General features: G+C 45.6%; 55 protein-coding genes, 1 tRNA gene and 1 pseudogene. 34 read left to right on the plus strand and 23 right to left on the minus strand.

Annotated elements, in window-relative coordinates; genetic code table 11:
• Positions 1 to 66: 66 nt before the first annotated feature.
• On the plus strand, positions 67 to 966 hold the full coding sequence (locus E4T80_RS01960; protein WP_135054462.1) for a LysR family transcriptional regulator: 900 nt from the start codon (positions 67 to 69) through the stop codon (positions 964 to 966).
• Positions 967 to 996: 30 nt separating this feature from the next.
• On the opposite strand, the gene metQ is transcribed toward E4T80_RS01960, so the two are convergent.
• From metQ to trpCF, 7 genes and pseudogenes are all read right to left on the minus strand, one after another.
• Positions 997 to 1,794, minus strand: coding sequence for a methionine ABC transporter substrate-binding lipoprotein MetQ (gene metQ / locus E4T80_RS01965; RefSeq protein ID WP_135054464.1), 798 nt, complete (start codon positions 1,792 to 1,794; stop codon positions 997 to 999).
• A gap of 219 nt (positions 1,795 to 2,013) precedes the next feature.
• Positions 2,014 to 2,832, minus strand: coding sequence for a MetQ/NlpA family lipoprotein (locus E4T80_RS01970; protein ID WP_135054466.1), 819 nt, complete (start codon positions 2,830 to 2,832; stop codon positions 2,014 to 2,016).
• Positions 2,833 to 2,941: 109 nt separating this feature from the next.
• Complete coding sequence (locus E4T80_RS01975) at positions 2,942 to 3,760, minus strand: MetQ/NlpA family lipoprotein (RefSeq protein ID WP_135054468.1); 819 nt, start codon at positions 3,758 to 3,760, stop codon at positions 2,942 to 2,944.
• 35 nt (positions 3,761 to 3,795) lie between these two features.
• Positions 3,796 to 4,473 carry a methionine ABC transporter permease gene (locus E4T80_RS01980; protein ID WP_047976650.1) on the minus strand — a complete coding sequence of 226 codons (678 nt, stop codon included), beginning with the start codon at positions 4,471 to 4,473 and terminating at the stop codon, positions 3,796 to 3,798.
• Positions 4,463 to 5,500 carry a methionine ABC transporter ATP-binding protein MetN gene (gene metN, locus E4T80_RS01985; RefSeq protein ID WP_135054470.1) on the minus strand — a complete coding sequence of 346 codons (1,038 nt, stop codon included), beginning with the start codon at positions 5,498 to 5,500 and terminating at the stop codon, positions 4,463 to 4,465. The genes E4T80_RS01980 and metN overlap by 11 nt, the downstream gene beginning before the upstream one ends.
• A 117-nt stretch (positions 5,501 to 5,617) precedes the next feature.
• Positions 5,618 to 6,488: pseudogene (locus E4T80_RS01990) on the minus strand (DMT family transporter).
• Positions 6,489 to 6,496: 8 nt separating this feature from the next.
• Positions 6,497 to 7,906 carry a bifunctional indole-3-glycerol-phosphate synthase TrpC/phosphoribosylanthranilate isomerase TrpF gene (gene trpCF, locus E4T80_RS01995; RefSeq protein ID WP_135054472.1) on the minus strand — a complete coding sequence of 470 codons (1,410 nt, stop codon included), beginning with the start codon at positions 7,904 to 7,906 and terminating at the stop codon, positions 6,497 to 6,499.
• A 50-nt stretch (positions 7,907 to 7,956) separates the two neighbouring features.
• On the opposite strand from trpCF, the gene E4T80_RS02000 reads away from it, so the two are divergent.
• Genes E4T80_RS02000 through E4T80_RS02015 form a run of 4 tightly spaced genes read left to right on the plus strand, consistent with a single transcriptional unit; the run spans position 7,957 to position 9,643 of the window.
• Entirely contained in the window at positions 7,957 to 8,271 is a 315-nt protein-coding gene (locus E4T80_RS02000; RefSeq protein ID WP_135054474.1) for a YqcC family protein, read from the plus strand.
• The gene (truC, locus tag E4T80_RS02005; RefSeq protein WP_135054476.1) at positions 8,268 to 8,996 is read left to right on the plus strand and encodes a tRNA pseudouridine(65) synthase TruC; all 729 of its coding nucleotides are present in this window, start codon (positions 8,268 to 8,270) and stop codon (positions 8,994 to 8,996) included. Before E4T80_RS02000 ends, truC begins: the two co-directional genes overlap by 4 nt.
• A 16-nt stretch (positions 8,997 to 9,012) precedes the next feature.
• Positions 9,013 to 9,174 (plus strand): YoaH family protein, encoded by a 162-nt coding sequence (locus E4T80_RS02010; RefSeq protein WP_135054478.1) that lies wholly within the window; start codon positions 9,013 to 9,015, stop codon positions 9,172 to 9,174.
• Between the two features lies 1 nt (position 9,175).
• Positions 9,176 to 9,643, plus strand: a complete 468-nt coding sequence (locus tag E4T80_RS02015; protein ID WP_135054480.1) for a hypothetical protein — start codon at positions 9,176 to 9,178, stop codon at positions 9,641 to 9,643.
• A 31-nt stretch (positions 9,644 to 9,674) separates the two neighbouring features.
• Here the strand turns inward: E4T80_RS02015 and E4T80_RS02020 are convergent, their stop codons facing one another.
• Positions 9,675 to 10,508 carry a CYTH domain-containing protein gene (locus E4T80_RS02020; protein WP_135054482.1) on the minus strand — a complete coding sequence of 278 codons (834 nt, stop codon included), beginning with the start codon at positions 10,506 to 10,508 and terminating at the stop codon, positions 9,675 to 9,677.
• Positions 10,509 to 10,583: 75 nt separating this feature from the next.
• Between E4T80_RS02020 and E4T80_RS02025 the strand changes: the two genes are divergently transcribed.
• The 9 genes from E4T80_RS02025 (at position 10,584) to E4T80_RS02060 (ending at position 17,607) form a co-directional block, all read left to right on the plus strand.
• On the plus strand, positions 10,584 to 11,990 hold the full coding sequence (locus E4T80_RS02025) for a YcjX family GTP-binding protein (protein WP_135054484.1): 1,407 nt from the start codon (positions 10,584 to 10,586) through the stop codon (positions 11,988 to 11,990).
• A 61-nt stretch (positions 11,991 to 12,051) separates the two neighbouring features.
• Positions 12,052 to 12,195 (plus strand): hypothetical protein, encoded by a 144-nt coding sequence (locus E4T80_RS12945; protein WP_194186334.1) that lies wholly within the window; start codon positions 12,052 to 12,054, stop codon positions 12,193 to 12,195.
• Positions 12,192 to 12,668: an SsrA-binding protein SmpB gene (gene smpB, locus E4T80_RS02030; RefSeq protein ID WP_135054486.1), complete on the plus strand. Its 477-nt coding sequence runs from the start codon at positions 12,192 to 12,194 to the stop codon at positions 12,666 to 12,668. Before E4T80_RS12945 ends, smpB begins: the two co-directional genes overlap by 4 nt.
• Before the next feature lie 13 nt (positions 12,669 to 12,681).
• Positions 12,682 to 13,986 (plus strand): serine--tRNA ligase, encoded by a 1,305-nt coding sequence (gene serS / locus E4T80_RS02035; RefSeq protein ID WP_135054488.1) that lies wholly within the window; start codon positions 12,682 to 12,684, stop codon positions 13,984 to 13,986.
• Positions 13,987 to 14,130: 144 nt separating this feature from the next.
• The gene (gene infC / locus E4T80_RS02040) at positions 14,131 to 14,670 is read left to right on the plus strand and encodes a translation initiation factor IF-3 (protein WP_084724248.1); all 540 of its coding nucleotides are present in this window, start codon (positions 14,131 to 14,133) and stop codon (positions 14,668 to 14,670) included.
• A 112-nt stretch (positions 14,671 to 14,782) separates the two neighbouring features.
• Positions 14,783 to 14,980 carry a 50S ribosomal protein L35 gene (gene rpmI, locus E4T80_RS02045; protein ID WP_005596065.1) on the plus strand — a complete coding sequence of 66 codons (198 nt, stop codon included), beginning with the start codon at positions 14,783 to 14,785 and terminating at the stop codon, positions 14,978 to 14,980.
• A gap of 90 nt (positions 14,981 to 15,070) precedes the next feature.
• Positions 15,071 to 15,424, plus strand: coding sequence for a 50S ribosomal protein L20 (rplT, locus tag E4T80_RS02050; RefSeq protein ID WP_006249240.1), 354 nt, complete (start codon positions 15,071 to 15,073; stop codon positions 15,422 to 15,424).
• Between the two features lie 120 nt (positions 15,425 to 15,544).
• Complete coding sequence (gene gorA, locus E4T80_RS02055; protein ID WP_135054490.1) at positions 15,545 to 16,900, plus strand: glutathione-disulfide reductase; 1,356 nt, start codon at positions 15,545 to 15,547, stop codon at positions 16,898 to 16,900.
• A 47-nt stretch (positions 16,901 to 16,947) separates the two neighbouring features.
• Positions 16,948 to 17,607: a hypothetical protein gene (locus E4T80_RS02060; protein ID WP_135054492.1), complete on the plus strand. Its 660-nt coding sequence runs from the start codon at positions 16,948 to 16,950 to the stop codon at positions 17,605 to 17,607.
• A 75-nt stretch (positions 17,608 to 17,682) separates the two neighbouring features.
• Here E4T80_RS02060 and ycaO read toward each other — a convergent pair whose 3' ends face one another.
• Positions 17,683 to 19,443 (minus strand): 30S ribosomal protein S12 methylthiotransferase accessory factor YcaO, encoded by a 1,761-nt coding sequence (ycaO, locus tag E4T80_RS02065; RefSeq protein ID WP_135054494.1) that lies wholly within the window; start codon positions 19,441 to 19,443, stop codon positions 17,683 to 17,685.
• A 153-nt stretch (positions 19,444 to 19,596) separates the two neighbouring features.
• Here ycaO and rng point away from each other — a divergent pair, with 153 nt between their 5' ends.
• The 9 genes from rng (at position 19,597) to E4T80_RS02110 (ending at position 27,551) form a co-directional block, all read left to right on the plus strand.
• Positions 19,597 to 21,069, plus strand: coding sequence for a ribonuclease G (gene rng, locus E4T80_RS02070; protein ID WP_047976663.1), 1,473 nt, complete (start codon positions 19,597 to 19,599; stop codon positions 21,067 to 21,069).
• Between the two features lie 186 nt (positions 21,070 to 21,255).
• On the plus strand, positions 21,256 to 22,260 hold the full coding sequence (locus E4T80_RS02075; protein ID WP_407662323.1) for an extracellular solute-binding protein: 1,005 nt from the start codon (positions 21,256 to 21,258) through the stop codon (positions 22,258 to 22,260).
• Positions 22,261 to 22,359: 99 nt separating this feature from the next.
• Complete coding sequence (gene lptC / locus E4T80_RS02080; protein ID WP_135054498.1) at positions 22,360 to 22,962, plus strand: LPS export ABC transporter periplasmic protein LptC; 603 nt, start codon at positions 22,360 to 22,362, stop codon at positions 22,960 to 22,962.
• A gap of 2 nt (positions 22,963 to 22,964) precedes the next feature.
• Positions 22,965 to 23,480, plus strand: coding sequence for a lipopolysaccharide transport periplasmic protein LptA (gene lptA, locus E4T80_RS02085; protein ID WP_135054500.1), 516 nt, complete (start codon positions 22,965 to 22,967; stop codon positions 23,478 to 23,480).
• 6 nt (positions 23,481 to 23,486) lie between these two features.
• Positions 23,487 to 24,212: an LPS export ABC transporter ATP-binding protein gene (gene lptB, locus E4T80_RS02090; protein ID WP_135054502.1), complete on the plus strand. Its 726-nt coding sequence runs from the start codon at positions 23,487 to 23,489 to the stop codon at positions 24,210 to 24,212.
• A gap of 72 nt (positions 24,213 to 24,284) precedes the next feature.
• A complete protein-coding gene (locus tag E4T80_RS02095; RefSeq protein WP_047976716.1) occupies positions 24,285 to 24,818 on the plus strand; it encodes a PTS sugar transporter subunit IIA in 534 nt (177 codons plus the stop codon).
• Positions 24,819 to 24,826: 8 nt separating this feature from the next.
• On the plus strand, positions 24,827 to 25,684 hold the full coding sequence (gene rapZ, locus E4T80_RS02100; protein WP_135054504.1) for an RNase adapter RapZ: 858 nt from the start codon (positions 24,827 to 24,829) through the stop codon (positions 25,682 to 25,684).
• Positions 25,685 to 25,687: 3 nt separating this feature from the next.
• Positions 25,688 to 26,878, plus strand: coding sequence for an FAD-dependent monooxygenase (locus tag E4T80_RS02105; RefSeq protein ID WP_135054506.1), 1,191 nt, complete (start codon positions 25,688 to 25,690; stop codon positions 26,876 to 26,878).
• A 145-nt stretch (positions 26,879 to 27,023) separates the two neighbouring features.
• A complete protein-coding gene (locus tag E4T80_RS02110) occupies positions 27,024 to 27,551 on the plus strand; it encodes a lipoprotein HlpB (RefSeq protein WP_135054508.1) in 528 nt (175 codons plus the stop codon).
• 46 nt (positions 27,552 to 27,597) lie between these two features.
• On the opposite strand, the gene menC is transcribed toward E4T80_RS02110, so the two are convergent.
• Both menC and E4T80_RS02120 read right to left on the minus strand, forming a co-directional pair.
• The gene (gene menC / locus E4T80_RS02115) at positions 27,598 to 28,578 is read right to left on the minus strand and encodes an o-succinylbenzoate synthase (protein ID WP_135054510.1); all 981 of its coding nucleotides are present in this window, start codon (positions 28,576 to 28,578) and stop codon (positions 27,598 to 27,600) included.
• A 15-nt stretch (positions 28,579 to 28,593) separates the two neighbouring features.
• Entirely contained in the window at positions 28,594 to 30,498 is a 1,905-nt protein-coding gene (locus tag E4T80_RS02120; RefSeq protein WP_135054512.1) for an ABC transporter ATP-binding protein, read from the minus strand.
• Positions 30,499 to 30,579: 81 nt separating this feature from the next.
• On the opposite strand from E4T80_RS02120, the gene E4T80_RS02125 reads away from it, so the two are divergent.
• The 4 genes from E4T80_RS02125 to E4T80_RS02140 all read left to right on the plus strand — a co-directional run bounded on the left by E4T80_RS02125 (position 30,580) and on the right by E4T80_RS02140 (position 33,404).
• Positions 30,580 to 31,197, plus strand: coding sequence for a MarC family protein (locus E4T80_RS02125; RefSeq protein ID WP_135054514.1), 618 nt, complete (start codon positions 30,580 to 30,582; stop codon positions 31,195 to 31,197).
• Positions 31,198 to 31,256: 59 nt separating this feature from the next.
• A complete protein-coding gene (gene moeA / locus E4T80_RS02130) occupies positions 31,257 to 32,486 on the plus strand; it encodes a molybdopterin molybdotransferase MoeA (protein WP_135054516.1) in 1,230 nt (409 codons plus the stop codon).
• A gap of 1 nt (position 32,487) precedes the next feature.
• Positions 32,488 to 33,243, plus strand: a complete 756-nt coding sequence (gene moeB / locus E4T80_RS02135) for a molybdopterin-synthase adenylyltransferase MoeB (protein WP_135054518.1) — start codon at positions 32,488 to 32,490, stop codon at positions 33,241 to 33,243.
• An 85-nt stretch (positions 33,244 to 33,328) separates the two neighbouring features.
• Positions 33,329 to 33,404, plus strand: a tRNA-Asn gene (locus E4T80_RS02140).
• A 131-nt stretch (positions 33,405 to 33,535) separates the two neighbouring features.
• Here the strand turns inward: E4T80_RS02140 and E4T80_RS02145 are convergent.
• The 4 genes from E4T80_RS02145 to E4T80_RS02160 all read right to left on the minus strand — a co-directional run bounded on the left by E4T80_RS02145 (position 33,536) and on the right by E4T80_RS02160 (position 38,035).
• The gene (locus E4T80_RS02145) at positions 33,536 to 34,513 is read right to left on the minus strand and encodes an AEC family transporter (protein ID WP_135054520.1); all 978 of its coding nucleotides are present in this window, start codon (positions 34,511 to 34,513) and stop codon (positions 33,536 to 33,538) included.
• A 194-nt stretch (positions 34,514 to 34,707) separates the two neighbouring features.
• On the minus strand, positions 34,708 to 35,859 hold the full coding sequence (argE, locus tag E4T80_RS02150; RefSeq protein ID WP_135054522.1) for an acetylornithine deacetylase: 1,152 nt from the start codon (positions 35,857 to 35,859) through the stop codon (positions 34,708 to 34,710).
• On the minus strand, positions 35,859 to 36,617 hold the full coding sequence (locus tag E4T80_RS02155; RefSeq protein ID WP_135054524.1) for a DUF998 domain-containing protein: 759 nt from the start codon (positions 36,615 to 36,617) through the stop codon (positions 35,859 to 35,861). The genes argE and E4T80_RS02155 overlap by 1 nt, the downstream gene beginning before the upstream one ends.
• Positions 36,618 to 36,622: 5 nt before the next feature.
• On the minus strand, positions 36,623 to 38,035 hold the full coding sequence (locus E4T80_RS02160; protein WP_135054526.1) for a basic amino acid/polyamine antiporter: 1,413 nt from the start codon (positions 38,033 to 38,035) through the stop codon (positions 36,623 to 36,625).
• A gap of 275 nt (positions 38,036 to 38,310) precedes the next feature.
• Here E4T80_RS02160 and metK point away from each other — a divergent pair, with 275 nt between their 5' ends.
• Entirely contained in the window at positions 38,311 to 39,465 is a 1,155-nt protein-coding gene (gene metK, locus E4T80_RS02165; protein WP_047976680.1) for a methionine adenosyltransferase, read from the plus strand.
• A gap of 42 nt (positions 39,466 to 39,507) precedes the next feature.
• Here metK and E4T80_RS02170 read toward each other — a convergent pair whose 3' ends face one another.
• Positions 39,508 to 40,482, minus strand: a complete 975-nt coding sequence (locus E4T80_RS02170) for an SEL1-like repeat protein (protein WP_135054528.1) — start codon at positions 40,480 to 40,482, stop codon at positions 39,508 to 39,510.
• Positions 40,475 to 40,948, minus strand: coding sequence for a DUF805 domain-containing protein (locus tag E4T80_RS02175; protein ID WP_135054530.1), 474 nt, complete (start codon positions 40,946 to 40,948; stop codon positions 40,475 to 40,477). The genes E4T80_RS02170 and E4T80_RS02175 overlap by 8 nt, the downstream gene beginning before the upstream one ends.
• Positions 40,949 to 41,100: 152 nt before the next feature.
• On the opposite strand from E4T80_RS02175, the gene E4T80_RS02180 reads away from it, so the two are divergent.
• From E4T80_RS02180 to clpB, 3 genes are all read left to right on the plus strand, one after another.
• Positions 41,101 to 41,508: a helix-turn-helix domain-containing protein gene (locus E4T80_RS02180; RefSeq protein WP_135054532.1), complete on the plus strand. Its 408-nt coding sequence runs from the start codon at positions 41,101 to 41,103 to the stop codon at positions 41,506 to 41,508.
• 42 nt (positions 41,509 to 41,550) lie between these two features.
• Positions 41,551 to 42,312, plus strand: coding sequence for a TatD family hydrolase (locus E4T80_RS02185; RefSeq protein WP_135054534.1), 762 nt, complete (start codon positions 41,551 to 41,553; stop codon positions 42,310 to 42,312).
• Positions 42,313 to 42,433: 121 nt separating this feature from the next.
• A complete protein-coding gene (gene clpB / locus E4T80_RS02190; protein WP_135054536.1) occupies positions 42,434 to 45,007 on the plus strand; it encodes an ATP-dependent chaperone ClpB in 2,574 nt (857 codons plus the stop codon).
• A 39-nt stretch (positions 45,008 to 45,046) separates the two neighbouring features.
• Here clpB and E4T80_RS02195 read toward each other — a convergent pair whose 3' ends face one another.
• Positions 45,047 to 45,751 carry a 3-deoxy-D-manno-octulosonic acid kinase gene (locus E4T80_RS02195; RefSeq protein ID WP_135054538.1) on the minus strand — a complete coding sequence of 235 codons (705 nt, stop codon included), beginning with the start codon at positions 45,749 to 45,751 and terminating at the stop codon, positions 45,047 to 45,049.
• A gap of 111 nt (positions 45,752 to 45,862) precedes the next feature.
• On the opposite strand from E4T80_RS02195, the gene folE reads away from it, so the two are divergent.
• Positions 45,863 to 46,519 (plus strand): GTP cyclohydrolase I FolE, encoded by a 657-nt coding sequence (folE, locus tag E4T80_RS02200; protein ID WP_047976684.1) that lies wholly within the window; start codon positions 45,863 to 45,865, stop codon positions 46,517 to 46,519.
• Between the two features lie 126 nt (positions 46,520 to 46,645).
• Positions 46,646 to 47,431 (plus strand): tRNA pseudouridine(38-40) synthase TruA, encoded by a 786-nt coding sequence (gene truA, locus E4T80_RS02205; protein WP_135054540.1) that lies wholly within the window; start codon positions 46,646 to 46,648, stop codon positions 47,429 to 47,431.
• Here the strand turns inward: truA and holA are convergent.
• From holA to leuS, 3 genes are all read right to left on the minus strand, one after another.
• Complete coding sequence (gene holA, locus E4T80_RS02210; protein WP_135054611.1) at positions 47,424 to 48,449, minus strand: DNA polymerase III subunit delta; 1,026 nt, start codon at positions 48,447 to 48,449, stop codon at positions 47,424 to 47,426. The genes truA and holA overlap by 8 nt on opposite strands.
• 2 nt (positions 48,450 to 48,451) lie before the next feature.
• Entirely contained in the window at positions 48,452 to 48,949 is a 498-nt protein-coding gene (locus E4T80_RS02215) for an LPS-assembly lipoprotein LptE (RefSeq protein WP_135054542.1), read from the minus strand.
• Positions 48,950 to 49,281: 332 nt separating this feature from the next.
• A complete protein-coding gene (gene leuS, locus E4T80_RS02220) occupies positions 49,282 to 51,867 on the minus strand; it encodes a leucine--tRNA ligase (protein ID WP_135054544.1) in 2,586 nt (861 codons plus the stop codon).
• A 187-nt stretch (positions 51,868 to 52,054) separates the two neighbouring features.
• Between leuS and E4T80_RS02225 the strand changes: the two genes are divergently transcribed.
• Positions 52,055 to 54,133: a TonB-dependent siderophore receptor gene (locus E4T80_RS02225; protein WP_135054546.1), complete on the plus strand. Its 2,079-nt coding sequence runs from the start codon at positions 52,055 to 52,057 to the stop codon at positions 54,131 to 54,133.
• A 391-nt stretch (positions 54,134 to 54,524) separates the two neighbouring features.
• Here E4T80_RS02225 and licT read toward each other — a convergent pair whose 3' ends face one another.
• Both licT and E4T80_RS02235 read right to left on the minus strand, forming a co-directional pair.
• A complete protein-coding gene (gene licT, locus E4T80_RS02230) occupies positions 54,525 to 55,364 on the minus strand; it encodes a BglG family transcription antiterminator LicT (RefSeq protein ID WP_135054548.1) in 840 nt (279 codons plus the stop codon).
• A 69-nt stretch (positions 55,365 to 55,433) separates the two neighbouring features.
• The gene (locus E4T80_RS02235) at positions 55,434 to 56,903 is read right to left on the minus strand and encodes a glycoside hydrolase family 1 protein (protein WP_135054550.1); all 1,470 of its coding nucleotides are present in this window, start codon (positions 56,901 to 56,903) and stop codon (positions 55,434 to 55,436) included.
• Between the last annotated feature and the right edge of the window lie 160 nt (positions 56,904 to 57,063).

Genomic DNA, 57,063 nt, shown 5'->3' on the forward strand with positions numbered 1-57,063 from the left:
TTTTTAATTTTTAATTGAATAGATTGTAATGAGTTATAAAACAATTAACCAGAGGTTAAAAATAGAATGAATGGTACCGAATATGGACAACTTTTGATTTTCCAAACTATTGCTCGAGAAGGTTCGATTTCCGCTTGTGCGAGAGCGTTAGGGATTTCGGTGCCAGCGGTCAGTAAAGCATTACAACAATTAGAAAAAAGATTGGGTGTGCCATTATTTCAGCGTAGCACACGTAAAATCCAACTCACAGAGACGGGCATTCAGCTACTAGCGCAAACCAGCGAAGCGGTGGAAATTCTTACTGCTGCGTTTGAAAAAGCCAAAATACCCGCTCAAATTCCTACAGGCACAGTGCGGATTACGGTGTCGCAAGTGGCATTTTCACTGATTATTCAGCCGATTTATGCGGAATTTCGCCGACATTATCCGCATATTTTGCTAGATATTTCTATCAATAATGCCGCTGTGAATTTGATTGAAGAACGGTTTGATCTCGGCATTCGATTTGGCAATAGCTTGGAAGACGGTATGGTAGCGCACAAATTGACGGGTGAAATCCGAGAAGGTTTGTTTATCTCGCCTAAATATGCTCAACAATATGGCACACCAAAAACGGTTGCGGAACTTGCCCAGCATCAGCTTATCGGCTACCGTTTGATTACCGCCAACCGCTTACATCCGCTGACGCTAATGGTAAACGAACAACCGCAGCTCATTGAAATGCCAATGTCGCTGATTATCAACGACAGCGAAATGATGATTGATGCTATTTGTCAAGGCTTCGGTGTAGGGCGGATTTTTGAACCGCAATATGAAAGAATAGAAAGCAAAATTGATCTGCTACCGATTCTTAAACCGCACTGGCAGACGTTTCAACCATTGTATTTGTATTACCCGCCTAAAAGTCAAAATGCCAAAAGAGTGCAAGTGTTGATTAAGTTTTTACAGGAAAGAGCAAAGCCTTGATGTGTAAAATACCGGATCATCAAATAGCGATTATTCCCAACCTTTCACCATTGCGCCTTTGAAGACCTCGTTCGCTTTGTTAAAGACAGCTTCCGATTGGTAGGCTTTCACGAAATCTTTCACGAGCGGACTGTCTTGGTTGGCTTGGCGTGCGACGATCAAATTAACGTAAGGGGACTCTTTGTCTTCCACAAAAAGACCGTCTTTGGTCGGCGTTAAACCGATTTGTCCGGCGTAAGTAGTATTGATAATTGAAAATGCCACATCATCAAGGGTTCTTGGCAGAAGGGGAGCTTCGATCTCTTGAATATCTAGATTTTTCGGGTTGTCAATAATATCCACACGGGTGGATTGCAAATTGGTACTGTCTTTGAGCTTAATCAGCCCTTGCTTTTCCAATAAAATCAAAGATCTGCCCAGATTAGTCGGGTCGTTCGGCACGGCGATTTTATCTCCGTCTTTCAGTTCGGCTAATGATTTGATCTTTTTGGAATAGGCGGCAATCGGGTAAACAAAGGTATTGCCGACCGGCACTAATTTGTAGCCTTTATCTTCAATTTGTTTGTCTAAATAGGGTTTGTGTTGGAAGGCATTCACATCTAAATCGCCTTTGTTTAACGCTTCGTTCGGGCTGGCGTAATCGGTGAATACGACCAATTCAATATCTCGATTATAGATTTCCTTCGCTACTTTGGCTGCCACTTCCATTACTTCGTGTTCCGGGCCGGAAATAACGCCGACTTTCAGCTTTTCCTGCTTTTCATTACAGGCGGCTAACGTGAATAAAGTGGAGAGGGCAATGGCTTTAACTAATCCGGTGAGTTTCATAAAAATCCTTATCCATCAAAAAATCAATAAAATGCAAGCGGTGAGAAAGGCGGCTATTTTTGCAAATAACCCGTGTTTTCTCAATATTATGTAGCCGTTGCACAACGTTGTTTTTTATTCGCTTGTAGGGACACACTGCGTGTGTCCGGGTTTGAACCTATTGAAATAATTTGATTTTTATAAAGGACACACGCAGTGTGTCCCTACATTCTGTTAAAATTACCAGCCTTTTACTACGCCGCCTTCAAACAGTTTGAGTGCCGCTTGATAGACTTCTTCGGTCTGCCACGCTTTCACAAAGGTTTTGAGTGCCTCGTCATCTTTGTTATCTTCACGGGATACGATTAAATTGACATAAGGCGATTCTTTATCTTCAACCACAACGCCGTCTTTTTCAGGGGTAAGCCCTGCCTGACCGGCATAGGTATTGTTGATTACCGCTAAATCCACATCATCTAAGGTACGAGGCAGTAATGCGCTATCAACCTGTTTGAACGTAACATTTTTCGGGTTTTCAATCACATCAATTTCGGTTGCAAACAGATTAGTTGGGTCTTGCAGTTTGATTAACCCTTTCGCTTGCAATAATAGTAATGCCCGTCCGATGTTGCTTGGGTTGTTTGGAATAGCAATCTGTGCGCCGTCTTTGAGTTCGTCAAGGGTTTTGACTTTTTTCGAGTACGCTGCCATTGGGAAAGTGAAAGTATTGCCGATAATCGCCAACGTATAGCCGCGATCTTTACTTTCCTGATCCATATAAGGTTTGGTTTGGAAAGCGTTAGCGTCTAAATCTTTACGGTGTAGCGCATCGTTCGGTTGCGTGTATTCACTAAACTCCACTAATTTTACGTTTAAGCCGTATTTTTCTTTCGCAATTTTCGCCGCAACTTCGGCAACTTGTGCTTCAGGGCCTTGCATTACGCCGATTTTAATTTCACGGCTTTCTACTTTGGCAGTTTGCGTGTTTTGTTCTTCTTTACAGCCGGTTAAAGCTAAGGCGGAAATCACGGCTAAACCGAATAATTTTTTAATGTTCATTTTTATTCCTTATACGAAAAATATGAAAAATGTAAACAAGGTGAAAACAGGCGGTCGGTTTGAGCCGGTTTTTTGCAAATTTTGCCGACTATCCGACCGCTTACGACTTTTACCAGCCTTTAACCACACCGTCTTTGAAATGGGCTTGGGCTTCTTGGAAAACCGCTTCCGTTTGGTAGGCTTTCACAAAATTTTGTACAGCGGCACTCTCTTTGTTGTCTTGACGTGCCACGATAATATTGACGTAAGGGGACTCTTTATCTTCCACAAATACGCCGTGTTCGGACGCATTCAAGCCGACTTGACCAGCGTAAGTGTTATTTACCACCGCCAAATCAACATCATCTAACGCTTTGGCTGCCACAGAGGTATCCACTTCCTGAATTTTGAGGTTTTTCGGATTTTCAACAATATCTAATGAGGTCGCAAATAAGTTGGTGTTATCTTTGAGCTTAATCAAGCCTTGTTTCTCAAGCAGGATCAACGCACGGGCGAGGTTGCTCGGATCGTTCGGCACAGCTACGACTGCCCCTTCGGCTAAATCCGCCACATTTTTGATTTTTTTGGAATAGCCGGCTAACGGGTAGACAAAGGTATTGCCGACAATCACTAAATTATCCAAATTTTTAGTCGCGGTGTCTTTATCCAAATAAGGTTTGTGTTGGAAAGCGTTAGCGTCTAAATCGCCTTTGCTTACCGCCGTATTTGGCAGGGCGTAGTCGTTAAACAGCACAAATTCCACCTCTAAACCGTATTGTGCTTTGGCAATTTGCGCCGCTTTTTCCGCCACGGTATGTTCAGGGCCGGACATTACGCCGACTTTGATTTTTTGTGTCTCCGCCGAGTTTTGCGGGCTTTTTTCGTCTTTACAGCCCGTTAATGCCAAAGCAGAAACGAGGGCGATACCGATGATTTTTTTGAAGTTCATAGGAGATCCTTATGTTGTGTTTGCAAAGAAAAGGGTTAGCGATGATCGTAACGTTTGGCGAGGTTATCGCCCACTTTTTGGCTAATCATCACAATCGCAACAATAATGACAGTAGCGATCCATTTGACATAGACCATATTACGATGCTCGCCGTAGCTAATTGCCAAATTCCCCAAGCCGCCGCCGCCGACTGCGCCCGCCATTGCCGAGTAGCCGATGAGTGCCACGAGGGTAAGGGTAATGCCGTTGATTAAAATCGGCAGGGATTCCGGCAGATAGAATTTGGTAACAACCTGCCAGTTGGTTGCGCCCATTGATTTTGCCGCTTCGGTTAAACCGCTTGGGATTTCAAGCAGGGCATTGGCGGTTAAACGGGCAAAGAACGGAATGGCAGACACGCTTAACGGCACGATCGCCGCCGTTGTACCTAAGGTTGTGCCGACTAATAAGCGAGTGAACGGCAAGAGTACCACCAGTAAAATAATAAACGGCACGGAACGCCCGATGTTGATGATGACATCTAATACTTGGTGTAAGCCTTTATGTTCTAAAATTTCCCCTTTGCCGGTTAAAAAGGCGACAAAGCCGATCGGCAAGCCGACTACTACGGCAAGCAAGGTTGCCACAAAGCCCATATAGAGCGTTTCTAAGGTGGACAGTGCCACTAATTCCCACATTTTCGGGGTGAGTTGGTTGAGAAAATCAGCCCACATAGCCAAGCACCTCCACTTTTACATTATTATCAATTAAATAGAATTTTGCCTCGGCGATCGCATCGCTATCGCCTTCCACTTCCGCAATCACAAAGCCGAATTTCACTCCGCCGGCATAGTCGATTTGCGACATTAAAATGCTGAAATCAATGCCGAATTTTTTTGAAGCGTGGGAAAGTAGCGGCGCATCGACAGAGCGACCGGTAAATTCAAACTTGATAATCGGTTTGTAGTGGCTGTCGCTGACCGTTGGGGAGAGCTGATCGATATATTCCTGCGGCAGCTCAATATGGAATGTTGATTGGATAAAGCGTTGTGCCAACTCGGTTTTCGGGTTGGAAAAAATCTCGCTGACCGAACCGCTTTCAACAAGGCGACCTTTATCAATCACAGCCACCCGATCGCAAATACGTTTCACCACGTCCATTTCGTGAGTAATCAGTAAAATAGTTAAGCCAAGACGCTTGTTGATCTCTTTGAGTAGCTGCAAAATCGCTTGGGTGGTGGCGGGATCGAGGGCGCTGGTGGCTTCATCGCAGAGTAATACTTGCGGATCGCTGGCAAGCGCACGGGCAATCGCCACCCGCTGTTTTTGCCCGCCGGATAAGTTGCTTGGGTAAACGTCCCGTTTATCCGCTAGCCCGACGAGGCTTAATAGTTCGGTAACTTTTTTCTCAATATTGGCTTTCGGCGTATGACTTAATTCCAACGGCAATGCCACATTTTCAAACACGGTGCGTGATGATAACAGGTTGAAATGTTGGAAAATCATTGCGATTTGGCGGCGTGCGAGAATTAACTCGTTTTCGGATAAGGCGGTTAAATCTTTGCCGTCAATGATCACTTGCCCCATTGTCGGGCGTTCAAGTAGGTTCACACATCGAATGAGGGTACTTTTACCCGCACCGGACGAGCCGATTACCCCGTAAATCGTGCCTTTCGGAACAGTTAAATTCACGTTGTCCAATGCCGTGATTTTCTGTCCTTTGACCTCAAATTGTTTGCTGATTTGCTTCAGCTCAATCATAAGAATAAATCTCGCTTATTAAATAGATGACGTTTTGTATTTTAGACGTCTAGATAGCTATGTCAATCAGCAAAAAGAAATTTTTTATGCAATTTGGCTATTTATTTAAGTGGCAATTTAATGTTTGGCTCGGCTTGAGCCTAAATAGATAGCAAGCAGCGTCAAAAATGCTCCGCACCATTGGGAAGTGTTAATCGGTTTTGTCAGCCAAAATGCGTCAATCAATAATGCTGCAATAGGTTCGCTCAAGAGTAATAATCCGGTTAAGCCAAGGCTTAATTTGGGAATGGTGTAGGCAATCAGCCCCCACGCAATACATTGCATTACAATGCCGTAAATCACGATTAAACCAACGTCTTTGGCGGTGGTTGGGTAAAGCGTGTCAGCGGTTCAGCCACAGTGCTGGCAGAATCAGCGCCAATGCGCCGCTGAAACTGATAATCCACATTAACGGGAAAAGGGCGATTGGCTGGGCTTGGTGTGCCTGACGGATCGCCGCCATTGAACCTGCCAAGCACGCACCGGAGAGCAGCCCGATAAAAATGCCGTAACCGCCTTGTAGATTGTGGCTAAGTTCGGGGCTGGCGATCAGCAGCACGCCGATAACTGCGAGTATCAGGCTGAACAGCTGCATTTTGCTCTGCGTTTCGTGGAAAAACAGCCAACCGATTGCGGCTAAAAAGAAGATTTGCAAACTGTTCAGTAGTGTCGAAATGCCCGGCCCGACAGCGTGGATACTTTCGTGCCAGAAGGCGAGATCGAAAGCGAGCAAAACCCCCGATAATGCCGCCCAACCGATTGCCTTACGGTTGCGAGGAAGTGGTTTGCGGTACAGTTTAAGTAACAACCAAAAAATGCCGGTAGCTATCAACAGTCGCCAAAATGCGATGGCATAAGTACCGACCGGCACAAATTTGACGATAAGGCTGCCTAGCCCGAATAACACACAGCCCAAAATCAGTAAGAGTGCTGCGGAGCGATCTTTCATTACACCCCCTAGGCTTCAACAATGTGAGAAAACAGGCGACGGATTTTTTCGGCATCTTTCACCCCTTTGGCACTTTCTACGCCGGAGTTGAGATCCACGCCTAAGCAGCCTTGTGCGAGGGCGCTATCAATATTGTGAAGCCCGATCCCGCCGGCAAGTAATGCTTTGGGTTTAATTTCGCTCGGAATGCAGTGCCAATCAAAGCTCACGCCCGTACCGCCTTGTTGCCCTGCGGTTTTGCTATCCAATACATAACGTGAGATGAGCGGGTTATCCGAAAAATGGCACTCGGTTTGGTTCGGCTTAATCGAAACCGCACGCCAAATCTGTGTTTGCTCTCCCAGCTTTGTACGCAGCGTTTCAATGTAGCCATCATCTTCATTACCGTGTAGCTGTACGGCGTAGAGTTCGAGCTGTTTTGCTATTTTTTCGACAAATTCGACCGCTTGATCTTGGAATACGCCGACAAACCGCAGCGGTGCTTGGGTTACCAGTTCTTGCGCTTGGCGTAGCGACGCGGCTCGGGGCGAGTTTTCGGCAAAGATCAGCCCGCCGTATAGCGCCCCAGCTTGATAGGCAGTGCTGACATCTTGCGGGCGGGTTAAACCGCACACTTTATTTTCACCATAGATAATGGCTCTGACCGCACCGTTGAGATCGGCATTCCCCATTAAACTGCTGCCGATGAGAAAGCCGTGTGCAAACGGTTTGATTTGCCGTACTTGTTGATGATCATAAATGCCGGATTCGCTAATCAGACATGTGTCGGGCGGAATGCGATCTTGGTATTTTTCGACCAAACGGACAATGCGCAGCATATCAATCGACAAATCGTGCAAGTTTCGGTTATTAACGCCGATCACTTTGGCTTGCAGGGCAAGCGCCCGTTCAAATTCCTGCTCGTTGCTGGTTTCGGTCAAAACCCCCATTCCAAGTGAATGGGCAATATCGCTTAACCGGCGGTAGCTTTCATCGTCCAGTACCGACAACATCAGCAAAACGGCATCGGCTTGATAGTAGCGGGCAAGGTAGATTTGATAAGGCGAGATAATAAAATCTTTACACAAAACGGGCTGGCTGACTTGGCGGCGGACTTGCTCAAGATAACGGAAATCCCCTTGGAAATAGGCTTCGTCAGTCAGTACCGAGATCACAGCGGCATAATGGCGATACACCTGTGCAATCGCTTCTAAATTAAAATCGGCACGGATTAACCCTTTAGACGGCGAGGCTTTTTTACATTCCAAAATATAGACCGGGCACTGATGCGTATCGACCGATAAGGCGTGATAAAAATCACGATCGCAAGCGGTCAGTTGTGCTTGAAAATCGGCAAGGGGCAAGCGTTGTTGCTGCTTGGCGAGCCAAACAGCTTTGTCTTTAACAATCTTTTGGAGAATGGTGGGTTGATTTTGCATATTTTATCCTTATATTTTGCCGCTAATGTACGCTTTATAAAGGATAATCTATGAAAACTCAAGTCGGCGCACTGCTGGGGGAATTGCAAATTGCCTTGAGAGTGCATCAATTATGGGAAGAAACGCCGCCCCCGCCGGAGAAATTAGCCAATACCGATCCGTTTTGTGTGAACGTGCTGACCCCAAGCCAATGGTTGCAATGGATTTTTATCCCCAGAATGCAGGCAATATTGGAGGCAGGGGCAGAGCTACCACGCAATTTTGCGATTACGCCGTATTTGGAAGAAGCCTTGAAAGACGAGCCGTATTTAGCGGCGTTACACCAGCCATTGCTCAAACTCGAAACCCTCTTGAAAACCGAATGATGCTGGATATTCTCTACCGCGACGAACATTTGATTGCAATAAACAAACCGGCGGGAATGTTGGTGCATCGAAGCTGGTTGGATAAGCACGAAACCGTGTTTGCGATGCAAAGCCTGCGGGATCAAATCGGGCAGCACGTTTTCCCGATTCATCGGCTTGACCGCCCGACCTCGGGCGTATTACTGTTCGCCCTTGACAATGATACTGCCCGCATTATGAGCCAACAATTTGAACACCATCAGGTGGAAAAACAGTATTTGGCGGTCGTGCGGGGTTATCTGCACGGGGAGGGGCACATTGATTATCCGCTCAAAGTGCAACTGGACAAAATTGCGGATAAATTTGCCCAACCGAAAGCAGCGCAACCGGCGGTAACCGACTATGCTACTTTAGCACAGGTTGAAATGCCCTATCCGGCAGGGAAATTTGCCACTGCCCGTTATAGCTTAGTGAAATTGAGCCCGAAAACCGGACGAAAACATCAACTTCGCCGCCATTTAAAGCACCTGTTTCACCCGATTATGGGCGATACCAATTACGGCGATTTACATCAAAATCGCGCATTAACGGCAAATATCGGCGTTGATCGGCTCTTTTTACACGCACGCAGCTTGCAGTTTACCCACCCTTATAATTTGCAAAAAATGATGATAAACGCACCGCTTGATAGCCAGTGGCAGCAGCTTTTTGCACGGTTTGGCTGGTCGTTTCCCGATTTTTATTAGACAGATGAGATCAAATATGGATAATGCACTTTTAAGTTTAACCCACGAGCAGCAGCAACAGGCTGTTGAACAGATTCAAGCCTTGATGCAGCAGGGGATCAGTAGTGGTGAGGCGATCGCCATCGTTGCCAAACAGTTGCGAGAGGCACATCAACAACAATCATTATCGGAGTCGTAGAATGAAGAAATCTTTAGTCGCATTGGCATTTTTTTCCGCCTCGGTATTTGCAGGCAGTGAAGTGCCACCGAATCAACCAATGCAAAATACACCAGTGGTGCAGTTTGGTGTTGTGGATATTAGTTCGCAAATTGCTAAAATTGCTAAAAATGTCGGACTGGCTTATTCCTTGAAAAATCAGAATCACAGATTGTGTTGGACAGCCTATAATGTGCCGTTTCAAATGCAAAATAAAGTTATTGAAGTGTTTGTAACCCCGAAGGCATCGCAATTTAATTCGGAGGGAGCAACGGTAGAAAGCTCAAAAGATAAGAAAACCCACAAGATTACTACAATGGTGCCAAACAATAGTGATTCATTCGGTAGATGCTGGCGTTTTGACGATAAAGACCCATTAGGGACATATAAAGTTGATATTCAAGTCAATGATATTATTTTCCAAACCCAAACTTTCGAGTTAGTCAAATAATTAAAGGCGCGTTTGCGCCTTTTCTTTTCACTTAGCGGAGGGCGAGCGAACGCATTATCGCAAGGTTGCGGGCTAAATAGGCGTTACTGTAAAGATAATCCACGGAGTCAATCGGTTGATCGGGATTTTGCTGATGATACAGGGCGATCAGTGCGGGATCTTGGGTAAGGCGGATAAAATCCACCAACTGCTGTTCTTGTTGATATTGCTCGATGGGTGAGCGTATTTCTCTGTGGCAAGCGGTCAGTTTTGCGGTGTTTTTTGCAATCTCTGCGGCGTTGCCGACCAAATAGCCCCGCTGTGCTTTGCTCAAGCTGCTCAACCATATTCCGGAGGCATTTGGCAGGGTGTCAAGCAGATCAAACAAATCGGCAATTTTGCCCTGTTTTAGCTCAAATTCCAACTCACAAATAGGGGCTTTGCCGAAAGCATTTTTGATCCAACCTTGATCGAGAGCGATTTCAATCTGCGAGCCTTGGTAGGCTACCAGCCAATATTGCCGCTCAAAATCGGTGCTGAAAATGGGGTGAAGCTCGCCAATATCGCCAAATTGGAGCTGATAATGCGCTACAAGGGCGGCGAAATCCGGTTGGTTGTTCGGCAACGCTAAATTGTATTCAGGTCGAATATGCAAACCGCCGACAATATTACCGGCGGTTTTGAGTGTAAGCTCGTGCCGCTGATTTTTTGTCCGCACCCTTAGCCCCATTTTATGATGGGCAAAAAATTGATCGGCGGTGTCGTAGTAGCAATTTGCCAACAGATCCTGCCCTTGTGCAAGGCTCGGCAAGCGGGCGAGCCAATTTAACATCACAGGAATATTGTCCGCATTCAGCATCAATTTCAATTCAATTTCGTTTTCCATTTATCCCCCGTTTTTCTAGGTTTTAAACTGATTATTTGCTATATTTTAACGAATTTTTGCTTATTGACCGATAAAATGTTTCATCAATTACAACACAAATTGCACCGCTTTGTGCAACGAGGGCTAGACAACCATTTACGTTTAGCCGTAACCGGTTTGAGCCGCAGCGGCAAAACCGCCTTTATCACCAGCTTGGTCGATCAACTGTTGCATATCAATACACAAGAGAATGCCCATCTCAACCTATTTTTGCCGGCTCGCAGCGGGCAAATTCTCTCGGTCAAGCGGGTGGAACAGCAAGATTTAACCATTACCCGTTTTGAATATGATAAAAACCGCCAATGTTTAGAGACAGAGCCGCCACACTGGCCGGCTTCGACCACCGGAATCAGTGAAATCCGCCTGGCAATTCGCTATCAGCGGCGGGATAGCCTGTTACGCCATTTCAAAGAACAAAGCACCTTATATTTGGATATTTTTGACTATCCGGGGGAATGGCTGTTGGATTTGCCGTTGCTATCGCAATCGTTCAAACAGTGGTCGCAGGCACAGCAGGCGGTGCATCACGGTGAGCGGGCGAAATTGGCGCAGGCGTGGCAGACGAAGGTGGAAGGGCTGGATTTGGCGGTGAAAGCCGATGAAAATCAACTGGCTGCGTTAAGTGCGGAATATACCGACTATTTGCTGACCTGCAAAGCCGCCGGAATGCAATATATCCAGCCGGGGCGTTTTGTTTTGCCGAACAGTGAGAAGGGAGCGCCGGTTTACCAATTTTTCCCGCTGCTGCATTTGAATGAGGAACAGTGGCAGATCTTGGAAAACAGCCCGCCGCACAGTATTTTTCAGACCCTGAAAAAGCGTTATGCCCATTATCAGCAGAAAATTGTTAAACCGTTTTACCAAGATTATTTTGCGCAATTCGATCGTCAAGTGATTTTAGCCGATTGCCTGACACCGCTTAATCACAGCCACGAAGCGTTTATTGAGATGAAAATCGGCTTGCAACAACTCTTTAAACATTTTCATTATGGCAGCCGCTCCTTGTTCAACCGTTTGTTCTCCGCCCAAATCGACAAATTGTTATTTGTTGCCAGCAAAGCGGATCACATCACGGCGGATCAAATTCCCCATTTAGAAAGCCTAATGCGCCAGTTGGTTCAGGAAGGGGGGCGGCACGCGGAGTTTGACGGGATTGAAACCGCTTTTCAAGCGATTGCTGCAATCCGTGCGACTGAAGCGGTCATTGCCACCCAAAATGGCGAGAAACTTAAGGCAATAAGGGGAACGCGCAGCCGAGATAACAAGCAGATTACCCTCTACCCCGGCAGTGTGCCGAGCCGACTACCCAGCCCGACCTACTGGCAAACCAATCGGTTTGAGTTTGATCAGTTTGAACCCCGTAAACTTGATTTTGCCGATGCCATTCCGCATTTCCGAATGGATGCTGTGTTGCAATTTATCTTAGCGGATCAATTTGATTAGCGGGTGAAAGCGGGTCGATAGCGGGGATTTTTTGCAATAGGAGCCGTAAGACGATCACTCAATGATAACGGCGTGCAACGTGGCATTGGATAGGCGGGGCGATGTTTTGCAAATTTTCCGACATAAACGCCCGCTTGTGAATTTCAACTTTGTGCTATTTAGGGTACAATCTTGGGCAATTTTGATAGATGAATTGGGATTATGAGTAAAAAACCAAAGGTGGCCTCCAATACGATTGCCCTGAATAAACGGGCTCGCCACGAATATTTTATTGAAGATGAAATTGAAGCAGGGCTTGAACTGCAAGGCTGGGAAGTGAAGTCTATGCGGGCGGGCAAAGTAAATATTAGTGATAGTTATGTGATTTTCCGCAACGGTGAGGCTTTTTTGTTCGGGGCGATGATTACGCCGTTGAATGTTGCTTCAACCCATATTGTCTGCGATCCGACTCGCACCCGTAAGTTATTGTTAAATAAGCGGGAATTGGATTCCCTGTTCGGAAAAGTGAACCGAGACGGCTTTACGGTAGTTGCCCTTTCGCTCTATTGGAAACAGGCGTGGGCGAAGGTCAAAATCGGATTGGCGAAAGGGAAGAAACTGCACGATAAGCGGGAAGACCTGAAGGATCGTGAGTGGAAAATCGCCAAAGATCGAATTATGAAAAATGCTAACAGATAATTAAGGATACACAATGATTGATCAAAATCTTCTTCGGACACATTTAGATGACGTCGCCCAAATTCTCAAGACAAAACGCAGTTTCAGTTTAGACGCACAAAAGGTTGCCGCCCTTGAGGAACAGCGTAAAGCCTTGCAGGTCAAAACAGAAACCTTGCAGGCAGAGCGTAATGCCCGTTCCAAAAATATCGGGGCGGCGAAAGCCCGTGGCGAAGATATTAGTGCCCTGTTAGCCGAAGTGGATTCAATGGGCGATGCTCTCGCCCAAGCAAAATCGGAGCTGGATAAAGTGCAGGGGGAAGTGCGTGAATTATTGTTATCCATTCCGAATTTGCCGGCGGAAGAAGTGCCGATTGGTAAAGATGACAGTGAAAACGTAGAAATTTCCCGTTGGGGAACGCCTCGTCAGTTTGATTTTGAGGTCAAAGATCACGTCAGCCTTGGCGAGCAGTTAGTCGGCTTGGATTTTCCGGCTGGGGTGAAATTGACCGGCAGCCGTTTTGTGGTGATGAAAGGACAAATCGCCCGTTTACACCGTGCATTGAGTCAATTTATGTTGGATTTACACACCGAGCAACACGGCTATACGGAAACCTATGTGCCTTATTTGGTTAATCACGACACCCTGTACGGCACGGGGCAATTACCGAAATTTGGTGAAGATCTGTTCCATACCCAACCGCTTGAAGGGCAAGATCCGAATGAAGTGCAAAAACCGTATGCACTGATTCCGACCGCCGAAGTGCCGGTAACCAATTTAGTGCGAGATGAGATCTTAGATGAAGAGAGCTTACCGCTCAAATATACCGCTCACACTCCGTGTTTCCGTGCGGAAGCGGGATCTTACGGGCGTGATACGCGTGGCTTAATCCGAATGCACCAATTTGATAAAGTGGAAATGGTGCAAATCGTTGCACCGGAAAAATCAATGGAAGCGTTGGAAGAATTAACCGGACACGCCGAAAACGTGCTGCAACTACTTGGCTTGCCGTACCGCAAAATGTTGCTCTGTTCCGGCGATATGGGCTTTAGTGCGGCGAAAACCTACGATTTGGAAGTCTGGCTGCCGGCACAAAACACCTACCGTGAAATTTCGTCTTGCTCAAATATGTGGGATTTCCAAGCCCGCCGTATGCAAGCCCGTTGTAAAGCCAAAGGCGAGAAGAAAACCCGCCTTGTGCATACGCTGAACGGGTCAGGGTTGGCTGTCGGTCGGACATTGGTGGCGGTGCTGGAAAACTACCAAAATGCGGACGGTTCAATCACCGTGCCGGAGGTATTACGCCCTTATATGAACGGCTTGGACGTGATTAAATAATTTCGTCAATCCGAGCAAAGTTGCTTGCTTAACGGAGAGAGAACGGGTAAAATATCGCCCGTTTTTCTCTCATTAGAGAGATTGAGGTATCATAGCTTCTGCAAGCGGTATGATCGTGAATAAAATTTACAAGAGGAATGTATTATTAAACCTGTCAAACGTGTTCAGACAAATCGGGCTCATCGCATCAATGATGAGATTCGTGTAAAAGAGGTTCGTTTAACCGACCAAGACGGCGAACAAATCGGGATTGTGTCTATTCAAGAAGCCTTGGCAAAAGCCGAAGAAGCGGAATTAGACTTAGTTGAAATCAGCCCAAATGCCGAGCCGCCTGTTTGTCGTATTATGAACTACGGTAAGTTTATTTACGAAAAGACCAAATCCGCAAAAGAGCAGAAGAAAAAGCAGAAAGTTGTGCAGGTGAAGGAAATTAAATTCCGTCCCGGCACAGACGAAGGCGACTATCAGGTAAAACTACGCAGCCTGATTCGCTTTTTGGAAGACGGGGATAAAGCTAAAATCACGGTTCGCTTCCGCGGGCGTGAAATGGCTCACCAAGAAATTGGAATGGACGTGCTGGAACGTGTTAAAAACGATTTAGCCGAGCTTGCCGTGGTGGAATCCGCACCGGGCAAACTTGAAGGTCGCCAAGTAGTTATGGTGCTTGCCCCGAAAAAGAAATAATTAGCGCAGTTCAAGTAAGCAAGCGGGCAGATTGGTAAAATTATTTGCCAATCTCACCGCTTGATTCGCCTAATTATAATGATGTTAAACAACAATGCGGAGTTATTAAACAATGCCAAAAATTAAAACAGTACGTGGTGCTGCTAAGCGTTTCAAAAAAACAGCGTCCGGCGGTTTCAAACGTAAACAATCTCACTTACGTCACATTTTGACTAAGAAAACCACTAAACGTAAACGTCATTTACGTCATAAATCAATGGTTGCGAAAGCAGACCAAGTGTTAGTCGTTGCCTGCTTACCATACGCATAAGCGTATTAAGCCCAACGTACGGTTAGTCGATTTTTTAGTTTTTATAAATGTAGGACTTTAGGTTCTAAAATAACGTAGGAGATTTAAATAATGGCTCGTGTAAAACGTGGTGTTATTGCAAGAGCACGCCATAAGAAAGTTCTTAAGGCTGCTAAAGGTTATTATGGTGCACGTTCACGCGTGTATCGTGTTGCTTTCCAAGCCGTTGTTAAAGCGGCACAATATGCTTACCGTGACCGCCGTCAGCGTAAACGTCAATTCCGTCAATTATGGATTGCGCGTATCAATGCGGCAGCACGTCAAAACGGCTTATCTTACAGCAAATTTATCAACGGCTTGAAAAAAGCATCTGTTGAGATCGACCGTAAGATTTTAGCGGATATCGCTGTATTTGATAAAGTCGCTTTCGCTGCATTAGTTGAGAAAGCAAAATCTGCACTTTAATCGTTAAAGTCGGATAAATGAGGGACGCTGAAAAGCGTCCTTTTTTATTATCCGCAACTATTTCAGTTCTTTGCAAAAAATTGCTAGAATCTTACCGCTTGTATTTTAAAAGGAAATGTTATGACTAAACACTATGATTATATTGCCATTGGCGGCGGGAGCGGCGGGATTGCCTCCGTTAATCGTGCGGCAAGCTACGGCAAAAAATGTGCGATTATTGAAGCCAAACAACTTGGCGGGACTTGTGTTAATGTCGGCTGCGTGCCGAAAAAAGTGATGTTTTACGGTGCACAGATTGCCGAAGCCATTCACCAATATGCACCGGATTACGGTTTTGATGTGAAAGTGAATAATTTCAATTTTGCGAAATTAGTCGAAAATCGCACCGCTTACATCAGCCGGATTCACACCTCTTACCATAATGTATTAGCCAAAAATAGTATTGATGTGATCAACGGTTTTGCCAAGTTTGTGAATGCCAATACCCTTGAGGTGAACGGCGAACAGATCACCGCCGATCACATTTTGATTGCTACCGGCGGGCGTCCGAGCCGCCCAAACATCAAAGGGGCGGAATACGGCATTGATTCGGACGGGGTATTTGAGCTGACGGCGTTACCAAAGCGAGTGGCGGTTGTCGGTGCGGGGTATATTGCGGTGGAGCTGGCGGGTGTGATGAATAGCCTTGGGGCAGAAACCCATTTATTTGTACGCCAGCACGCCCCATTGCGCCAATTTGATCCGCTGATTGTGGAAACATTGCTTGAGGTAATGGCGCAAGACGGCATTCACTTACACAGCCATTCTATTCCGCAAGAAGTGGTAAAAAATGCGGATAACTCCGTTACGCTCAAGTTGGAAAACGGCAACGAACAGACGGTTGATTGCTTGATTTGGGCGATTGGGCGTGAACCGGCAACGGATAACATCAATTTGGACGCAGCAGGTGTAGCGACAAATGCACGTGGCTTTATTAAGGTGGATAAATTCCAAAATACCAATGTGGCGGGGATTTATGCGGTTGGCGATATTATCGAGGGCGGCATTGAGCTGACGCCGGTGGCGGTTGCGGCAGGGCGTAGATTGTCCGAGCGGTTATTTAACAACAAACCGAACGAGCATTTGGATTACAACCTTGTGCCGACCGTTGTGTTCAGCCACCCGCCGATTGGCACGATCGGTTTAACCGAGCCGAAAGCGATTGAGCAGTATGGGGCGGAAAATGTGAAAGTGTACCAGTCATCGTTTACGCCGATGTACAGTGCCGTAACACAACACCGCCAGCCGTGCCGAATGAAGTTAGTGTGTGTCAGCGCAGAGCAAAAGGTGGTCGGCTTACACGGCATAGGCTTCGGCGTTGATGAGATGATTCAAGGCTTTGCGGTGGCGATCAAAATGGGCGCGACCAAAGCCGATTTTGATAATACGGTTGCCATTCACCCGACCGGTTCGGAAGAATTTGTTACAATGCGTTAATCTGTTTGGCGAGTAGGCAACTATTCGCCTTTTTTGAGGAAACTAAAATGAAAAAAATCATCACGCTAATGGGATTAGCGTTGTTACTGTCCGGGTGCGACGGGAATGAAAAAAACAGCGTGCCGACAGGGAGTGCGCCGAGCAGTTCGCAATCAGAGCCACAAGCTAAGCCTGTCGAGGCGGTGAAAAATGCGAATGAGGAAAGTGCGGTAACGGTGCACGCGGATAAAACGACAAATGAGGCAGAAAGCGTGCAAGCGGTCAGTTCTGTGCCAACATCTGCAAATGCTGCTGCGGATCAAAATAGTACGCAGGCAAAGCCGGCGGCAGATAATCCGGTATCGCCCGCTACTGAAAATGCCGAGCCGACTGCCACGGAGAAAGCCGTTGAGGCAAAACAGGAGAATACGGCGGTGAAAACAGCGGTTGCGAAAACGGCTCAAGTGAGCGAACCGAAAGTGCCTAAAAAAGTAATGCCGGTAAAAGAGCAGGTGAAAAAAGAGCAACATCAGCGGGTAAAATCGGCAGCCTCGTACAGTAATGCGGAAAACGAGTCAGGTTTGTCTGAAGAAGAATTGCGAGTCGGTGCACAGCAGCCGCTTTCCATTGATGAAATTAATCATCTGAAAACCCAGTGCCGTTATCCGTTTATGTCCGATAGAGAGATGCAACTCTACCGTTGTTTTCCGGTAAAGGTTAATCAATAATTCATTGTTAAAACAGCAAAAATAAAGCCCTCGCAATGCGGGGCTTTTGTTAGAAACGTTATGCCTAAACTAAGGTTAGGCGGCGTAATAAGCTGCTTTAGCTTTTTGCAATTTCTGATAGGCTGCCAACAGTTTTTGGTGAGCTGCCATATTGGTGAGGCTTTCGTCCGAGCCTTGTAAACCGTGGAACGGATTGCCGCCGTTTACCGCATTCCAGGCAAATTCAACCGCTTGTTGCCCGTACATTCTCTCAAAAACAGCACGATATTGTGTCGGTTCACGGCTTTCGTCAAGGAACAGCTCTAAGCTACTGATTAAGCAGCGGTAGTAGTTATTGCGTTCAGGGCTGAACACGCTGGCGTTCATATTTGCCGTCCAGCTTGCCCAATCCAATGCCTCTTCTAAGTTGCCTAAGGCGAGGTGCAGCATTGATTTTAATTCCCCAACCCGTAGCGTTTGGAGTGCCGCCCCTTTCTCCGCCACCACGCCGATAAATTCACGCACACGGGTGAGATCGTCAATCCCTTGCTCGTCCAATTCGTCCAGTAGCGTTTGGTAGGTTTCACGGTCGTGATGGAAATACGGCAGATCAAGCAAGATTTCGCGCCAGTCCATTCCCATATTGTTGTTGGCATAAATGAGATCATCGGACGGGTAGATGTTCGACATTCCCGGTGCAAGAATACGGCAGGCATACACGCCGAGATGTTGATAATCCATAATATAGACTTCTTGGTTATGCTTGTTGAAAATCGCCATTAAGTTGGCAAATTCCTGTTCCGTTGTGCCGGCAAAATCCCAGTGTACAAACGGGTAATCGGCATCACGTTTGAAAAGATCCCACGAAATCAGACCACTTGAGTCGATGAAATGGGTCTCTAAATTGGCGTGGTCGGCAACGTCATCATTGTTGAAAGACGGCGGGGCGAAAACGTCCAAATCTTTTAGGCTGCGCCCTTGTAACAGCTCGGTAACGGTACGCTCAAATGCCACTTGGAAATGAGGGTGCGCACCGAAAGAGGCAAAGCAAGTGCCGTTGTGCGGGTTGAGTAAAATCACGCAGATAACCGGAAATTCGCCGCCGAGGGAGGCATCGTAGCAGAGGATTGGAAAGCCTTCTTGTTCCAGTTTTTCAATTGAGGCTTTAATGGTCGGGTAGCCGTCAATCACGGACTGCGGAATTTCCGGTAGGCTGATTGCCTCGGTGATAATGCGGTTTTTGACATAGCGTTCAAACACTTCCGACAGCCCTTGTACTCTGGCTTCGTTTTTGGTATTGCCGGCGGACATTCCGTTTGAGACAAACAGATTGCCTATAATACTTTGCGGGATATAAACCGTTTGTTGATCGGACTGGCGGGTGTAAGGCAAGGCAACAATACCCCGCTCGGTATTCCCCGATTGTAGATCGATCAGTAAATCGGGCGTCAGTTCACCATTCGGGTTGAAATATTGGTGTAAAAACGGATCTAACAGCCCGCTTGGGAGAGTTTCTTCGTCCTCGACCGCAAACCATTTTTCGTTTGGATAGTGAACAAATTCACTGTCGGCGATTGCTTTGCCTAAATAGAAATCCGCCCAAAAATAGTTGGTGGATAAACGCTCAAAATATTCACCCAATGCGGAAGCAAGGGCGGCTTTTTGGCTTGCGCCTTTGCCGTTAGAGAAACATTGCGGGCAGTCGGCATCACGGATATGCACCGACCAGACGTTCGGCACAGGGTTGAGCCACGAGGCTTCTTCAATATCAAAGCCCAAATTCTTCAGCTTGGTTTGAAAGCTAGCGATGCTGTCTTCAAGGGCGGCATCTTTGCCTAAAATAAAGGTTTGCGTCATAGTTTTTCTCAATTAACTAAAATAGCGTGCAGACTACCAAATTCCGCTGCGGAAATAAAACGATAGTCGGTATTTTGCAAAAAAATTTCACAAACCGACCGCGTGTTAGTGATAAAATCTTCGCCGAATTTCAGTTTTGTCAAGATAAACCAAATGAATTGCGAATTATTAGTGAATGTTACGCCGAGCGAAACTCGGGTGGCTTTAGTCGAAAACGGGGTATTGAAAGAGCTGCACGTAGAGCGGGAAGCGAAGCGGGGCATTGTCGGCAATATTTATAAAGGGCGGATTACCCGTGTGCTGCCGGGAATGCAGTCGGCATTTGTTGATATCGGCTTGGAAAAGGCAGCATTTTTGCACGCTTCGGATATTGTTTCGCACACTGAATGTGTCGATGAAAATGAGAAAAAACAATTTGTAGTGAAAAATATCAGTGAGCTGGTGCGGGAAGGGCAGGATATTGTGGTGCAAGTGGTTAAAGATCCGCTTGGCACAAAAGGGGCAAGATTGACTACCGATATTACCTTGCCTTCTCGTTATTTGGTCTTTATGCCGGAAAACAGCCACGTCGGTGTGTCGCAACGGATCGAGAGCGAAGACGAGCGTAACCGCCTAAAAGCATTGGTTGAGCCCTATTGTGATGAGCTAGGCGGTTTTATCGTGCGTACGGCGGCGGAGGAGGTAAGTGAGGAGAGCTTGCAACAAGATGTGGCTTTTTTGAAACGGTTATGGCGGAAAGTGCTGGAACGTAAAGCGAAATACCCTGCCAAATCAATGCTTTATGGCGAGTTAGCATTAGCGCAGCGGGTTTTGCGGGATTTTGTCGGCACGCGCATTCATTCCATTCAGATTGATTCAAAAATGACCTATGAACAGGTGAAAGAATTTTTAGCGGAATTTATGCCGGAACTAACCGATACGGTGCGTTTATATAGCGGTAAGCAACCGTTATTTGATCTGTATTCGATTGAAGAAGGGATTCAAAAAGCACTGGATAAACGGGTAGATCTGAAGTCGGGCGGCTATTTAATTATTGAGCAGACCGAGGCGATGACGACGATTGATATTAACACAGGTGCTTTTGTCGGGCATCGTAATTTAGCCCATACGATTTTTAATACCAACATTGAGGCAACACAGGCGATTGCTCACCAGTTACAGCTACGCAATTTGGGCGGGATTATCATTATTGATTTTATTGATATGCAAGAAGATGAACATCGCCAGCGGGTGTTGGAATCGTTGCAACTAGCCTTGAAAGGCGATCGGGTGAAGACTAATGTAAACGGCTTTACCCAGCTCGGCTTAGTGGAGATGACCCGCAAACGCACACGGGAAAGTTTAGAGCGGGTGCTGTGTTGTGATTGCCCGTCTTGCAAAGGACGTGGCACGATCAAGAGTATTGAAACCGTCTGTTATGAAATCCTGCGGGAAGTGGTGCGGGTGCATCATTTGTATCCGTCCGAACGTTATGTGGTTTATGCGGCAAGAACTGTGGCGGAGTATTTGATTAACGAAGAATCCCACGCCTTATTGGCGGAATTGGAAGTCTTTTTGGGGAAAAAAGTCGAAATCAAATCGGAAAGTTATTATCACCAAGATCAATTTGATGTGGTGGTGATGTAGTTTGAAATAAGTGGTGAAAAATCAATCGTTTTTGCGATAAATTTCTTGCAAAATGACGGGGGTAACTTAGAATGGCGAGCACCTTTCTTGGGGAAAGGTTGTCAAACTTTGGAGTAATCCAACCGCTTGTTTTCATCACTAGGAGAAACTTAAATGAAAAAATGGGCTGTGGCTTTAACATCGGGAATGGTAATGTTCAGTGCCAATGCAATGTCGCAAGAGAGCGTACACCTTTACACTTGGACGGAGTATGTGCCGGAAGGTTTGCTTGAGCAATTTACCAAAGAGACGGGTATCAAAGTTGTTGTATCGACCCTTGAATCAAACGAGACAATGTATGCAAAACTCAAAATTCAAGGCAAAGACGGCGGCTACGATGTGATTGCGCCGACTAACTATTTTGTGTCAAAAATGGCGCGTGAAGGGATGTTAATGGAGTTGGATCACAGTAAATTACCGGTGATCAAAGAGCTTAATCCGGATTGGTTGGACAAACCTTATGATAAAGGCAATAAATACTCTTTACCGCAGTTATTAGGTGCACCGGGTATTGCTTATAACACCGGAAGCTATCAAGGTAGTAGTTTCACGTCTTGGGGCGATTTATGGAAAGAAGAGTACAAGGGTAAAGTCCAATTATTAGATGATGCCCGCGAAGTCTTCAATATTGCCCTGTTAAAATTAGGACAAGATCCGAATACGCAAGATCCGGCGGTGATTAAAGCGGCTTACGAAGAGTTACTCAAACTGCGCCCGAATGTGCTATCGTTCAGCTCGGACAATCCGGCAAATTCTTTCATTGCAGGTGAAGTGGAAGTCGGTCAGTTATGGAACGGTTCGATCCGCATTGCGAAAAAAGAGCAAGCATCGGTCGATATGGTGTTCCCGAAAGAAGGGCCGGTACTTTGGGTGGATAATCTTGCAATTCCGTCCAATGCCAAAAATCCGGATGCCGCTCATAAGTTAATCAACTACTTACTAAGTGCACCGGTAGCGGAAAAATTAACCTTAGAAATCGGTTATCCGACTTCAAATGTGAAAGCGTTGGAAGTTTTACCGAAAGAAATTACCGAAGATCCGGCAATCTATCCGACTGCCGAAGTCTTGCAAAAAAGCCACTGGCAAGATGATGTCGGCGAAGCGATTGAATTATACGAAAAATATTATCAAGAGCTAAAAGCGGCGAAATAATCTTCCGTACAAAATGCCCTAACGATGTTAGGGCATATTTTTTTATTCAATGAAAATTTATGGTATGATTCAACGTTCATTCAATGTTAATAAAACGCTATGAATTTACGTTTAAATCTTCTTTTACTCGTTATTGTTGCCATTCTGGGCGGTTGGTATTACAGCCAGCAGCAGACGGCGCAAACCGGCTTGGAAAATCTGATAAAAAAAGAGGGCGAAGCGGATTATACCGGCAACCAAATGACGACAATGGTCTATGATATAGCCGGTAAGCCGCAATATTTTGCCAAAGCACAGGAAATTAAACGCTATGAGGTTACCGAACGTACCGAGTTTTTTAAACCTTTTTTAGATTTATTTGATCGGGAAACGGCATTAAAACAGTGGAAAGTCAGTGCCGATTATGCCGAATTAACCAAGACCAAGCAGCTCAATTTGCAGGGAAATGTGAAGATTGAAAGCCTTGATCCGCAGTCCCGTTTGCAAAAAATCGAAACGGATAAGTTGTCGGTCGATTTAAATACGCAAGATATTTCCAGCGAAAGTGTAGTCAAATCACAGGGCAGCGGGTTTACCACAACCGGACGGGGTTTGACAGGCAATCTGAAAAAACAGGTCGCTACCCTGTTGTACGATGTGAAAACCTATATTGAGCCGACCGTAATTCAAAAAACGCCGATGAGCGATAAAAATAAGGATTAAAGATGAAATTTATAATGAAATCAGTGCTATTTAGTGCATTATTTGCGAGCAGTTTGTCTGCTTATGCGTTAAAAGGCGATACCGACCAACCGATCAATATTGATTCCGGTAGTCAATCTTTGGATATGGAAAACAATATCGTGGTCTTTAGCGATAATGTGGTGATTACGCAAGGTTCAATTAAAATCAATGCCGCCAAGGTAACTATTACCCGTCAGGAAGGCAAAAAAGAGACCATTGATGCAAACGGCTCGCCGGTAACGTTCCAACAAACGTTGGATAACGGTAAACCGGTCAATGGTAAGGGCAATAGCGTCCATTATGATTTAGGAACGGAATTTTTGATTTTGACCGGCAACGCAGAGCTTAAACAGCAAGATAGCTTTATTAAAGCGCAAAAAATTACCTACGATGTGAAAAAACAACAACTGAAAGCGAGCAGTGGCGGCAAATCACGGGTGAAAACCGTGTTAATTCCGGCACAATTACAAGACAGCAAAAAGACACAGAAAAAGTAGGATCAAATGCCAACACTTTATGCAGAACATTTGGCGAAAAGCTATAAAAACCGCCAAGTCGTCAAGGATGTGAGCTTGAATGTGAAAGCCGGCGAAATTGTCGGCTTGCTTGGACCGAACGGGGCAGGTAAAACAACCACTTTCTATATGGTAGTCGGTTTGGTTCGCCACGATCAGGGCAAAATTCGGATTGATGATCAGGATATCAGCACCTTACCGATGCACGATCGGGCAAAACAGGGGATCGGCTATTTGCCCCAAGAAGCTTCGATTTTCCGCCGTTTAAGTGTGTATGACAATTTAATGGCGGTGTTACAAGTGCGTAAAGATCTCACCGATCAGCAACGCAAAGCCAGAGCCGATGAATTGATTAACGAATTTCATATTGATCATATCCGCCACAGCCTCGGGCAGTCCTTATCAGGCGGAGAACGCCGCCGGGTTGAAATTGCTCGGGCGTTAGCGGCCAATCCGCAATTTATTTTGCTTGATGAACCTTTTGCCGGAGTCGATCCGATCTCCGTCATTGATATTAAAAAGATCATCGTCAATTTGAAAGAACGGGGATTGGGTGTGCTGATTACCGATCACAATGTGCGTGAAACCCTTGATGTGTGTGAACGGGCGTACATAGTCGGCAGCGGGCAGATGATTGCGAGCGGTACGCCGCAAGCGGTGTTGGAGAATCCGGACGTGAAACGGGTTTATCTGGGTGATCAATTTAAACTGTAAGACAAGCGGGCGGATCGGCGACTATTTTTGCAAACAATGGCTAATAACGACCCGCTTGCAACTCAATCTAGAATGGCATTAACAACTTTTTTATCGCCCGATAATATTCGCCAAGGCGTGTTTATCTCCAGCAAAAAACGGGCGTTGGAAATGGTAGGCAAACTGGTGGCGGATTATATAAACTGCCAAGCTGCCGACCAAACAAGCGAACAGCAACATTCCGAACCGGTTTGCCCGGTGGAATGTTTTGCGAATTTGTTTAAACGGGAAAAACTTGGCTCAACGGCAATCAATAACGGTGTTGCTCTCCCGCACGCCAAATTGCCGCCGAACAGTTGCGTAACGTTAGAGAAACCTATCGCCGTCTGTTTGCAGCTTGAAACGCCGATTGATTACGACGCGAGCGATAATAAAGCGGTCGATTTTATTTATGCGGTATTATTTCCGGATCAATGTTGTGAACAGTATCGGGGCGAATTGCAAACGATTGCCCGACAATTAAGCGATAAAGCCCTGCTAAAACATTTGCGGGCGGCACAATCCGCCCAAGATATTTGGCAGGTATTGGTGTATGCGGATCAGACATTTGACGGTGAACAACCTTAGGAGCGATTATGGAGCTAATTATCATCAGCGGGCGTTCGGGGTCCGGTAAATCGGTAGCATTACGGGCATTGGAAGATGTTGGCTACTATTGTGTCGATAACATTCCGCTCCCACTGATTTCCCAACTGGCGAGCTACCTTGCCAATGCTAATCGCTCCGCCGTTGTGAGCTTGGATATTCGCAATTTGCCGGAAGATCCCAATGCGTTGGAGGAAATGCTCAAAACCTTGCCGACCAATATCACCACGAAATTGATTTTCCTTGATTGCGAACGTAATGCTCTCATTCGTCGTTATAGTGATTCCCGCCGCTTACACCCGCTTTCAAACCAAGATCTGTCCCTTGAAAGTGCGATTGATTTGGAAAAACGCCGCCTTGATCCCCTTTACCAACAAGCCAATTATATTATTGATACGACAAGGTTATCTTCCCATCAATTAGCCGAAACACTGCGTGAATTGCTCAAAGGCACGGCACAAACAACGCTAAAAATTATTGTGGAATCTTTTGGCTTTAAGTACGGCGTGCCGGCAAATGCCGATTATGTCTTTGATGTGCGTTTTCTGCCCAATCCTCATTGGGACGTGAATTTACGCCCGATGACCGGTCTTGAACAGCCGGTTATCGACTTTTTGGTGAGCCAGCCGGAAGTGGCAGATTTTATTGCAAAAACGGAAGATTATCTCACCGCTTGGTTACCGGCATTGGAACAAAATAATCGCAGCTACCTAACGATTGCAATTGGCTGCACGGGCGGGAAACATCGTTCGGTCTATATTGCACAGCAACTTGCCGATTATTTCACCGGACTGGGTAAAAGTGTGCAGGTACGCCATCGTAGCCTTGAGATGCAACAAAAGGGGTAGCCGATGAAAACAGCAGATATTGTCATTATCGGTGGTGGAATGGTCGGGCTTGCCTTGGCAGCATTGCTTGCCGATTGTGATTGTCGGATTAAAATTGTTGAACAATCCCCGCCACCGCCACCGCCACCGTCAGATACGCTCGGTTATCGGGTTAGTGCGATTAACCGTGCCAGCCAACTTATGTTGGAACAGATTGGCGCGTGGCAACAAATTCCTACGGAGAGACGTTCGGCTTACGGCAAAATGCAAGTACGGGAAAAAGACAGCTTTGCCCGCATAGAGTTTGATCATCAAGATACCGCAATCAAACAATTAGGGCTAGAACAGCTTGGCTTTATTATCGAAAACCAACACATCCGTTTTGCCCTGTGGCAACAAGTGAGCCGGCAAGCGAATGTTGAAATGGTGTTTGCCGAGCTGCAAACATTGGGGATCAGTGAAAACGGTGCTTTTCTTACCCTCTCCAATGGCGAAATGCTGACGGCAAAATTAGTTGTCGGGGCGGACGGCGCTCACTCTTGGGTACGCCGCCAAGCCGATATTCCGTTGATTAGCCGAGATTATCAGCATACGGCGTTAGTGTGTAATGTCAAAACGTCGGAAAGCCATCAACAGACCGCCCGTCAGATTTTTGCTCCTGACAGCATTTTGGCATTTTTACCGCTCAATGACGAACGGCTTTGCTCGATTGTGTGGTCGTTACCGCCACTGCAAGCTCAACAACTGCTGGAATGTGATGAACAAACTTTCCAAAAACAGCTTGTGATCGCCTTTGACCATCAGCTCGGCTTATGTGAATTGCAAAGCGAGCGGGCAATCTACCCGCTTGTTGCCCGCTATGCACGGGATTTCGCCCAACCACACATTGCTCTCATTGGCGATGCGGCACATACCATTCACCCTCTGGCAGGGCTTGGGGTTAATCTCGGCTTTGCCGACGCACAAAAGCTGGCACAAGAGATTCAACGACATTGGCAGGCGGGTAAAGATATCGGCGAATACCGCCATTTACGCCAATTTGAACGTGAACGAAAGGTAGAAGCGGTAAAATTACTGGTGGCAATGGAAGGGCTGAAACAGCTTTTTAGCGGCGATCACCCGCTCAAAAAATTGGTGAGAGGCGTGGGGTTAAGTTTAACCAACCAAAATGCTCTTGCGAAAAAATTGTTAATCGAACAGGCAATAGGGGTTTAGCTGCGTTGCTTTTTTGTGCTATTGCACAGCAATTTGCTGAGCGATTGGAACTAAACTGCCAAGCACCCTGTCTATTAGCAGTACAACGTTGCAGCCTGTGTATCGGGTTGTTTATCTTTTATGTGAAACCTTTGAGGAAAATGTGATGAAAAAATTGACAAAAATCAGTGCGGCAGCATTATTCGCACTTTTTTTAACTGCGTGTGATAAGCCGGCAAATAAAGCAGCAGAAGCACCAAAAGCGGAAGCTACGCCAGCAACACAGCCGGCAACGGAAGCGCCAAAAGCAGAAACTGCGGTAGCGGAACAAGCTGCAAAAACAGTTGATACACAAGGTGCGGAAGAGTATAAAAAATTGCTTGACTGGAATGCGAGCTTAGAGAAAGAAATTGCTGCAGCGAATAATGAACTTCAACAAAAATTTTCAAGCGGCGATAAAGCGCAAATCGAAGCCGGTTATAAAGCTTTCACCGCAAAAGTAGATGACGTACTAAAAAGTTTAGATGCATTGGAGTTTAAAAACGAGTCAATTATCGCATTTAAAGAAAAAATGAAGTCAAATCAAACAGAGGAAGCCAAAAAAGCTTTCCAAGCGAAAACAGAAGCTTTAATGCAAGGTGGCGTTGAGTTACAAAAACTGCAATCGGAATTAGAGCAAAAATTTGCACACTAATTCAGTCAGTTACAACAAGGCTAGTCGCAAGACTAGCCTTTTGCGTTTACAGCACAAGCGGTGTAATAAAAGGGCTATTCAGATCAGCAAGAGGCAAGGGCGAATTTTGCCAAGGGCGAAGTAGCTGGGTTTGCATTAAATTCAGAGTGTCCAAGCCCGGTATCGTATCGGGGGTATATTGGGCGGCAAAGCGCGCCAGTTGCGTGAGGGCAAGGCTTGATTCAATACTGGAGCTGATTACCGCCGTCAGTCCTTGTCGATGGGCGTATTCAATCAAGCGAATACATTTTTGTAACGAACCGATGAGGGTCGGTTTAATGATGAAAGCGGTCAGATGATCGCTTTTTTTTGCAAATAGGTTCGGCTCTCGTGTGGTTTCGTCCCACGCAATCGCAATGTTGTGTTGAGCGGCAAATTGCATTGACATTGCTGGGGTACGGCAGGGTTCTTCAATAAATTGAATACGTTTTTTGTTGGATTCGGCAATTTTGGCTGCAAATTGCGCCGCTTTCTCCAGTGTCCACGCCCGATTGGCATCAAGACGCAGTTTGAGGTCGGGGATTGCCGTTAAAAACATATCGGCAATCAGCCCGTCTCGATTGGCTTCGTAAAGCCCGACTTTCATTTTCGCCACTTTTTCTCCACTCATTCGTTGCAATTTGGCATACAGTTCATCGGGATCGCCGTAGCAAAGCGGGGCGGTATCATAACGACCTTCACTCCCCAGCTCTCCCCGTAATTCTGCCAAAGCACAACTGATCCCGAAAGCAACGGATGGCACATACTGACGGTCGAGATCATCGTCCTGCCCGTTGAGCCAATTTGTCCGCCATTGCTTTAATTGCTGTTCGGCTTGGGGTAAATCCTCGCTACTAAATTCAGGCAACGGAGCGATTTCCCCCCAACCGACTTGCCCGTTTTCGTGTAATTCCACCAATAAGCCCCCCCGCTGTTTTAGACGGCGTTGGCGCAAGATGACCCCGGTTTCTACGGGAATGGTATAGCGATAGCAATTAACTAGGCGCATAGGTGCTCCTTTGGTTTATCCTGCCCAATTCTCTAACTGTTCTTGTAACGCCAGCCATTCGGATTCGGTATCTTCAAGGGCTTTCTTGGTGTCGATCTGTTTGGCAAGCGTATCGGTTAAGCGGGCTTTATTTTGTGGTTCATAAAGGGTTTGATCGGCGAGTGTTTGCTCGAGAGCAGCCAAACAAGCAGTCAGTTTTTCTAAATTGTTTTCAAGCTGTGCCAAGCGTTTGCGTAGTGGGGCAGTTTGCTGACGGCGTTCGGCTTCCAACCGTTTTTGCTCTTTGCGGTTGGCGGCACTGTTGGCTTGGCAAGCGGTCGGTTCGGTGGCTTTTTTTGCAACGGTTTGAGCATTCAACTCATTCAGCCATTTTTGGTAATCCTCTAAATCGCCGTGAAATTCGTCTACTTGTTCGTTGTGGACTAAATAAAATTCGTTCACGGTGCTGCGTAGCAGGTGGCGATCGTGGGAGACGATCACTAATGATCCTTCGTAGTGGGTGAGGGCTTCGGTCAAGGCTTGACGCATATCCAAATCCAAATGGTTGGTCGGTTCGTCCAAGAGCAGTAAATTCGGGCGTTGCCAAACGATCAGGGCAAGTACCAAGCGGGCTTTTTCACCGCCGGAAAAACTCTGCACCGCCTGTTTGACTTTATCTCCGCTAAAGGCAAACCCGCCGAGATAGTTACGCAGTGCCTGCTCGGTTTGCTCCGGGGCAAGACGGGCGAGATGCCATAGCGGGCTTTCGTCCGGTCGCAAGGTATCAAGTTGATGTTGGGCGAAATAGCCGAGCTGCACGCCTTTTGCCAGTTGAATATGACCGCTTTGCGCAGAAATTTCCCCTGCCAGCAGTTTGATTAGGGTGGATTTTCCTGCACCGTTGCGTCCAAGCAGTCCGATGCGAGAGCCGGGGACAAGATTGAGTTTCACCGATTGTAAGACGGTTTTTTCGCCATAGCCGGCGCTGACTTTTTCCATTGAGAGCAACGGGCTTGGCAGAGAGAGTGGCGGGCGGAATGCAAAGGAAAACGGGCTGTCCGCATAAGCCGGGGCAATCAGTTCCATTTTTTCTAGTGCTTTCACCCGGCTTTGGGCTTGCTTGGCTTTGGTGGCTTTTGCTTTGAAACGGTCGATAAATTTCTGTAAATGCGCAATTTTTTGTTGTTGTAATTGGTAAGCGGCATTTTGTTGTGAGAGTTTGGTTGCCCGCTGGATTTCAAAGTCAGTATAATTACCGGTGTAATCGTGCAGTTTTTGTTGCTCAATATGCAGTACCCGATCGATGATCGGGTCGAGAAAATCACGGTCGTGGGAGATCAGCAATAGCGTGCCACGGTATTGGCTGAGCCAGCGTTCCAACCAGATGACCGCATCGAGATCGAGGTGGTTGGTCGGCTCGTCCAACAGCAGTAAATCGGAGCGACAGAGTAAGGCTTGCGCAAGGTTAAGACGCATTCGCCAGCCGCCCGAAAAGGATTTAACCGGCAGCTGTAATTGTTCGGGCTGAAAGCCTAAGCCGTTGAGCAGTGTTGCCGCTCGAGATTGAATCGTCCACGCATCAATGGTGTCGAGTTTGGTGTGTAATGTCGCAATCAGATGACCGTTATTGTCGGTATTGGCTTTGTCTAATTGCGCCATTAGCTGCGTATATTCCCGATCGCCTTCAATCACATAATCGATCGCAGCCGTATCTAGTGCCGGTGTCTCTTGGTTTACCCACGCAATCGCCCAGTTTTGCGGGTATTTTGCCTCACCGCCTTCGGCACTTAATTCTTGTTTCAGTAGAGCAAACAGAGAGGATTTACCGCAGCCGTTTTTGCCGACCAAGCCGACTTTTTGTCCGGTGTGAATTGTGGCGTTTGCCCGCTCAAGTAATGTATTTTGCCCGCGTTTGAGGGTTAAATCTGTAAAAAAAATCATTGAAATCTAAATTAACTATTTGTTGAAACTCAAATTTGTTGCACAATAACTGCCATTGTTTTATTGAAATAAGGAAAGTTAATGTTTGATTCATTAGTTGTACAATTTGTGGTACTTTGGGCGGTCATTGATCCTATCGGTTCAATTCCTGTTTATCTCGCCAAAACGGTAAGATTGTCGATTGAAGACCGCCGTAAGATTGCACGCAATGCGATTTTAATCTCCGCAGGGATTTTACTCTTTTTCTTAGTGCTGGGACAATGGTTACTTGACGCAATGCAAATTCCGTTATCGGCTTTCCAAATTGCAGGCGGTTTAGTGCTACTGTTATTTGCCCTTTCGATGATTTTTGGGGAAAGTAAGCAGGATCAAGAAATAAAAATGAAAAGTAACATCAGTGAACTTGCCGTTTACCCGCTCGCCGTGCCGTCTATTGCATCGCCGGGGGCGATGATGGCGGTTGTCTTATTGACGGATAACCACCGTTATAGCTTTACCGATCAGGTTGTTACCACAGTCATTATGCTCTCGGTATTATTGATTACCTACCTGTTGCTCTTAGCGGCAAACCGAATTCAGCATTTAATCGGTAACGCAGGGGCGGCTATTATCAGCCGGGTAATGGGGCTGATTTTATGTGCGGTGGCGATCAATAATATCTTAATCGGGCTGCGGGATTTCATTACGCAAGCGGGCTGATGGCGATAATTTTTTGAAATCCTCTTATACGGAGGATTTTTATTTTGTAGGAATAGAAAATGGCATTACTGACTCTTACGCAAGCCCTTGAAAAAATATCGGCTTGCCTCACCCCTTCAACTGAAACTGAATTAGTGAGTTTAGCACACGCGGTAAATCGGATCTGCGCCGAGCCGATTTATTCGCCGATTAACGTACCGGCTTTTGATAATTCCGCAATGGACGGCTATGCCGTGCGATTTGACGATTTAACCCGTTTTTCTCAATTTGATATTGTGGGCAAAGCCTTTGCCGGCAATGCTTTTGAGGGGGATATGCAAGCGGGGCAGTGCGTGCGGATTATGACGGGAGCGAAAATCCCGACCAATGCCGATGCCGTGATTATGCAAGAAGAAGCCGTATTAAATGCAGACGGTACGGTCAGTTTTAACAGCAATGTTTCGGTCGGGGCAAATATCCGCCGAATCGGCGAGGATATTCAACAAGGAGAATTAGTGCTGGAGCAGGGTAGCAAGCTGAATGTTACCAGCTTGCCGTTGCTGGCATCACTTGGGATAGCAGAGATCAAGGTATTCAAACCGTTAAAGGTCGCTATTTTATCTACGGGCGATGAACTTGTGCCGGTCGGTCAGCCGTTAAAAGCGGGACAAATTTATGACAGTAACCGTTTTGCCTTGCGGTTAATGCTGGAAAAGTTGCACTTGAATATAATGGATTACGGTATTTTGCCGGACGACCCGCACTTATTTGAGCGAACGTTTACGGAAGCGGCACAGACCGCTGATGTGATCATTACTAGCGGTGGCGTATCGGTGGGGGAAGCAGATTTTACCAAAACCGTGTTGGAAAAATTGGGCAATATCGGCTTTTGGAAAATCGCAATGAAACCGGGTAAGCCTTTTGCCTTTGGGCAGATCGGCAAGGCGCACTTTTTCGGTTTGCCGGGTAATCCTGTTTCGGCACTTGTTACCTTTTACCAGCTGGTGCAGCCGGCATTGCTCACCTTAGCCGGTGTTAATGCAAAAAAAGTTGCAGATTTTTCCCCTTATCTAACTGCTTGCACAACGGTGGCACTCAAAAAAGTGGTCGGACGGCAGGATTTCCAACGGGGATTCTACCGCCTTAACCAAAGCGGACAACTGGAGGTAACGCCTGTCGGTGTGCAAGGTTCGCATATCTTTAGTGCCTTTCACCAAAGTAACTGCTTTATTGTGTTAGCCCAAGAACAAGGTAATGTGGCGGCGGGCGAGCAGGTGATGATTCAACCTTTTAATGCGTTATTGAGTTAATATGCAACTGACTGATCACGAAATGTTACGTTACAACCGTCAAATTATGCTGAAAAGCGTGGATTTTGACGGGCAAGAAAAGCTCAAAGACAGTCGGGCGTTGATTGTCGGGCTAGGCGGGCTAGGCTGTGCTGCCGGTCAATATCTTGCCGCCGGCGGTGTCGGGCAACTGATGTTGGTGGATTTTGATCGGGTTTCGCTGTCAAATTTACAACGGCAAATCTTACATCGCGATCAGGATATTGAGCAATTTAAAGTGCTGTCGGCGCGGCAGCGTTTGACGGAAATTAACCCCCATATTCAGATCGATACACTCAATCATCAATTATCGGCAGAGGAGTGGGCGGCGCTAATTCCGCATTATGATGTGGTGTTGGATTGTACCGATAATGTCGCTATCCGTAAGACGCTCAATCAAAGCTGCTTTCAGGCGAAAGTGCCGTTGGTATCCGGCTCGGCGATTCGGTTTGAAGGGCAGATCAGCGTGTTTGATTACCGCCCGCACAGCCCCTGTTATCATTGTTTAAGCCAATTATTTGGTGAAAATCACCTCACCTGCGTTGAAGCGGGGGTGATTTCACCGATTGTCGGCATTGTCGGCAGTTTGCAAGCGCTTGAGGCAATGAAGTTATTATTGGGTATCGGGCAGTCCCTTTCGGGCAAATTGTTAATGATTGACGGGCTTAATTTTGCCGTTCGCACGTTAAATTTACAAAAACAGCCGGATTGTATGGTTTGTCATCAAAAAAGTGAGTAAAATTCACATTTGTTAAGAAATGCAAAGTTTGGTTTAATGGTTTGACCACTAAACCGATTTAGCTTACTATTCCTACCTGTAAAGTTCCTCTTTAGTTCAGTCGGTAGAACGGCGGACTGTTAATCCGTATGTCGCTGGTTCAAGTCCAGCAAGAGGAGCCAACAATTTCCTCCTTTAGTTTTTTCTTTTGATCTTGTTTTATTTGTCTCCTTTTATAAAACAGTGATTCATACCTCCTAGGATTAGATCAAAAGAATTGCCTCCGTTTCGGAGGCTTTTTTTTGCCCGAAATTTAGATCCAGTGTAGCTGGCGTAGGATTAATAAGCCGAGGCTGGAGGTAAACATTGCGCCGACGGTGGTGATCGCAATTAAGTTAGCGGCGGCAGTTGCGTTGCCGCCAAAGCTACGCACCATTGCATAACTTGCCACGGCAACCGGTGTGGAGGACATCAGGAATAAAATTCCCAGCGCCATCGGCTCTAATTGGAACAGATATTTACCCAATAAAATCATCACGATCGGGGTGAGAAAGAGTCGTCCAAGGCTGGAATAGATCACAATTTGGTTTAATGTGTCCGCACTAGGCTGCGTTTTAATTTGCTTGAGTTGGCTGAAATCCAAGCTCGCACCGGTACAAATGAGCGCGAGGGGCAGGGTGATATGGGCAAGATAATCGCCTGTGCGGATAAGCGGAACGGGGATCGTAATCTCAAATTTGCTGACAATCAGCCCGCATAGAATGGCAAGAATTAACGGATTTTTGGCTAATGAGGCAAGCATTTTACCGCCATTTAACTTCCCATCACCTAGCGAGTATGTCAGGGTAATTACGGCGAGGACATTGAATAACAGGGTCAAACAAGCAACATACACGGAAGCCGGCGCAGTAGCAGCCGTGCCGTAAGCATTGACGCACAATGCCAGTCCTAAAATACCGCTGTTTCCCCGAAAAATACCTTGCACGAAAATGCCTCGATGTTCCCGCTTGGCAATGTAGCGTGCTGCCAGCCATTCACCACCAAGGTAAACCGCCATTGTGCCGACTACCCCTGCACTGACAAGCCATAATTGGCTGCCGTAATCGGCGGGCTGTTTGACGATGTTGATAAACAATAAACAGGGGAGGGTAATGTTGAAGACAAATTTTGATGCCGTGTGGCAAAAATGGTCGTCAATCATTTGGCGGCGGTATAACACAATACCTAAAATCAGCATCAAAATGGTCGGTAGGGTAACGCCAAGGCTAAACCACAACGCATCTAAAAACATTCTCTCCTCCTATGGCAAGCGGTCGGTTGAGCAGTATTTTAGGCAAAATTCAAAATGATCTAGCCATTGCAGACATTGACTTCTTTCACGAAAGGGGCGCAATGGTTGTGCCGTAATGAGAGATAATCATTGTAAGACGTTAGTATTTATCAAGCTACGTCTGATCAGTCGTATTGCAAAAAATCGCTGTCATCCTACCGCGTGTTGAAACAAAAATGGTGAATAAGTTTGGTGAGCAGATCGATCGTCGGGGTGATAAATCGGCTATCCAAATATTCATCGGGCTGGTGAGCTTGTTCAATCGAACCCGGCCCAAGCACAAGCGTTGGGCAGAGCTGCTGAATAAACGGGGCTTCGGTACAGTAATTGACCGCTTGGCACGGCTCGCCTAACAATTTTTCCACCACTTGCACCACTTGAGCGGAATGTTCGCACTCATAGCCGGGAATACCGCTATGCAGTGAGCGAATTTGAATCCGATCGCCCCATTGCTCAATTAACGGTGCAAGTTGCTCCCGTAATAAATCTTCCAAATCTTGTAGTGCTAAATTGGGTAATGGGCGTATATCAAGCTGCAATTCACAGCAGGCACAAATCCGGTTAATCGCATCGCCGCCGTGAATATTACCTAAATTCATTGTTGGGTAAGGCACTTGAAACAGCGGATTATGATAACGGGTTTTAAGCTGATCCCGCAACGATAGCAAGCGATCGGTTACACTGTGCATCACTTCAATCGCGTTGATTCCTTGAGCCGGATCGCTGGAATGCCCTGATTGCCCGATAATGCGAATTGCCTCGCCCATATGCCCTTTATGTGCCCGAATCGGTTTGAGCGAGGTCGGTTCGCCAATAATCGCACAATCCGGTCGAATATGGCTGTGCTGAGCAAATGTTCTTGCGCCGAGCATTGTGGTTTCTTCGTCTGCGGTTGCAAGAATACGTAATGGTTTTTGCAGTTTACTCAGATCTAACCGGCTGACAGCTTCCACCACAAAGGCGAAAAAGCCTTTCATATCCGCAGTGCCTAAGCCGTAAAAACGTCCGTTTTGTTCGGTGAGTGTAAAGGGATCGAACTGCCAGCGTCCTTCATCAAACGGGACGGTATCAGAGTGTCCGGCTAATAATAGACCGCCCTCGCCTGTGCCATAGGTTGCCAGTAAATTATACTTATTACGGCTATTTTCAACGGCGATGATGTCGGTATGAAAGCCGAAATCCGCCAGCCAGTCGGCGAGCCGTTCAATTAGAGCTTGGTTAGATTGATCCTGCTGGGCTTCCAAGCTGCTGATTGTCGGAAGCTCAATTAACTGGCGATAACGTTCGATAAAGGAAAGTGTCTTCATTATTTCACCTGTTTTAAAATTGCAAAGCTGACGGCGATTTCCCAAATTAAAATTGTATAAATGCCGAACCGTTCAAGAAGCGCAAAATAGGCGGTCGGGATAAAAATGGTGGCTAAAATCGCACTCATACCGCAGATCGAAGCAAGGATTGCGTAACGCTTTAACCTATAAAAAGACCTGCTGACAATGCCCAAGCCGGTTGCCAAGAGGGTAAGATGCCCGAATATAAAGGTGATGCTTGCGCCGAGATTATGTAAGCCGCCTTCTACATATTTGCCGCCTTGACTGGAGGCGATCAGTGTTGCGCCGAGACTAAAGCAGAGTGCTGACACCGTGCCGATTAAGCGGTATTTTGGGGCGGTAATTTGGGAGATGCCGAGTAGATAAATCCAAACGAAGAAAATGCCTTGCAGCATAAAAGCTACCCGCATCATATACGAGAGTGGCGAGAGTTGGCTAGTTTGTGTATCAACCAGTGTACCAATCGGCAATAATAACTCAAGGGTTGAATGGTTAAGATAGACTTTCGTCCCTTGGCTGAACAGCACCGCAACAAGCTCTGCGAAAAAGTAGTAAAGCCCGATAAATGCCGAAATAACGGCGATCAGGCGAATAAGAAGAGCGTGGCTACGGCGTACGCACGGGTGCATTAAGAACGGGTAAAATTTCACCCCGAACGACCCGCTTGTAAAATACTGCTCTACAGCGTGATAAGCCTGCGCAAGCCGTTGTAGCACGGCGAGAATGTTCTGTTTCACTCTGGTTAGCCCCATTCAAATGTGGTTAAACTGTAATAACTTGCCCAAATAAAGAGCAGGGAAATCGCAACAAGCCAGATTTTTTCGCTGAGGTGGAAATACAATTTACCTTGATGCTGATAGCGGGCATACATAAACACCGCAATCCCCGGTAAGTAAAGCAAGAATGAGAGTAATAAATAATCCAAGCCGGCGGCATAGACGATCCACAGCCCGTAAAGGCTTGCTATTAAGCCGGTAAATTGGATATACCACGCTGCACCTTGCTGTAAGGCAATTTTAAGCAAATATGCCCCGACTAAAACGTAGGGGACTAAAACCATTGCGGTGGAAATTTGGATCAGCACCGTATAGCCTTTGCCGGTAAACAGAACTAATAACAGGCTGAACTGAATGGCAAGGTTGGTCATCCACAAGCCGCCAATACGGGCATTACGCTGATTTTTACGGGCAAGGATTGCCGGGAAGACCGCTGTTTTTGCCGCTTGGTAAGGAATTTCGGAAGAAAACATTGTCCAGCTCATATAAGAGGCCAACACCGACACAATCAAGCAAAAAGTAATGATGATCTTACCGCTTGTACCGATTAACTGCTCTAAAATTGCCGCCATAGAGGGATTGGGCAGTTGAGCGATGACTTCACGGGGTAAAATACCTAGCGACAACACGGTAATCATTACATAAAGCACAAGGGTGATCAAGATACCGAGTAAGGTAGCCAAACCGACATCCGTTTTCTTTTTGGCGTGGGCGGATAAAATAGATGCCCCCTCAACCCCGACAAATACCCACAAGGTAATCAGCATTGTGCTTTTAATTTGATCCAACACCGGACGGTTTAAACTTTCTCCCGCAAAATCCTGCGAAAATTGATCGGGCGAGAAATACCAAACGGCTAAACCGATGAACAGAAACAGGGGCAGCGTTTTCACAATCGTTGCGATTAAATTGACCGCCGCCGCTTCCCGAATCCCTTGGGTAATTAAAATATGCACCAGCCAGACGATAACCGATGCGCCGAAGATTGCCCACGGCGTATTGCCCTGCCCGAAGATCACGTTTGTTTCAGTATCGACAAAAGTGCCGATGCCCTCAAAGGCAACCACCAAATAACCGACACTACCGATAGCGGTGCAGAGCCAATAGCCCCAAGCGGTCAGCCCGCCGGCTAAATCCCCAAATCCCTCACGGGCATAGGGGTACACACCGCCCTCCAGCTCGGGTTTAAGGCGGGAAAGAAAAAAGAACGATAAGCCCAAAAAAATGATGCCGACACCGGTGATAAGCCAGCCGATAATCAATGCTTGCGCACCGGCAACCTCCGCCATATTTTGAGGCAGGCTGAAAATACCGGAGCCAATCATTGAGCTTAGCACCAATGCAGTGAGCGAAAATAAACCGATTTTGCCCTTAGACATTTGAAAACCTTTGAAAAAATACAAACTCGCAATTTTACCCTAAAAAGAAAGGGAGACGAACATAATCTGCGTGTGCTAGTTTACCTATTTGAAAAATCGTTTGTCATTATCGGATAAAAAACGTATTATAGCCGTCTAGATGGCAATACATCTAAAGCAGAAATTGATCGCAAGCGGTCGGTAACGGCAAATTTTTTCCAAAATCCGACCGCTTGTCTTAATGAAAAACAAGCGTATTTTTAAATTAAAGTAGTGATAAATCAATAGGATAGAAAATGGCAATCAACTTATTTACTTCTGAATCCGTCTCCGAAGGGCATCCGGATAAAATCGCCGACCAAATTTCCGATGCGGTGTTAGATGAAATTTTAAAACAAGATCCAAAAGCCCGTGTAGCGTGCGAAACCTATGTGAAAACCGGTATGGCGTTAGTCGGCGGAGAGATCACCACTTCGGCGTGGGTGGATATTGAAAACCTTACTCGCAAAGTGATTTGCGATATCGGTTACACTCACTCGGATATGGGCTTTGATGCCCACTCTTGTGCGGTATTAAATGCAATCGGCAAACAATCGCCGGACATCAATCAGGGCGTGGATCGTGCCGACCCGCTTGCGCAAGGCGCGGGCGACCAAGGCATTATGTTTGGCTATGCCACCAATGAAACCGACGTGTTAATGCCGGCACCGATTACTTATGCACATCGCCTAATGGAACAACAGGCGAAGGTGCGGAAAAGCGGCAAATTAGCGTGGTTACGCCCTGATGCCAAAAGCCAGCTCACCTTTATCTACGAAGATAACAAAATCAAAGGGATTGATGCGGTCGTACTTTCTACCCAGCACGCTGAATCCGTGTCGCAAAAAGAGGTGTACGAAGGGGTGATGGAAGAGATCATCAAACCGGTACTGCCAAGCGAATGGTTAAGCCAAAGCACCAAATATTTCATCAACCCGACCGGACGTTTTGTGATTGGCGGCCCGATGGGCGATTGCGGTTTAACCGGTCGTAAAATTATTGTCGATACCTACGGCGGTGCGGCACGCCACGGTGGCGGAGCATTCTCCGGTAAAGATCCGTCAAAAGTGGATCGCTCAGCGGCGTATGCGGCGCGCTATGTGGCGAAAAATATTGTGGCGGCCGGCTTGGCGGATCGCTGTGAAATTCAACTTTCCTACGCTATCGGCATTGCCGAACCGACTTCAATTATGGTGGAAACCTTCGGCACAGGTAAAGTGGCGAACGAATTATTGGTCGCTTTAGTACGTGAGCATTTCGATCTGCGCCCTTACGGCTTAATCCAAATGCTTGATTTAATCCGCCCGATTTACCGTGAAACTGCGGCTTACGGACACTTCGGCCGTGAACATTTCCCTTGGGAAAAAACCGACAAAGCCGATGCACTACGCCAAGCGGCAGGGGTGAAGTAAATCTATACGAAAATGGCAGGTTATTACCTGCCGTTTTGTTTTTTATTTATTATCAAGAATATTTTGGCTAAGTTTCATTGCAAACTCCCTTGATTTCTTATTCCCTATTTTTGCATAATCACGAAAAATTTTAAGCAAAGATTGTTTATATTGCAGCGGGAGATGATATTTAATTGCCTGTTCTGCGTAATCTACTGCTTGGTCATATTTCAGTTCTAGCCCTGAAATCATCGCTAAATTATATAAAGCAATAGGATTATTGTTTTTTGCTTCTTTTTCAGACCATTCTTTTTTCAAGTAAATCTTATTTTCTATATCTACAGTGTCTATAATAGGTACTTTAAGCTCTTTCATTAGTTTTTCAGCATTTTTATTTCCCATATTAGACAGTGCTTGATACCTATCAAAGGTAAAAAAAGCATTATTATAAATATCAAGGAAATTATTCTTTTTACTATATTCTAATAATGTATTGAGGTGATATTTAGATTTTTTAATATCTACTTTTGTACCTAAGCCATTAAAATAGATTAGGGAAAGCACTGCATGTGAATCATAAGTATAAGGATTGATTGATGCCGCTAAAATTTCATACTGCTGTTTAGCTGTATAAAAATCTTGTCCATCTATACCAATAAAAGATGTGTTCGCAAGCATAAAACGAGCTTGAAAATGCCCGTTATGGGCAGCCATACGCAAATATGTCATTGAAGTTTGAATCTCTCCTTTATTAAACATTAAAGAGGCAGTTTCAAATAACTGCTCTGTCTCACGTTGCTTTTTGGCTTTAGCTTGCTTTTCTAAGTAAGAAATTGCTTTGGGATTACCTTCTTTTGCAAGAAGTTCTAGTGCTTCAATATCATTTTGCTCAATTAATTTCTCAACAGGGTAAGTAATAATTTTATTTTGAATGGATTTTTTATTTTTAGTATCAAGTTTGATATTTAGCATAAAATAAGCTATCCCAGAGATAGTAAAAATAAAAAACAGAAAATAAACTATTTTTTTCTTATACATTTTGATTACCTTGTGGTTTTGTTGGGTGGAGTAGTAATAAAATTATGAGAATAATTTTTATAATCGGCAGTATTACATAAAAGATTAAGTTGATTATAGATGTATTATTAACACCAATGCTAAATAGCAGTTCATACATAGCCATATATACTGCAACTAATGGATAGAAGTTGAATAGTCCCCACCATTTCGAGTAACCGATATCAGAGAGCCTTCTTTTTGTAATTTGAAAGTTAAAATATAGTGTAATAGGTATCCACCATACAAAGTGGAAATTTCTCATAAGCAATTCCATTCCTTTAGTAATATTTGCATATCTAAAGACCTCATAGTTTTCAAAAATTTTACTTAATTCAACATTGAAATTAAATGCAATAAGAAAAATCCAAGCAGCAAAAACAGTTAAATTATAAAGTGTGAAATAAATGAGAAACTCTTTTTGATTGAATCTATCTTGTTTAAACATTAGTTTAGTCCCTTATATGTAGTTAAAATGGAATGTTATTTTTGCTAAAGCAGCTGATATAGAGTACAATTATTCATCCGAATAAAACAGCCGTTAAAATGGGGTATATCCTACTATTTTATGGTTAAAACTATCGAAAATTGGGTGTTTGAATGTCAGAGTTAAATCAAAAAATCAAAATTTTAAGAGAGATTAATCAATGGTCACAAGAAGAAATGGCTGAAAAAATGAATATGTCGTTGAATAGTTATGCGAGATTAGAAAGGGGAGAAACTAAATTAAATATTGAAAAATTGGAACAAATTGCTAATGTATTTAATATGGATATCTTTGAGTTTATGCAGCCGGGAAATAAAGGTTTCTATGTGATGTTGAATGATGCAGATAATAATAAAATGATTAATTATGCTAGCAATGATTCAATGGGAGTTGAAATAGAAAAGTTAAATTTAATCATAAAACACAAAGATGAAATAATTAAAAATAAAGATGAATTGTTGCAACAAAAACAAAATGAAATAGCGTCTTTAAAACAGATTATTGAACTGATTAAAGGATAAATTTATTGATAATATTGAGTTTTATCCTGGCAAATATACCTAATGAATAAAGTATTCGATAGCCATATTCACCTCGATCAATTGAGTGATACCCAAATTGCCGCAATACTGAATGACCCTAAATTATGCAGTGTGTTGGCGGTTGCAACGGATCTCGCCAGTTGTCAGTGCTTGTTAGCGTTAAAACAACGCTATCCGCATATTCATATTGCCGCCGGTTTTCACCCCGAGCAACCATTGCCGAGCGAGGCAGAGCAGCAGCAACTGTTTGATTGGATTGTAAAAAATCGTACTCAGCTAACCGCTTGCGGTGAGGTTGGTTTGCCCCATTATCGTCAGCGTGAACACCCCAATTTAGATTACCGCCCCTATATTGCCCTGCTTGAACGGTTTATCCGCTTGAGCAAGCGGTATGATTTGCCGATAAATTTGCATATTGTTTATGATGATGCGTTGATTGCACTTGAATTGTTGGCGAAGTATCGGATCAAAAAAGCCCATTTTCATTGGTTCAAAGCCAATGACAGTGTCATCGCAAAATTACTGGCAAGCGATTATGTCGTGAGTGTTACCCCCGATATTCTTTGGAATGTCAAAACGCAAGCGGTGGTGAAACGGTTTCCGATCGAGCGTTTGCTGATTGAAACGGACGCGCCGTGGCAACATCAAGGCTTTGCGTCGCACGAGATTTCCGAGCAGTTACTTGCTGTGGTTGAACAAATCGCTGCTCTAAAATCCCTCCCTACCGAGTTTGTCGCCCATCAAACGACACAAAGCGCGCTGAAATTTTATGCGATTGATTGAGTTTTTGTGATCTTGTTCACATTTTTTCTTGAAATTTACTTGACAAGCCCAATTTATCTTCTCGTCAAGAGAGAGTGGCTCTCGTAGTCAGAAAAGATCAACCGAATGTTAAGGAATGAAAATGAACATTGATAAATTAACTCACAAATTTCAGGAAGCGTTGGCGGAAGCGCAATCTTTAGCGGTCGGCAAAGACAATGCCTATATTGAACCGGCGCATTTACTTTACACCTTATTGTTGCAAAATGACGGTACTATCGCACCGCTTGTTACGGCGTTGAATGTGCCGCCAAAACAGCTTGCCGATGGATTGGCGGCGATTATTCAGCGTTTGCCGCAAGTTGAGGGCGTGAACGTCCAACCGTCCCAAGCGTTATTTCGCCTATTAAATCAATGCGATAAGTTAGCCCAGCAATTTGGAGACAGTTTTATTTCGTCAGAATTATTTGTGCTGGCGGCATTGGAGGATAACGACGATGTCGGCAAATTATTGAAAAAATGGGGCTTGACCAAACAGAACGTTACCCAAGCTATTCAACAAATTCGAGGAGGCGAGCAAGTGAATAATCAAAATGCAGAAGAAACCCGTCAAGCGTTGCAAAAATATACGATTGATTTAACCGAACGTGCCAGAAACGGCAAGCTCGATCCGGTTATCGGGCGTGATGAAGAAATCCGCCGAGCCATTCAGGTGTTACAACGCCGTACCAAAAATAACCCTGTGCTGATAGGCGAACCGGGCGTTGGCAAAACGGCGATTGTGGAAGGGCTGGCACAACGGATTGTCAATGGCGAAGTGCCGGAAGGCTTGAAAAACAAATGGGTGCTTTCGTTGGATATGGGCGCATTGATTGCCGGTGCGAAATATCGTGGTGAATTTGAGGAACGCTTAAAAGCGGTGTTGAATGAATTGGCAAAAGAGGAAGGGCAAGTCATTCTGTTTATTGATGAAATTCACACAATGGTCGGCGCAGGCAAAACCGATGGCGCAATGGACGCAGGCAATTTGCTCAAACCGTCCCTTGCCCGTGGCGAGTTGCATTGTGTGGGGGCAACGACGTTGGACGAGTATCGCCAATATATTGAGAAAGATGCCGCCCTTGAGCGCCGTTTCCAAAAAGTGCTGGTTGATGAACCGAGCGTGGAAGACACGATTGCGATTTTGCGCGGTTTGAAAGAGCGCTATGAAATTCACCACCATGTTCAAATTACCGATCCGGCGATTGTGGCGGCGGCAACCCTTTCCCACCGTTATGTGTCCGATCGCCAGCTACCGGATAAAGCGATTGATTTGATTGACGAGGCGGCATCGAGCTTACGGATGGAAATTGACTCAAAACCGGAGCCGCTCGACCGCTTGGAACGCCGGATTATCCAACTCAAATTAGAGCAACAGGCGTTACAGAAAGAAGACGATGAAGCGAGCCGTCAGCGTCTTGCAAAATTAACCGATGATCTGACCGCTCGTGAGCGTGAATATGCCGAGTTGGAAGAGGTGTGGAAAGCGGAGAAATCCGCATTGCTCGGCACGCAGCATATTAAGGAAGAGTTGGAAACGGCACGTTTAAAAATGGAGCAGGCACGCCGTGAAAATAATTTTGAAAAAATGGCGGAATTACAATACGGCGTGATTCCGAACTTGGAAAAACAGCTTGCCGAAGCCCAAGCCCGTGGCGATGATAATGCGGACAATCAGTTGCTACGCACCAAAGTAACCGATGAGGAGATCGCCGAAGTGCTTTCCCGTGCGACCGGTATTCCGGTTGCCAAAATGATGGAGGGCGAAAAAGAGAAATTATTGCGAATGGAGGAAGTGTTACATAAACGGGTGATTGGGCAGAATGAAGCGGTCGATGCGGTGGCTAATGCTATCCGCCGTAGCCGTGCAGGGCTGTCCGATCCGAACCGCCCGATTGGTTCTTTCTTGTTCTTAGGGCCAACCGGCGTTGGGAAAACCGAGCTATGCAAAACCTTAGCCACCTTCTTGTTTGACAGTGAAGAAGCGATGATCCGCATTGATATGTCGGAATTTATGGAAAAACACAGCGTGGCACGGCTTGTCGGTGCGCCTCCGGGTTATGTCGGCTACGAAGAAGGCGGTTATTTGACCGAAGCGGTTCGCCGCCGTCCATATTCCGTGATTTTGTTGGACGAAGTGGAAAAAGCCCACAGCGATGTGTTTAACATTTTATTGCAGGTGTTAGATGACGGGCGTTTAACGGACGGTCAAGGTCGTACGGTGGATTTCCGTAATACTGTGGTGATTATGACCTCGAACCTTGGTTCACACCTGATCCAAGAAAATGCGCACCTTGGCGATTATGAGGCAATGAAAGCGCAGGTAATGGAAGTGGTTGGGCAGCATTTCCGTCCGGAATTTATCAACCGAATTGATGAAACGGTGGTATTCCACCCACTTGGTCAAGCTCAAATCCGTGCGATTGCTGACATTCAGCTTCAACGCTTGATCAAACGAATGGCGGAACGAGGTTACCAAGTTAGCGTAACCGATGAGGCACTCGATCATATCGGCAAAGCCGGTTTTGACCCGTTATTTGGGGCAAGACCGCTCAAACGGGCAATTCAGCAAGAACTGGAAAACCCATTGGCACAGCAAATTTTATCCGGCACATTGTTGCCGAATTTGCCGGTCGTCTTGGATTATCAAGATGGGCGCGTGGTTGCCAAACAATAATGCAATGTGGAAACGCCGAGCAATGCTCGGCGTTTTTTATTATGCGTGATAACCGGCGAGTAAGGCTTGCCAATTCGCATCGCTGAAATGAATTGTCAGCCGTTTTTGCTCTTTTCGGAACGAGCGGAGCAAGCGGGCTAAGTTAGCGGCTTTCCACTGTTCTCCCTGTTCAATGCGGCATTTATCGAAATCAATCAGCCAAAATTTGCCTTGAGCGTCCAACAAAATGTTGTGGATATTCAGATCGGAATGATGCACTTGATGATCGTGCAAACGGCGGATCAGCTTGCCAATGTAGTGATACTGTTGCTCAGCCAGCGGCGCGGTTTGGAGAAGTTGGCTTAAATCGTGTGTGTTTGCAATTTTTTGCAACAAAATATCCGCTTGATAGCAACAGTAACGGCGCTTGATTTTAAAGGCTATCGGCTGTGGGACGGGCAAACCCCATTGATGCAGTTGGCATAGCAAGGCAAATTCTTTTGCCGCACGTGTGTCGGCATAGCCGTTAAACCAGTAGCGATCTCGAATTACTTTGCCGAATAAGCCGCCACGATAGTAGTGGCGATGGACTGCGTCCACTCCCACCCCCAATTTATCTTGCGTATACAAAAACCAAGTGATGCCACGCCCTTTGGACGATCCTTGCAAGCGCTCGGATGTGCTGAAATTTTTGCAATCTAACAGTTGGCGGACAAAGGCTTGTTGTGCTGTCGGAACAATCTCGGGATTAAATTGATAAAACATAAGGTTAAGCGAGCAAATTAAAACAAAGATTTTACACGAATTTGGGGGCTTTCGTTGTTTTTTTAGGGCAATTTGGTAAAATCCTGCGTTCAAATTTTTAGAGGATAATCAATGAGCGACATCTCACCGGAAGCCCGAAGCGTGCGTGATGCACTGATTACAAAGGGAATTGAAACCCCGATCATCAATCATCAAAAAGATAAGGACAGCCGCCGTGCCGAAATTCAACAGCATATGCGGGCGGTGCTTGAGCTACTTGGCTTAGATCTGCGAGATGACAGCCTTGAGGAAACCCCACACCGTTTGGCAAAAATGTTTGTGGACGAAATTTTTAGTGGACTGGACTACCAGACTTTCCCGAAAATCACCAAAATCAAAAATCAGATGAAGGTGAGCGAAATGGTGTTGGTGGACGATATTACCCTGACCAGTACCTGCGAGCATCATTTTGTAACGATTGACGGCAAGGTCGCGGTGGCATATTACCCGAAAAATTGGGTCATCGGTTTATCAAAAATCAACCGCGTCGTGCAATTTTTTGCGCAACGCCCGCAAGTGCAGGAACGCTTTACCGAACAGATTTTAACCGCTTTTCAAACCATTTTGGAAACGGAAGATGTGGCGGTGTATGTGAAAGCGACCCATTTCTGCGTGAAGTGTCGTGGCGTGAAAGACACTAACAGCCAAACGATTACCTCGGCTTACGGCGGGATTTTCTTGCAGGATCGGGATACCCGCAAAGAGTTTTTAACCCTGATCAACAAATAACCGTTGCAAGCGGTCGGTTTGTGGTAAAAATGTGCAGAGTGAGCAGTTGTCTCAAGTTGCGAAACGGCGACATCCTCTCGCAAAAAATTGCCCTGAACCGACCGCTTGTCTTCTTTGGGATACACTATGAAAATCGCCCTTGGCATTGAATATGACGGCAGCCGTTATTTCGGCTGGCAGCGGCAGCAGAATGTCGCCTCCGTGCAACAAAAATTGGAAGAGGCGTTGTCGATTATCGCCAATGCCCCTTGTGAAGTGTTTTGTGCCGGTCGAACCGATGCCGGCGTACACGGCACGGGGCAAGTGGTGCATTTTGAAACCACAGTCAAACGCCCGCTCCAAAGCTGGTGCTTCGGGACGAATACCCATTTGCCGAGCGATATTGCGGTGCGTTGGGCGGCGGAGGTGGCGGACGATTTTCACGCTCGCTTTAGTGCGACTGCCCGCCGTTACCGCTACATTATTTATAATCATAAGTTGCGTTCTGCCATTTTACCGCAGGGGATCTCCCACTATTATCACCCGTTAGAGGCAGACAAAATGCACGAGGCAGGGCAATTTTTACTTGGCGAGAACGACTTCAGCAGCTTTCGGGCGGCGCAGTGTCAATCGCATACGCCGTGGCGGAATGTGCATCATCTGAATGTCAGCCGTATTCAGGATTATATTGTGGTGGATATTCAAGCCAACGCGTTTGTACATCATATGGTGCGTAACATTGTCGGCAGCTTGATTGAGGTCGGGAAGGGCAGGCAGCCGGTCGAGTGGATTAAATGGCTGTTGGCACAAAAAGATCGTACCCTTGCCGCACCGACCGCTAAAGCCGAAGGACTGTATTTAGTCGATGTGCTGTATCCGGAAAAATATGCGTTACCGAAAAATCCGCTTGGGCCACTGTTTTTAGCTAACTGAATTGGCTGGAAAAACGCGCCAGCTCCAGCCAAACCGTGTCGCTGAAATCGTGTTTCACTTGCCGTTCCAACTCGGCAAGCTCTTGAATCAGTTGATAAAGTTTACGGTAAGTATGGCGTTGCACAAATTGTTGATAGAGCGTGCGGCGGTTTTGCCAAATCTTCAAGCGGTCAAATTCCGTGCGTAAATTACCTGTTGCCAGAGGCTGCTCGCTCAAGGTTACTCTGTCAGGCTGACGGGTGATCTCCAGTAAAATATGCAGCTCTTTTTGCATAATCCGCAATAGTACCACCGGTTGCACTTCTTCATTTTGCAGGTGATTGAGAATACGCACCGCCCGAGCCGTTTTGCCGCTCAGTAACGCATCTACCCACTGAAACGGGGTAAATTGTGCCGACTGCTCCACCACCTCTTTGGCTCGATTTAGCCCAATCGGTTTATCGGCATACTGTAATTGCAAGATAGCTAAAACCTGCTTTAACGCCAATAAATTACCTTCATAGCTGTAACAGAGGAATTGTACTGTCTCCGGCTCAAGCTGTAACTGCATTGATTTTGCTCGGTGGTTCAACCACGTTGGTAGTTTGCCGATGTCGGGTGTTTGGCAGTTCACTACCGTTGTTTGCGCTTCAATTTGGCTAAACCACGCCTGTTTTTCCGTCTGCTTGTTGAATTTCGGGGCGTGTAAAATAAAGAGCAGATCGGCGTGGCTGAATGCCAACAACGCAGCCAGTTGCTTTTGTTGTGGCGCAGTGAGAGCGTCCGGCAAATTCAGTATCACGATTTGCCGTTGGGAAAAAAGACCGTTAGATTGCACTTGCTCGAAGAGATCGTCCCATTTGGTTTCATTATTTAACGCCGCTTCGATTTTGTCATCAAATTGTTGTTGGCGGGCGTGCTTGACAATTGCGTCCTTACTTTCATTCACCAACAACAAATCTTGCCCGCTCAATAAGTAGCAAGTGGCTAAACCTTTTTCAAGTTGAGCATTCAGCCCTTCGGAGAAAATGCGTTGCAGCATTATTTTGCCGGACGGGAAAGCGGCAATGCCGCCATTTTGATGATCAACTGGCGTGAGGCTTGCTCATACATTTGCCGCATAATCGCCTCTTGTTCTTCCGATTTTGCTAAGGCAGCACGGGAGTCATCAAAGAAAGTGCGGTGTACGGACACTTCCAGCGGATAGTGCTGATTATTCAGGGTTGTTACCGTAGCTTGCACCGTCAGGCTTAAAATTTTCTCGGCTTCACGGGCTTGTTTAAACACCGAGGCAACACGAGATCCGCTATTTGCAGAATTTAGCCGTAAAGTCGTCGCTTGCGGTGTGCTGTCTGACGGCACAAGGCGAATATTGTGCAGCAGTAACTGACTGCGTAGTGTTCGAGACATCTCACTATACTGATCGGCACTTTCAAAACGCAATGTGCGTAGCTGTTCAGGCAGAGTTTCACTATTTTGGAATTGCCAACTGCAAGCGGTCAGAAACAGCGCAAAGATTGCAAAGCATTTTTTTAACATTGAGGATTTCCTTGAATATCGGGCAACTCAATGCCCTATCATCTTAAAATGGACACTACTTTAGCATAAATCCCTGTGGCTAAAAAGGTATAATCCTTGTCGGATTATGCTTGTTTCTTCAGTAACGTAATGATGTCTTTCAAGGCGTGATTTTCATCTTTGAGCTTTTGGATAAGTTCGTCTTTAGATTGAATAATTTCGGATTGATGTTGAAGTTGTAATTAGTGTTTTGTCGCACTATGAGGTTGATTAACCGATTTTCAAGCCACTGTTACCAACAAATATTTTCTCTTAAGTTAAAGGCTCGCCTAGCGAGCCTTATTTATATTGAATTAGCCTTTTACTGCAAAACTCACCATTTTTAATGGAACGTAGATTTCTTTGACGATTTCGACATTTTCCAAATATTTGGCGACATTTTCATCGGCTCTGGCAAGGGCTTTGACTTCGGCTTCGGTAGCGTTGGCTGATACGGTGATTTTGCCACGCACTTTACCGTTGATTTGTACCACTACCAATTTTTCGTCTTCGACCATCGCTGATTCATCGGCTTGCACCCACGGGGCGAAGTCGATGGTGTCTTTATTGCCGAGGGCGTGCCACAGTTCAAAGCAGATATGTGGGGTGATTGGGTAGAGCATTCGCACCACCGCACTCAAGGCTTCCGCCATTACTGCCCGATCTTGTTCGTCTGCAAGCGGTGCTTTCGTGAGCTTATTCATCAATTCCATAATAGCAGCAATCGCCGTGTTGAACGTTTGGCGGCGACCAATATCATCGCTCACTTTGGCAATCGTTTTATGCACATCACGGCGGAGCGTTTTTTGAGCGGCGGATAACGCAGCGGGATCTAAGGCAACATTTGCCGGATTTTGTTGATATTCATAAGCTAAGTTCCATAAGCGGCCAAGGAAACGTTTTGCCCCTTCTACGCCGGATTCTTGCCATTCCAACGTCATTTCCGCCGGGCTGGCGAACATCATAAACAGGCGAACCGTATCCGCACCGTATTTGTCCACCATTTCTTGCGGATCGATACCGTTATTTTTGGATTTGGACATTTTGGTCATTCCGCTATGCACCAACTCACGCCCCGTTTTGTCGAAGGCTTTTAAAATCCGCCCTTTTTCGTCTTTTTCGAGGGTAACTTCCGTTGGTGAAACCCAAATGCGTTCGTTGGTCGGGCTGGTGTAGTAGAAGGCATCGGCAAGTACCATTCCTTGACAGAGCAATTTTTCCGCCGGTTCATCGCTATTAACAAACCCTGCGTCCCGTAGTAATTTGTGGAAGAAACGGAAGTAGAGCAAGTGCATTGTGGCGTGTTCAATCCCGCCGATATATTGATCGACCGGCAACCAGTAATTTGCCTCGTCAGCGTCTAGCATTGCTTGGTCAAATTGCGGGCAAGTGTAGCGTGCATAGTACCAAGAGGATTCCATAAAGGTGTCGAACGTATCCGTTTCTTTGAGTGCCGGTTTACCCTCAAAGGTGGTTTTCGCCCAGTTTGGATCGGCTTTAATCGGGCTTTTTACGCCGTCCATTTGCACGTCTTCCGGCAAAATAATCGGGAGATCCTTTAACGGCACGGTAACGACTTCGCCGTCTTCTAAGGTCATCATTGGGATTGGCGCACCCCAGTAGCGTTGGCGGGAGACCCCCCAATCACGCAAGCGGTAATTGACTTGGCGTTTTGCCACGCCCATTGCTTCTAATTTATCGGCGATCCCGTTGAATGCCGCTTCAAAGCCTAAGCCGTTAAATTCATCGGAGTTGATCAATTTACCGTGTTCGGCAAAAACGGCTTGGCTGTAATCCCAGTCGCTGCAGTCAAGCGGTGCGATCACCGGTGAAATCGGCAAACCGTATTTGCCGGCAAATTCGTAATCTCGCGGGTCGTGTGCCGGTACTGCCATTACGGCTCCCGTGCCGTAGTGCATCAAGACGAAGTTTGCCACCCAGATAGGCACGGCTTTTTGGGTGATTGGGTGAATCGCATATAAGCCGGTTGCCATTCCTTTTTTCTCCATTGTGGCAAGTTCGGCTTCTGCCACTTTGGTGTTTTTACACTCTTGAATAAATGCGGCAAGTGCGGAATTAGTTTCGGCGGCATGGGTTGCCAGCGGGTGAGCCGCTGCCACAGCCATATAGGTTACGCCGTAGAAGGTATCCGGACGGGTAGTGTAAACGTCCACAGTTTCATCGCTGTCTTTTACTTTAAAGGTGATTTGTACCCCCTCGGAACGCCCGATCCAGTTGCGTTGCATTGTTTTAACCTGATCCGGCCACTGCGGTAAGCTATCCAAACCGTTTAATAATTGCTCGGCATAATCGGTAATTTTGATGAACCATTGCGGGATTTCACGCTGCTCTACCGGTGTATCGCAACGCCAGCAGCAGCCCTCGTGAACTTGCTCGTTGGCAAGTACCGTTTCGTCGTTCGGGCACCAGTTTACTGTGGAGGTTTTTTTGTAAACCAACCCCTTTTTGTACAATTCCGTGAAAAACCACTGCTCCCATTTGTAATATTCCGGACGGCAGGTGGTAACTTCCCGATCCCAGTCATAACTAAAGCCCAGCACTTTGAGCTGGTTTTTCATATATTCGATATTTTCGTATGTCCATTTTGCCGGTGCGGTATTATTTTTAACCGCAGCACCTTCCGCCGGCAAGCCGAAAGCGTCCCAGCCCATCGGCTGTAACACGTTTTTGCCGATCATTCGCTGATAGCGAGAGACGACATCGCCAATGGTGTAGTTGCGAACGTGCCCCATATGTAAGCGACCGGACGGGTACGGCAACATTGATAAACAATAATATTTCTCTTTAGACGCATCTTTTACCGCTTTAAAAACCTTGTTTTCCGCCCAGTACTGTTGCACTTTCGGCTCGATCGCACTGGGGTTATAGTGTTGTTGCATAAACTTTAACCTTGAATTTGTGAAAAAATTGCCTCATAGGATAGCGTAAAACAGGCATTTTTTGAATGACAAGCGGTGAGATTTTGGGGATTTTTTACGAATATAATGCAAAAGAGATTGATTATCAATTTTGGTGTTGTATACTCTATAACATATCTCATTACTTAAAAGCCTAAATGGAGTTATTATGCACTTTAATAAAAACAAATTAACCGTGGCGATTTTGTGCGCTGTTTCTTCTAGCATCTACGCCAACCAACCAACCAACCAACCAACATCATTGGATATGGTTGAGGTCATCGCAAATTCAGGCACAAAAACCTCTACGGATGTCGTTACTTTAGAGCAACGCAACCAGAGTACTGAAACGGATCTGCGCAGTTTATTCAGCCCTGAACCATCCATTGAGTTTGGCGGCGGTAACGGTACATCGCAGTTTTTAACCATTCGTGGAATGGGGCAGAACTCGGTGGATATTGTCGTAGACGGTGCGTCATCGGATAGCCAAATTCTATATCACCAAGGGCGTTTTATTATTGATCCGTCGTTGTTGAAAAATGTGTCTGTTAAGAAAGGGGCGGGCTCAGCCAGTGCAGGTATTGGTGCAACCAACGGTGCGATTGTGGCGAAAACGGTAGATGCGTTAGATTTACTAAAAGGCAGTGATCGCAACTATGGCTTTAAGCTAAATAGTGGCTATGCAAGTAATGACGGCTATTCTTACGGTGCAAGTGTGTTCGGCAAGGCGGGTAATTTTGATGCGTTACTCTCATTCAACCGTAATGATGAAGATAATTACAAACCGGGCAAAGGCTTTATCAATGGCTTAGACGGCAGCAACAAAGTGCCTTATAGTGCCCTCGATAAACGCAATTATTTAGCGAAATTAGGTGCAACCTTTGGCGATCACCGTTTTGTGTTAAGCCATATGCAAGATCAGCACCGTGGTACACGTTTAGTGCGTGAGGAATTTGCCATCAACGGAGAGCGTTTGAGTTTAGAGCGTCAATCGCCATCTTATCGTGAAACAACATTAAGTAATACTAACCTTGAATATATCGGTAAAAATCTCGGTTTTGTCAGCGAATTAAACGCTAATGCCTATTTGATGAAAAACAAACGTTATTCTGCCGATGACAGCGGCTGCGGATACTGTGGTAACGTAGCGGGCCCGACCACAACCGTGATTGAAACCCGTGGAGCAAATTTAAATTTAGATTCCTACATTGGCGAAAATATCTTGGTTAAATATGGTGTGAATTATCGTCATCAAGAAATTGAACCGCATTTGAGAAAGTCGGTTGTGGAATTTAAAGATAGAAAAACAGGCAAGGTTACCGGTCATTTTAATGTCAAAAATAACCCTGAAAAAACAGATACGGCGGCTTATGTTGAAGTGATTAGCGGTATTGGCGATTATTTCACTTTAACGACAGGTTTGCGTTACGACCACTTTAATTTTAAAGCGAATGACGGCGTAAAAGCCTCGGATAGCAAACTAAATCCAAGTGTTGGCTTAATCTATCAAGCAACGCCTGAATTAAGATTTAGTGCAAACCATAACTATGCTTCACGCAGCCCACGTTTATACGATGCGCTAATGGTGGGGACTCGTCCTGTCTCGATCGATTCGAACATCAAAGCCGAACAGGCTCGTAATACCGAAATTGGCTTTAACTATACGAATGGTGATTTCACCTTTAAAGGCGGCTATTTCTGGCAAAAAGTTGATGATCTGATCGTCAATCCGCAAAACAGACACGAGTCTGCTGGCGTAAGACAGTCGGTCAATGACGGTTATTCTAAAAACCACGGTTACGAATTTGATGCGTCTTATCGCTATCAAGGCTTCACTGCACGTTTAGGCGTGGCAGACAGCAAGCCAAGATTTTACTTGAACAACACCAAAGCCGATTCCCGCTTAAACCCTGAATTTGCAGTACAAACAGGTCGTACTTGGACGGCAGGCTTAGCCTATCGTTTTGACAATCCTGACCTAGAATTAGGTTGGAAAGGTCGTTATGTAGAGAAAGAGCGTGGCTACGCGTTAGCGAATGCGGACAAAACCGCGGCAGAAACTTACCGTGCAAGCTATGTTACTCACGATTTCTATCTCAACTGGAAGCCGTTGAACAATAAGAATTTAAACTTAAATCTTGCGTTAAACAATGCGTTTAATAAATTCTACTACCCACACAGCCAACGTGGTGAAACCTTACCGGGTGTCGGACGTGATCTCCGTTTGAATGTGAATTACACTTTCTAACAAGCGGTGAGATAAAACCATAAAAATGTAAATAGCGATTGGTAATCCCAATCGCTATTTTTTTAAGGTAGAAATTGAAAGTTGAAGATATCTGCAAGGGCCTAGCTGGGTGTCGCTGGAAAACGGTTTTCATCAAGCCAGATTTACCAAGTAGCCGATAAGACGGCTAATTCCAAATCAACAAACTAACCAACCGATATCTCTCCTTTCTCATCGGTCAAAACGCGTTTTTCTTTATTCCAGTATGGTTATGCAATATGGTTGCTGCTCAATTTAAATGAGTGAGAAAAATTGAATTTCAGATTGAATTGACATTATTTATCTTATTTGTACTGGGGGATGAGAAAAGCACTAAAGCTAACTTCATCATAATATAAATTTGAGGCGAGAATTACGGATGAGAAACTACACGTTGAATATGAATCATCAAATAAAGCCGCTCATCCTCATTTAATGATTTGTGATAATTTACAGTAAGATATTTATCAATTCTTTCCACACATTGATATGCTTTCGGATAGGCAGCTTTCGTTTGTCGGTAGAGAAAATCATCACCTAAAGCAGGCTCGGCGTTCACAAAAAAACGTTGGGCAAAATGTTGTAAATGGGTTAGAAAACGGGCATAGTCATAGCTATTTTCATCTAACACTAAATTAAAATGATAGCCGACCATACTTAAAAGATCTTTAATTATCTGAGTGGCTTTATAGGTATCTGCTATCGTTGAACCGTCTGTACGAGCATTAAATATATGAAGGGCAATAAAACCTGCTTCATCTTCTGCCATTTGCACGCCGAATCGTTTTTCAATGAGCTGCAAAGCATATACGCCGATGGCAAACTCTTGCTTATAAAGACGCTGAATTTCAAATAATAAGCCGTTTGGTACGGTTTGATTCTGTTTGGCTCGTTCCACTGAGTGGAAAATATGATCGGGAAGGCTGGCAAAAATACTATTTGAAAGGGGCGTACCAAGTTGTTGATTGGCAAAATTGACTATGCAATTAGTAAGTTGGAAATATTCCGGTGGAATTTCGCTTAAAATTTCAGTTAAACGGGCGGCAAACAGGCTTTTATTAAGGCTAAAGGTTTTCTCTACTAGACTTTCATCTGCCAAATCACCGACTTTTTTCCCAAATGCAATACCTTTTCCAAGTACAACAAGTTCGGTTTGAATTTCATTTTCGGCTTGAATCGCATTATTATTAAAGATCTTGGTAATTTTAAGCATAATAAAACCTCGTAAGCGGTCGGATTTTGCAAAAATTCTACAAAATTCAACCGCTTGTGTCGATCAGGATTAAGAGAGATCCGCACCGTTTGATGCAATCACTTTTTTATACCAATAGAAGGAGTCTTTCGGTGAACGTTTACCGGTGCCGTTGCCATCATCGTCAATATCAACGTAAATAAATCCGTAGCGTTTGGACATTTCCGAAGTAGACATACTGACAAGATCAATCGGGCCCCATTCCAAATAACCGAGTAACTCGACACCATCACTGATTGCTTCTTGTATTTGAGCGATATGAGAGCGGAGATAATCAATACGGTAGCTGTCGTGAATAGCCCCATCCGCTTCGACTTTGTCGTAAGCGCCTAAACCGTTTTCGACAATGAAAAGCGGTTTTTGGTAACGGTCGTACATATCATTTAGGACAATGCGTAGTCCGACAGGGTCAATTTGCCAGCCCCAGTCCGAGGCGGTCAGATATGGATTTTTGACGCCTTCAATTAAGTTTCCGCCTACTTTTTCGCCCTCATCGTGTGTGGTTACGCAAACCGACATATAGTAACTGAATGAAATAAAATCGACAGGGTACTGTTTTAAAACGGCATCATCGCCCACTTCTTTTTGGATATGTACATTGTTTTCTTGCCAATGGCGTAGCATATAACGTGGATATTCGCCTCGAGCGTGCACATCGGTAAAGAATAAGTTTTGTTGATTGCCCCATTGTGCCAAACGCTGGTCTTGTGGATCGGCAGTTAAAGCATAATGGTGTAAACGGGCAAGCATACAGCCCATTTTCGCATCAGGAATAATCTCGTGTAGAGCTTTGGTGGCTAACGCACTTGCTACAAACTGGTGATGCAGTGCCTGATATTTGGCATTTTCACGTTCCGCTTCCAGAATACGATCAAGCACGATACCGCCGCCTGTATAGGGGCTGTGCATTGTGATCATATTGATCTCATTGAATGTGAGCCAATATTTCACTTTGTTTTTATAACGTTTAAATACCGTTTCGGCATAACGCACGAAATGCCCAACTACCTCACGTGAAACAAAGCCGTTATATTTTTGCACTAAGCCAAGCGGAATTTCATAATGGCAGAGTGTTACCATAGGCTTAATCCCGTGTTTGAGCATTTCATCAAACATATCGTCATAATATTGTAAACCTGCTTCATTCGGCTGTTCGTCATATCCGTTCGGGAAAATACGCGCCCAATGAATAGAAATACGAAACATTTTAAAGCCCATTTCACCAAACAGAGCGATATCGTCTTTATATTTATGATAGAAATCTATGCCCTCCCGTTTTGGGAAACGGGCCTGGCATTTTCCGGATAAAATATCATCAATACGCTGTGAATCGACTTCAATTGCTGCACTGTGAGCCCCTCGTTCCGCCTTTGGTATATAGGCTACCATATCTGCTGATGATAACCCTTTTCCACCTTGATCAAAACCGCCTTCGATTTGGTTAGCTGCGGTCGCACCTCCCCATAAAAAATCGGTTGGAAATGGTTTTAAACTACACATTTTAAAATCCTCACTTTATTTTGGTAATAAAAAAGCCTAAGCAAGATAAAACACGGTTAAGTACTTTATCTTGCTTAGGCTTGCCGAATTAACGTAACACCCTAAGTGTTTTTTACTGTTTGTAAATCTAACGAAAAATTTGACCGCTTGCAAGAGATGG

It is taken from the genome of Muribacter muris, assembly GCF_004569585.1.
Classification (GTDB): domain Bacteria; phylum Pseudomonadota; class Gammaproteobacteria; order Enterobacterales; family Pasteurellaceae; genus Muribacter; species Muribacter muris.

What these genes read in the sequence shown, in the direction of transcription:
- E4T80_RS01960 (WP_135054462.1), top strand. Translation starts at nt 67, where the DNA reads ATGAATGGTACCGAATATGGACAACTTTTGATTTTCCAAACTATTGCT.
- metQ (WP_135054464.1), bottom strand. Translation starts at nt 1,794, where the DNA reads ATGAAACTCACCGGATTAGTTAAAGCCATTGCCCTCTCCACTTTATTC.
- E4T80_RS01970 (WP_135054466.1), bottom strand. Translation starts at nt 2,832, where the DNA reads ATGAACATTAAAAAATTATTCGGTTTAGCCGTGATTTCCGCCTTAGCT.
- E4T80_RS01975 (WP_135054468.1), bottom strand. Translation starts at nt 3,760, where the DNA reads ATGAACTTCAAAAAAATCATCGGTATCGCCCTCGTTTCTGCTTTGGCA.
- E4T80_RS01980 (WP_047976650.1), bottom strand. Translation starts at nt 4,473, where the DNA reads ATGTGGGCTGATTTTCTCAACCAACTCACCCCGAAAATGTGGGAATTA.
- metN (WP_135054470.1), bottom strand. Translation starts at nt 5,500, where the DNA reads ATGATTGAGCTGAAGCAAATCAGCAAACAATTTGAGGTCAAAGGACAG.
- trpCF (WP_135054472.1), bottom strand. Translation starts at nt 7,906, where the DNA reads ATGCAAAATCAACCCACCATTCTCCAAAAGATTGTTAAAGACAAAGCT.
- E4T80_RS02000 (WP_135054474.1), top strand. Translation starts at nt 7,957, where the DNA reads ATGAAAACTCAAGTCGGCGCACTGCTGGGGGAATTGCAAATTGCCTTG.
- truC (WP_135054476.1), top strand. Translation starts at nt 8,268, where the DNA reads ATGATGCTGGATATTCTCTACCGCGACGAACATTTGATTGCAATAAAC.
- E4T80_RS02010 (WP_135054478.1), top strand. Translation starts at nt 9,013, where the DNA reads ATGGATAATGCACTTTTAAGTTTAACCCACGAGCAGCAGCAACAGGCT.
- E4T80_RS02015 (WP_135054480.1), top strand. Translation starts at nt 9,176, where the DNA reads ATGAAGAAATCTTTAGTCGCATTGGCATTTTTTTCCGCCTCGGTATTT.
- E4T80_RS02020 (WP_135054482.1), bottom strand. Translation starts at nt 10,508, where the DNA reads ATGGAAAACGAAATTGAATTGAAATTGATGCTGAATGCGGACAATATT.
- E4T80_RS02025 (WP_135054484.1), top strand. Translation starts at nt 10,584, where the DNA reads ATGTTTCATCAATTACAACACAAATTGCACCGCTTTGTGCAACGAGGG.
- E4T80_RS12945 (WP_194186334.1), top strand. Translation starts at nt 12,052, where the DNA reads ATGATAACGGCGTGCAACGTGGCATTGGATAGGCGGGGCGATGTTTTG.
- smpB (WP_135054486.1), top strand. Translation starts at nt 12,192, where the DNA reads ATGAGTAAAAAACCAAAGGTGGCCTCCAATACGATTGCCCTGAATAAA.
- serS (WP_135054488.1), top strand. Translation starts at nt 12,682, where the DNA reads ATGATTGATCAAAATCTTCTTCGGACACATTTAGATGACGTCGCCCAA.
- rpmI (WP_005596065.1), top strand. Translation starts at nt 14,783, where the DNA reads ATGCCAAAAATTAAAACAGTACGTGGTGCTGCTAAGCGTTTCAAAAAA.
- rplT (WP_006249240.1), top strand. Translation starts at nt 15,071, where the DNA reads ATGGCTCGTGTAAAACGTGGTGTTATTGCAAGAGCACGCCATAAGAAA.
- gorA (WP_135054490.1), top strand. Translation starts at nt 15,545, where the DNA reads ATGACTAAACACTATGATTATATTGCCATTGGCGGCGGGAGCGGCGGG.
- E4T80_RS02060 (WP_135054492.1), top strand. Translation starts at nt 16,948, where the DNA reads ATGAAAAAAATCATCACGCTAATGGGATTAGCGTTGTTACTGTCCGGG.
- ycaO (WP_135054494.1), bottom strand. Translation starts at nt 19,443, where the DNA reads ATGACGCAAACCTTTATTTTAGGCAAAGATGCCGCCCTTGAAGACAGC.
- rng (WP_047976663.1), top strand. Translation starts at nt 19,597, where the DNA reads ATGAATTGCGAATTATTAGTGAATGTTACGCCGAGCGAAACTCGGGTG.
- E4T80_RS02075 (WP_407662323.1), top strand. Translation starts at nt 21,256, where the DNA reads ATGGTAATGTTCAGTGCCAATGCAATGTCGCAAGAGAGCGTACACCTT.
- lptC (WP_135054498.1), top strand. Translation starts at nt 22,360, where the DNA reads ATGAATTTACGTTTAAATCTTCTTTTACTCGTTATTGTTGCCATTCTG.
- lptA (WP_135054500.1), top strand. Translation starts at nt 22,965, where the DNA reads ATGAAATTTATAATGAAATCAGTGCTATTTAGTGCATTATTTGCGAGC.
- lptB (WP_135054502.1), top strand. Translation starts at nt 23,487, where the DNA reads ATGCCAACACTTTATGCAGAACATTTGGCGAAAAGCTATAAAAACCGC.
- E4T80_RS02095 (WP_047976716.1), top strand. Translation starts at nt 24,285, where the DNA reads ATGGCATTAACAACTTTTTTATCGCCCGATAATATTCGCCAAGGCGTG.
- rapZ (WP_135054504.1), top strand. Translation starts at nt 24,827, where the DNA reads ATGGAGCTAATTATCATCAGCGGGCGTTCGGGGTCCGGTAAATCGGTA.
- E4T80_RS02105 (WP_135054506.1), top strand. Translation starts at nt 25,688, where the DNA reads ATGAAAACAGCAGATATTGTCATTATCGGTGGTGGAATGGTCGGGCTT.
- E4T80_RS02110 (WP_135054508.1), top strand. Translation starts at nt 27,024, where the DNA reads ATGAAAAAATTGACAAAAATCAGTGCGGCAGCATTATTCGCACTTTTT.
- menC (WP_135054510.1), bottom strand. Translation starts at nt 28,578, where the DNA reads ATGCGCCTAGTTAATTGCTATCGCTATACCATTCCCGTAGAAACCGGG.
- E4T80_RS02120 (WP_135054512.1), bottom strand. Translation starts at nt 30,498, where the DNA reads ATGATTTTTTTTACAGATTTAACCCTCAAACGCGGGCAAAATACATTA.
- E4T80_RS02125 (WP_135054514.1), top strand. Translation starts at nt 30,580, where the DNA reads ATGTTTGATTCATTAGTTGTACAATTTGTGGTACTTTGGGCGGTCATT.
- moeA (WP_135054516.1), top strand. Translation starts at nt 31,257, where the DNA reads ATGGCATTACTGACTCTTACGCAAGCCCTTGAAAAAATATCGGCTTGC.
- moeB (WP_135054518.1), top strand. Translation starts at nt 32,488, where the DNA reads ATGCAACTGACTGATCACGAAATGTTACGTTACAACCGTCAAATTATG.
- E4T80_RS02145 (WP_135054520.1), bottom strand. Translation starts at nt 34,513, where the DNA reads ATGTTTTTAGATGCGTTGTGGTTTAGCCTTGGCGTTACCCTACCGACC.
- argE (WP_135054522.1), bottom strand. Translation starts at nt 35,859, where the DNA reads ATGAAGACACTTTCCTTTATCGAACGTTATCGCCAGTTAATTGAGCTT.
- E4T80_RS02160 (WP_135054526.1), bottom strand. Translation starts at nt 38,035, where the DNA reads ATGTCTAAGGGCAAAATCGGTTTATTTTCGCTCACTGCATTGGTGCTA.
- metK (WP_047976680.1), top strand. Translation starts at nt 38,311, where the DNA reads ATGGCAATCAACTTATTTACTTCTGAATCCGTCTCCGAAGGGCATCCG.
- E4T80_RS02170 (WP_135054528.1), bottom strand. Translation starts at nt 40,482, where the DNA reads ATGTATAAGAAAAAAATAGTTTATTTTCTGTTTTTTATTTTTACTATC.
- E4T80_RS02175 (WP_135054530.1), bottom strand. Translation starts at nt 40,948, where the DNA reads ATGTTTAAACAAGATAGATTCAATCAAAAAGAGTTTCTCATTTATTTC.
- E4T80_RS02180 (WP_135054532.1), top strand. Translation starts at nt 41,101, where the DNA reads ATGTCAGAGTTAAATCAAAAAATCAAAATTTTAAGAGAGATTAATCAA.
- E4T80_RS02185 (WP_135054534.1), top strand. Translation starts at nt 41,551, where the DNA reads ATGAATAAAGTATTCGATAGCCATATTCACCTCGATCAATTGAGTGAT.
- clpB (WP_135054536.1), top strand. Translation starts at nt 42,434, where the DNA reads ATGAACATTGATAAATTAACTCACAAATTTCAGGAAGCGTTGGCGGAA.
- E4T80_RS02195 (WP_135054538.1), bottom strand. Translation starts at nt 45,751, where the DNA reads ATGTTTTATCAATTTAATCCCGAGATTGTTCCGACAGCACAACAAGCC.
- folE (WP_047976684.1), top strand. Translation starts at nt 45,863, where the DNA reads ATGAGCGACATCTCACCGGAAGCCCGAAGCGTGCGTGATGCACTGATT.
- truA (WP_135054540.1), top strand. Translation starts at nt 46,646, where the DNA reads ATGAAAATCGCCCTTGGCATTGAATATGACGGCAGCCGTTATTTCGGC.
- E4T80_RS02215 (WP_135054542.1), bottom strand. Translation starts at nt 48,949, where the DNA reads ATGTTAAAAAAATGCTTTGCAATCTTTGCGCTGTTTCTGACCGCTTGC.
- leuS (WP_135054544.1), bottom strand. Translation starts at nt 51,867, where the DNA reads ATGCAACAACACTATAACCCCAGTGCGATCGAGCCGAAAGTGCAACAG.
- E4T80_RS02225 (WP_135054546.1), top strand. Translation starts at nt 52,055, where the DNA reads ATGCACTTTAATAAAAACAAATTAACCGTGGCGATTTTGTGCGCTGTT.
- licT (WP_135054548.1), bottom strand. Translation starts at nt 55,364, where the DNA reads ATGCTTAAAATTACCAAGATCTTTAATAATAATGCGATTCAAGCCGAA.
- E4T80_RS02235 (WP_135054550.1), bottom strand. Translation starts at nt 56,903, where the DNA reads ATGTGTAGTTTAAAACCATTTCCAACCGATTTTTTATGGGGAGGTGCG.